This is a genomic window from Enterobacter cloacae complex sp. P6RS (assembly GCF_014982245.1).
Taxonomy (GTDB): Bacteria; Pseudomonadota; Gammaproteobacteria; order Enterobacterales; family Enterobacteriaceae; genus Enterobacter; species Enterobacter bugandensis.
This window is the reverse complement of the sequence record NZ_JADCLB010000019.1, coordinates 1-56,881: the sequence shown is the minus strand read 5'-3', so window position 1 is coordinate 56,881 and position 56,881 is coordinate 1. Positions and strand designations below refer to the sequence as shown.

The window sequence follows — 56,881 nt, the reverse complement described above, 5'->3', positions numbered from 1 at the left end:
ACAGTGAGAAACAGTCACGTCAGTGGGCGCACGGCGCCGATATGGTTGTCGGTCAGCTGGAAGCGCAGGGCGTGAAGCAGGTGTTCGGGATCCCGGGCGCAAAAATCGACAAGGTCTTTGATTCCCTGCTGGACTCCTCCATTGAGATCATTCCCGTACGCCACGAGGCCAACGCGGCGTTTATGGCGGCGGCAGTGGGGCGTCTGACCGGCAAAGCCGGGGTGGCGCTGGTCACCTCCGGACCAGGCTGTTCGAACCTGATCACCGGTATTGCCACCGCTAACAGCGAAGGCGACCCGGTGGTAGCGCTGGGTGGGGCGGTGAAGCGGGCGGATAAAGCGAAGCTGGTGCATCAGAGCATGGACACCGTCGCGATGTTCAGCCCGGTGACAAAATACGCCGTAGAAGTGAACTCCCCGGACGCGATTGCCGAGGTGGTGTCCAACGCGTTTCGCGCCGCCGAGCACGGCAGGCCGGGCGGGGCGTTTGTCAGCCTGCCGCAGGATATTGTCGACCAGCCCACCACGGGGGCGATTTTGCCCGCCAGCGGTCCCGCGCTGATGGGGCCTGCACCGGAATCCGCCATTAACGACGTGGCGAAGCTTATTGAAAAGGCCAAAAACCCGGTCATCTTACTCGGCCTGATGGCCAGCCAGCCCGCCAACAGCGCCGCGCTGCGCAAGCTGCTGGAGAAAAGCCGTATACCGGTCACCAGCACCTACCAGGCCGCCGGGGCGGTGAATCAGGAGCACTTCACCCGCTTTGCCGGACGCGTCGGCCTGTTTAACAATCAGGCGGGCGACCGGCTGCTGCATCTGGCGGATCTGATTATCTGCATCGGCTACAGCCCGGTGGAATACGAGCCGTCCATGTGGAACAGCGGCGACGCCACGCTGGTGCACATTGACGTGCTGCCCGCCTATGAGGAGCGCAAGTATGTTCCCGATCTGGAGCTGGTGGGGGATATCGCCGCCACGCTGAACCTGCTCGCCAGCCGCATTGAGCACAAGCTTGAACTGAGCCAGCGCGCCTCGGAAATTCTGGTGGATCGCCAGCATCAGCGGGACCTCCTCGACCGCCGCGGCGCATCGCTTAACCAGTTTGCCCTGCATCCGCTGCGCATCGTGCGCGCCATGCAGGACATCGTGAACAACGACGTGACGCTTACCGTCGATATGGGTAGCTTCCACATCTGGATCGCCCGCTACCTCTACAGCTTCCGCGCGCGTCAGGTGATGATCTCCAACGGTCAGCAGACTATGGGCGTGGCGCTCCCGTGGGCGATTGGCGCGTGGCTGGTCAACCCGGGGCGCAAAGTGGTGTCGGTCTCCGGCGACGGCGGCTTTTTGCAGTCGAGCATGGAGCTGGAAACCGCCGTACGCCTCAACGCTAACGTGCTGCACATCATCTGGGTGGATAACGGCTACAACATGGTTGCCATTCAGGAAGAGAAAAAATACCAGCGTCTTTCCGGCGTCGAGTTCGGCCCGGTCGACTTCAAAGCCTATGCCGACGCCTTTGGCGCGAAAGGCTTTGCCGTGGAGAGCGCCGACGCGCTCGAACCCACGCTGCGCGCGGCAATGGATGTGGATGGCCCGGCCGTGGTGGCCATTCCCGTCGACTACAGCGATAACCCGCTGCTGATGGGCCAGCTCCATCTCAGCCAGATTTTGTGACTCAACATAAGGACAGAGAAATGCAAAAAGTTGCTCTCGTAACCGGCTCAGGCCAGGGGATTGGTAAAGCGATTGCGCTTCGCCTGGTGAAGGATGGGTTTGCCGTCGCCATCGCCGACTATAACGAGGAGACGGCGAAAGCGGTCGCCGATGAAATCATCCGCAGCGGCGGGAAGGCCGTCGCCGTGAAGGTGGACGTCTCTGACCGCGAGCAGGTGTTTGCGGCCGTGGAGAAAGCCCGCACCGAACTGGGCGGCTTCAACGTTATCGTCAATAACGCCGGGGTGGCGCCGTCCACGCCGATCGAATCCATCACGCCGGAGATTGTCGACAAGGTCTACAACATCAACGTGAAAGGGGTGATCTGGGGCATTCAGGCCGCGATTGACGCGTTCCGCAAAGAGGGACACGGCGGCAAAATCATCAACGCCTGCTCCCAGGCGGGGCATACTGGCAACCCGGAGCTGGCCGTCTACAGTTCCAGTAAATTTGCGGTGCGCGGCTTAACCCAGACCGCCGCACGGGATCTTGCTCCGCTGGGGATCACCGTTAACGCCTACTGCCCGGGCATCGTTAAAACGCCGATGTGGGCGGAGATCGACCGTCAGGTCTCCGAGGCAGCGGGTAAACCGCTCGGCTACGGGACCGAGACCTTTGCCAAACGCATTACGCTTGGCCGCCTGTCCGAACCGGAAGATGTTGCCGCCTGCGTTTCATATCTTGCCGGGCCAGACTCTGACTATATGACCGGCCAGTCTCTGCTCATCGATGGTGGGATGGTGTTCAACTAAATTCTAATAAGCTCTGACATGAGTTTTCCCCTGCCCCCGTGCAGGGGCTTTTTTTTGTCTCCTCCGCCATTGTGCATTACACTGCGCGCTGCAAAACTTTAGTCATTACGATCTGACAGGCGGTAACAGCGATGAACGGTACAATCACAACGTGGTTTAAAGATAAAGGCTTTGGATTTATCAAAGATGAAAACGGCGACAACCGCTATTTTCATGTGATTAAGGTCGCGAACCCCGATCTGATTAAAAAAGACGCTGCGGTGACCTTCGAGCCAACCACCAACACCAAAGGCCTTTCCGCGTATGCGGTGAAGGTGATCCCCGAAAGTAAGCACCTCTATATTGCAGGCGAGCGCGTGAAGCTCACCTCGATCAAATCCTTCGTGGTATTCAGCGAAGAAGAGCCCGTTGATACCAAAATCGACAAAGAGAACGCGGTGCTGTCGGTGGGTCTGCTGATGAACAGCATCAAACCAAAATCCGACAAGAAGCCGGGCGAAATGCGTACGGTGAAGAAGCTGGCGATCACCACCTTCCAGAACACGACGATGATCTTTACCGAAGATGAAATCGACATCGACGCGACGGTTAAGCTGCTGAAGTAATTTTATGCCGGGTGGCGGCGATGCCTTGCCCGGCCTGCAAAACTTAACCCATTCTGTGCTCGCCCCGTAACATCGCCTCACGGTCAAACACCTTCTGGATCGCCCCGTGCGCCATAAACGCTGCCCGGTCGGACATATGGGCAATCACGTCCGCGTCGTGGCTCACCAGCAGATAGGTCATCTCATGCTCGGCCTTCAGGCGGTTAAGCAGGTTCAGGATTTCCGCCTGCACCGACATATCCAGCGCCGAGGTCGGTTCATCCAGCAGCAGAAGCTGCGGGCGCAGCAGCAGCGCCCGGGCAATGGCAACGCGCTGGCGCTGGCCGCCGGAAAGCTGGTGCGGGTAGCGCCTGCCCGCGTCGGCGGAAAGTCCCACCTGCTGCAGCGCATCCGCCACCTTTTCCGCAACCTGCGTTTCGCCGTGTAGGCTTAACGGCTCCGACAGGGTGCGCGCAATGGTGTGGTTTGGATGCAGCGAGGCCCACGGATCCTGAAACACCATCTGCACGTTGCGGCGAAGCTTGCCTTCAAAGCGGCGCCCTGGCGTTAACGTTTCCCCCAGCAGGGCAATACTGCCGCGCCACTCGCGCTGTAGCCCTGCCAGCACGCGCAGAAGGGTTGATTTGCCGCAGCCGGATTCGCCAATCAGGCTGAACGTCTCGCCTCTCTCTATGCTAAAGCTGGCGGCAGAGACCGCCGTTTTTTCCCCGAAGGTGACCTGCACCTGGTTAACCTCAACGAGCGCCATCGCTGGCCTCCTTCCACGGCTGCGAACGATCGAGCGTCGGCAGCATCTGTCCATAAGTATGGGCGTCTGGACGACAGGTCCACAGGGTGCGCGTGTACGGATGCGTCGCCTGCGGAAGCCGGCTTGCCGCCATCTCATCGACCTTTTCACCCTGATACATCACCAGCACGCGGTCGCAGTGCTCCGCCACCAGCGGCAGATCGTGGCTGATTAACAGCATCGCCATCTGGCGTTCTTCGCACTGCTGCACCAGCAGCTCGAGGATCTGATTGCGCAGGCGGGCGTCCAGCGCGGAGGTCGGTTCGTCGGCAATCAGCACCTGCGGGTTGTTGATCAGCGCAATCGCAATCATCACCCGCTGGCCCATGCCCCCGGAAAGCTCGCCGGGATAGCGTGACAGCACGTTCTCGTTCAGCCCGACGGCGCGGATGATGTCGTGAATGCGCGCCGCACGCTCCGGGCGCGTCAGGCGCTGATGCAGCGTGAGCGCCTCATCAAGCTGGGCGGCGACGCTTTTCACGGGGTTTAGGGCGTAGCGCGGGTCCTGCAGGACCATCGCAATCCCGTTGCCGCGCAGCGCCTGCCAGCGGCGGGCGTTCAGGGTCAGCAGATCGTTGCCAAGCACGTTGAGCCGGTTCGCGCTCACGATACCGGGTTTACGCACCAGACCCATCAGGGCGCGGGCGGACATCGACTTACCGGAGCCGGATTCCCCCACCAGCGCCAGCCGTTCGTTGCCAAGCCGAAAGCTCAGGTTGTTGACCACGCGCGCGGCGGGGTAGTCGATATTCAGCGCATCGACGATGACGCGGTGTTCAGTCATGCTGTGGCTCCAGTACGTCGCGCAGGCCATCGCCCAGCAGGTTAAACGCCAGGCTGGCAAACAGGATGGCGCCGCCAGGAATGGCGGCAATCCACCACTGGTCGAAAATCACCTGCATGCCGTCGGCGATCATCGCCCCCCATTCGGCCATGGGCGGACGCGCGCCGAGGCCGAGGAAGCCGAGACCGGCGGCAGCCAGAATAATCCCCGCCAGATCCAGCGCCAGCCGCACAATCGCGGACGGCAGGCACAGGGGCAGAATATGGCCGACCAGCAGGCGCAGGCCGCGGATCCCCATCATCTCCGCGGCGGCCAGATAATCGCTGTGGCGTAGACGCTGAATCTCGCTTCGCGCCTGACGGGCGTAGGCGGGCCAGGTCGTTAAGGCCAGCGCCAGCGCGCCGTTGACCAGCCCCGGGCCAAGCATCGCCACAAACGCGAAGGCGAGGATCAGGCGCGGCATCGACATCACCACGTCGGTAAAGCGCATCAGGATACGCTCCACCCAGCCGCCGTAGTAGCCGGACAAAATGCCCACCAGCAGCCCGGTGGGCAGGGTAATGACCGTCACCAGAGCCACCAGCCCGAGCGCCGGACGGGTGCCGTAAATCAGGCGCGAGAGCAGATCGCGCCCGTAGCTGTCGGTGCCCAGCCAGTGCCGGGTGCCAGGTGCCTCCAGGCGCGCGGCAGCGTCCTGCCAGTTCGGATCGACCGGCGCCAGCCAGGGCGCGAACAGGGCAATAAACACCAGCAGCGCGAGGCCAGTCAGTCCGCAAACGGCGGCAGGGGAGCGGCGCAGGCGGCGTAAGAAGAGATAAAACGGCATCAGCGCACCCTGGGATCGGTCGCCCGCACAAGCAGGTCAGTAAGGTTATTGATCAGCACAAAGCAGACGCCAATCAGCAGCGTACCGCCCATAACCGCGGTCGTGTCTCCGGCGAACAGGGCGGTGGTGAGATAGCGTCCAATGCCCGGCCACGAGAATACGGTTTCGGTTAATACCGCCCCTTCCAGCATGCTGGTATAGGCCAGGGCGATCACCGTCAGCAGGGTGCTGCGAATGTTCGGCAGCACGTGGCGCAGCAGAATGGCCATCTCCCCGGCACCCTTGGCGCGGGCAAGCAGGATGTACTCCTTGTTCATTTCGCTGAGGCAGGCGGAGCGGGTCAGGCGGGTAATGCTTGCCAGCGAGTAATAGGCCAGCAGCAGCACCGGCAGCACCAGGTGGCTGATGGCGTTGCGGAATGCCTCGCGATCGCCGGAAAGCCAGGTGTCTATCAGCGCAAAGCCGGTGCGCGGCTCGACGGTGAACTGCCAGATATCGTCCAGCCTGCCGGGGCCTACGCTCCACTGCAGCTTCGCGTAGAACAGGGCCAGCATCAGCAGGCCAAGCCAGAAAATCGGCACCGAGTTGCCGAGAAGGGTAAGCGTTCTGATCGCGACATCGAGCGGCGAACCGGCGTAGCGGGCGCACAGCACTCCCGCCGTCACGCCGAGCACGGACCCAATGATTAACGCCAACGTCGCCAGCTCCAGCGTCGCGGGAAAGGCGTGCAGCAGATCCTGCAGCACCGGCTGCCCGGTGGCGCTGGCGGTGCCTAAATCACCGTGGACGAGATTTTGCAGATAGTGCCAGAACTGCACGGGTAGGGGACGATCCAGCCCGAGCTGGTGGCGAACCTGATCGTACGTTGACTGGCTGGCGTGATCCCCGACGATCTGCAGCACGCGATCGACCGGGGAAAACGCCGAAAGCGCAAACGTGACGAGCAGCAGCCCGAAGAGCGTCAGCAGCAGGGTCAGCAGACCCTGAAGCACGCGGGTGGAAAGATGTGGCATGGGAAATCTCTTCATGCCGGGTGCGGCTTCGCCTTACCCGGCCTACAAAAACCGAGAACACAGGCCGGGTAAGCGCAGCGCCACCCGGCAACAAGGGCTACTTCGTGACGCGATCGTACCAGACCATATCCGCGTTCAGCCCCTGCTGATACCCCTTCACGTTATCGCGCACCGCGATCTGGGTTTTGCCCTGATCGACGAACACGTACGGCGAGCTCTGCTGCAGCTGTTCCTGCATCTTCTTGTACAGATCCAGACGCTTCGCCGGATCCGGTTCGGCAACCGCCGCCAGCGTGGCCTTGTTCAGCTCCGGGATTTTCCAGCCGTTCAGACCGGCCACGGTGCTGGACTTCCCGTCGTTCCACGCGAAGGCGCTGGCGTTTGAGTGCGCATCGAAGTAGTCCGGGATCCACAGACGAATCGCCGCCTGATGCTGCTTAGCGCGCACGCGGGCATAGACCTGGCTCCCGGCGGCAGGCAGCAGATCCACCTTCACGCCACCCTGAGCAAAGCTCGCCTGCATCGACTGGGCAATAGTGATAAACGGCGGCTTGTTCTCCACGTCCAGCGTGAAGTGCGCGTCCTTAATGCCCGCTTTGGCGAGGATTGCCTTCGCTTTTGCCGGATCAAATTTAAACGGATTGTCTTCCAGCGCGCCCGGCAGGCCGACCGGCAGGAAGCTCTGGTGAACAAAATACTGGCCTTTCAGCAGGTTTTTAGTGATGCCGTCATAGTCGACCAGCCAGCGCGACGCTTCCCAGAACGCCGGGTTGTTCAGCAGCGGATTGGCGCTGTTGCCGGTGTTAAACACCAGGTAATTCTGCTCGGCGGACGGAATGCTCAGCACCTTCACGCCCGGCTTGCCGTTCAGGGCGCTAATCTGGTCTGCACCCAGATCGCGCGCCACGTCCGCATCCCCCTGCTGGATCAGCAGGCGGCGTGAAGCCGGATCGGGAACGTTCTTAATGATGATGCTTTTCAGCTTCGGCGCGCCGCCGGGGGCGGAATCGTTGGCTTCCAGCACGATGGCCTGATGCGGCTGATAGACGCGCATTTTGAACGCGCCGCTGCCCGCAGAGTGCATTTTCAGCCAGGCGTTGCCGAAATCGTTATCCTTGACGTTTGCCGCGACCTGCTTTTCATCGACGATGGAGGCTATCGGCGTGGAGAGGATATTCAGCGCCACCGAGGGGCTAACGTCCGCCGTCCAGTGAAGCTGGAGAGTATGATCGTCCACCTTTTTCAGCTGGCTGGCGATGTTGCTCGCGTCCCAGCCCAGCACGTTGAGGATAAAGGCCGGGGATTTGTTCAGCGTCACGGCGCGGGTATAAGAGAAAATCACGTCTTCCGGACGCAGCGGGTTGCCGGAGGCGAATTTTGCATCGGGTTTAAGCTTGATGGTCAGGGTTTTTGCTGCTGCATCCGCGTCCCAGCTTTCTGCCAGAACCGGCGTGATTTTTTCCGGATTATCGCGGTCCGGCTGCACCAGACGCTGGTACAGGCTCGGCACGGTCTGGATGCTGGAGAGCTCGTTGGCTTCGGCCGGGTCGAGGCTCACGATGTCATCAAGACCCTGAGCAACCACCAGCGTCGTCGGCGGCGTAGTGGCGTGGGTAGCGCCTGAGAGCGCAGCCAGCATCAGTAACGGCAACAGTTTTTTTGTCATAGCGATCCCTGAGAAGAATATATTGTGATTGTTTTATGCTCCGCTACGTTAGGTCGACTCCACATTTCTTCAAAGTCGAAATTCTGCTTTGCTTATGCCATGCGGATATATCGCATGCGGCCTGGTTATTAAACGCCTCTCTTTTCGCCGCCCTTTTAACCTGCTATAACAAAATCCTTACCTTTCAGGGAGTCACCCCCGTGCCCGAAATCAATCAATATGGTCAAACCGTTAACGATCTCGTCCCGGACTGGAAGTGCGCGCAGGTATTAACCCGCACGGCGCTGACCGGGCAGTATTGCCGTCTTGAGCCGCTGGACGCCGGGCGTCACGCGGCGGATCTCTTTGAGGCCTACGCGCTGGGCGACAACAGCGACTGGACGTGGCTCGCCAGCACCCGGCCTGAAAGCGTGGAAGCCACCGCGCACTGGGTGTCCGGAAAGGTGATGGATGATGATCTGGTGCCCTTCGCCGTGATGGATTTACGCACTGAAAAGGCGGTCGGGCTGGTGAGCTATATGGCGATAGAGCGCTTTCAGGGCTCGGTGGAGATCGGCCACGTCACCTGGTCGCGCAGGATGAAAGGCACCCGCATCGGCACCGAGGCGGTGTGGCTGCTGCTGAAAAACGCCTTTGACCACAAATACCGACGGCTGGAGTGGAAGTGCGACTCGATGAATACCGCATCGCGCAGCGCCGCGGAGCGGCTTGGATTCGTATGGGAAGGGCGCTTACGCCAGCGGCTGGTGCGGAAAGGCCGCAACCGCGACAGCGATATGCTTTCTATTATTGATGGCGAATGGCCGCAAAGAGACGCGGAGCTGCGCGCCTGGCTGGCGGCGGCGAATTTTGACGAGGAAGGACGGCAGATAAAGCGGCTTGAGGCGTTTCGGTTATAAGTTTTTATGTAGGGTACAGCCCAACCACGCGGCTAATCCGCGGAAATAGCGATTTCAATCAGGTTGGTTTTTCCGGACTGCAGGCCGCGCGTTACCGCTTCGGCGATATCCGCTGCCTCGGTCACCCGGCAGCAGTGGACGCCCATGGCGGTGGCCAGCGACTGAAAATCGATATGCGGGTTCACGAGGTCCATCCCGATAAAACGGCCCAGCCGCGTTGAGCTGTAGTCGGCCTGGCTCTTCATAAAGTTTTTCAGGATGTTGTACTCCCTGTTATTCATGACGATAAAGGTGACCGGCAGATTTTCGTGTGCTGCCGTCCAGAGCGCCTGCGGCGAGTACAGGGAGGCCCCGTCGCCGATCAGGCAGACCACCGGCTCCCGTCCGCGTCCCAGCGAATGCCCCACGGAGGCAGGCATCCCCCAGCCCAGTCCGCCGCCGCGCATAAAGTAGTAGCGCTGATGCTGCTGGTCAGAGATGAACCGGCGGACATGCCTGGCGGTCGCTATCGCCTCATCAACGATGGTGGTACCCGCCGGAATGGAGCGGATGACCTCCCAGGCTGCGACCATCGGCGAAAGGGCCGGGCGAAGCCGCTCGGCGGCCAGACGTTCTTCCTGCAACTGCCACTCCTTCTCACGTTCGTCGCGGGCCGCCACCAGCAGCTGCTGGTGGGCCAGCGTATTGGCGATCAGGCGCTGCTCAAGCTTCGGCAGCAGTTCGTGCAGGGACAGTTTGATATCCCCCATCACCGAAAGGCGAGTGGCATAGGTGCGGCCAAGCTCGTGCATATCCGCCGAGAGCTGATACACCGCGCAGGTTGCCGGAATGGCCTCGCCTTCGCTGTACAAAATGGTGATCAGGCTTCTGCCGCCGATGATAAATACGGCATCGTAGGCATTGATGACGCTGGCGATTTCGCTGGCGGTGGTGGGCATATTGCCCCGCCAGAGCGCGTGCTGGGTGGGAAATGGCAAATTCAGCGGCCAGGAGGAGCCGTAGACGTGGGCACCGAGCGCTTCCGCCAGCTGGACAATTTCCTGCGTCGAGCCGCTGGAGTGCACCTCATCGCCCGCCACAATCATGATCCTGCCCGGCGCGATCTCGCTGAGCGCCTCCGCCAGCTCGTCCAGCGAGCCCGCAACGGTGTGGTAGTTTACTCTCGACGCCGTCTGTATCCCGGCGTCGCTCAGCTCTTCCATCACGTTCATCGGCAGGGAGAGCAGCACCGGGCCGCCAGGAGGATAGCTGGCAGCGTGAAACGCGCGGCGCACCAGCACCGGGAGCTGGTCGGCGCTGGTGACCTCCTGCGCCCACTTCATGACCGGAGAGCCGATGGAAACAATATCATCATACAGAAGCGGGTCGCGGACGTAGTGTCGCGTATCCTGCTGTCCAACGGTCACCACCAGCGGGGTTTTCATAATCCGCGAATTAATGAGATTCCCCATACCGTGCCCAAGGCCGCTGGCGGTATGCAAATTGATAAAGCCCGTTTTGCCGGAGGCTTTCGCATAGCCGTCGGCAATCGCCACCACGGTGCTCTCCTGAAGCGCCAGAATATAGTGAATATTTTCATGGCGAAGCAGGGCATCAATGAGCGGAAGTTCGGTGGTGCCGGGGTTGCCAAAAATATATTCCACGCCTTCACTCTCCAGCACTTCAAGAAGAATATCGGCACCCGTTCGCATATTGAGATCTGATAAGGACGTTAATGATTTAATCATAATGACACCTCATTCAGCATTATTTAACGCAGGCTAAAATTCTTCCTGCGTTGGACGCACAACAATTTCATTAATATCAACGTCGCCAGGCTGTTCTATGGCAAATAAAACCGCGCGGGCAATTGCGTCAGCCGGAATAGCCTGCTTATAAAACTCATGGAGAAATTTTTTACTCTCTTCGTCAGAGCTGCCGAATTGCAGTTCGCTTTCGACGGCACCGGGCGAAATAAGCGTCGTGCGGATAGTTTTACCTGCCTCCTGACGTAAGCCTTCGCTCAGCGCGCGGACGGCGAATTTCGTGGCGCTATACACCACGCCGCCAGGGGCCAGCACCTTGATGCCCGCAACGGAGGCAACGTTAATAAAATGCCCGCTACCCTGACGCTGGAACACCGGGAGCGCGGCAGCGATGCCGTACAGCACGCCCTTCAGATTGGTATCAATCATCTTGTCCCATTCGTCGGTTTTCAGCTCGCTAAGGGGGGCGATAGCCATAAAGCCCGCGTTATTGATCACCACATCCACGCGCTGGTATGCGGCAACGGCAGCGTCAATGGCGCGCTGCACCTCTTCCTGACGGGTCAAGTCAGCCTTTACGGCAATCGCCTTGCCGCCCTGCTGAATAATCTGATCCACCAGGGCATTAATTCTGTCCAGACGGCGCGCCACCAGCACCAGCGAAAACGCGTTATTCGCTAAATGGAGGGCAATGGCCTGACCAATACCGCTGCTGGCACCGGTGATGACAACCACCTTGTTTGCACTAATATTCATGATCTTATCTCGCTATTGAGTGATGCAAAAAATAAAAGGCAGAGAAGCGTTAATGAATAATGACAAATTCATTAATGCGGTTTTTGATATATTCTGTATCGGGAATAAAATGATGTTCGTTTAAAACTTAATGGAGTACGGAAGCGTCTGTCAATGTCGTTTTTTAATAATTAAATTAATTGCAGGCCTAATATTTAATTCTTATAGGTAACCGAGAATAGTATATAAATAAAAGGGGGGAACGATAGCGGCCCTGTAAACAGGGCCTGAGGATTACAGTTTGCCACTGTAAAGCACCGGGCCTGTGGGGAGGCCGGTGGGCGATCCGCCCTCTGGTTCAAGGCTTATGGCTATCGTGGCGTCAGCAGGGAGCGTTGCGTTCCTGAGGGTGACGCGTGTGGGGATGTCGTTATGCAGCAGCCCCATGGATACCGGCGCCTGCCCGCCTGGGATCAGCCAAAGCTGCAGGCTGTGTTGCGCGGCGACAGCTGTCGGTCGAAGCGGGGCAATGCTCAGGTGCTGGCGGCTGGCGTCCGCGCTGACGACCCACTGCCCGTGCTGTTGGGCATCGTTGAGTACCATCAGCGGAGCGAGTTCCGGGGCTCGGGTGGCATACCAGGCAACGACCGTCAGGGCTGCGAGTGAGGCCGCAACCATCCAGCCGAGATAAGGGCGACTTTGGCGTAAAGGCTTTTTGGGCGGCAGGTCGAGGGCGATTCTTTTCCACACCGTCTCGGGTGGAGGGACGGGCACAAGATGACTATCCAGCGTGCTGAACATGTCCTGCCAGTACGCCACGCGGGCGGCCAGAGCCGGTTCACGGAGGACCCTTTTCTGGAACTGAAGCCGCGCTCCTCCCCGCAGCGTGCCGAGGGCATACTCTGCTGCCAGCATGTCGTCGCGTTTTTCTGCGTCATTCATAGCCCCACGCACTCCCGAAGATGATCCATTGCCCGGCGTATCCAGCTTTTCACCGAGCCTACAGGCTGCTGGAGCCAGTCGGCAATGTCGCTGTGAGACATTCCCTGATAGTAGGCGAGCGTAATGCTCTGGCGCTGCTCGCTGCTCAAATGTTCGAGACAATGCCTGAGCCGCTCTGCCTGCGCATCGTCGTGCCAGTTATTCTGCTCATCGTTCTCGCCGGGCAAAAGCGCTTCGTTATACGGCGACTCGCGGTCGGCAGCGCGGGTTTGCCCGCTGCGCAGCCAGTCAATACAGCGATTGCGAACAATATGCGTAAGCCAGGTCATCGGGGTGCTCAGTGCAGCGTTGTAGGTTTCGGCTTTACTCCAGACGGTGATAAAACAGTCGTGAAGGATCTCTTCTGCCCACGCGCGGTCGCGCAGCATGCGCAGCGCGACGGCAAACAGGTGTGGCGATGTGAGTCGATAGAGTTGTTCAAATGCGCGGCGATCGCCGTTTGCGACCGCCTGCATTAATTTCTGCTGCTGTTCTGCCAGCGCGTTATCCATGTTTTTCCCGGAAGGTAACGTCACACTTCCGAAGTATAGACAACTACTTAGGCATCAGGACGGTATCAATTACATCGATCACGCCGTTTTTTTGATGAACGTCATAGGTGCTAATGTTCGCCACATTGCCTTTACCGTCCTTAAGCTGAATGTTGTGCGGGCCGTTGCTCATGATCCACAGCGGCTGACCGTTAACGGTCTTCAGCTCCGCGTGTCCGCCGCCCTGTTTAATTTTCTGCTCCAGCGCCTTCATATCGTAATTACCGGCGACCACGTGATAGGTGAGGATGCTGGTGAGCGTGGCTTTGTTTTCGGGTTTGACCAGGTTCTCGACCGTGCCGGCAGGCAATTTCGCAAACGCCGCATTGGTCGGCGCAAATACGGTGAAGGGCCCTTTGCTCTGAAGCGTATCCACCAGTCCAGCCGCTTTGACGGCGGCCACCAGCGTGGTGTGATCTTTCGAGTTCACGGCGTTTTCAACGATATTTTTGCTCGGGAACATTTCCGCTCCGCCTACCATCACGGAGCCTGACGTCATGGCGGCTGATGTGCCTGCACAGAAGAGTAAAGCGCTGGTGGCGAGTGCAACACGGGTTAGCTTTTTCATCATCTTTCCTCGGTTTAGGGAGCAAAGGGATTGCTCACATATGCATATACGAGGGGAGGGGGTGAACTGGATGCAGGAAAATAAAAATAAATTTTGGGTGGGAAGCCCTCTCCCGTATGGAAGAGGGCCAGGGGGAGGGGAAATATCCTCAGCGTCTGACCGGCGCCCCGTTGGCCACATAATACGCCGCCGTGCTCTTCGCCAGCGGCTCGCGCCCACGGATCGCGTCGGCAATCTTCTCGCCGATCATAATGGTGGTGGCGTTCAGGTTGCCGGTGATGATCTGCGGCATAATCGATGCATCCACCACGCGCAGCCCCTCCAGCCCGTGAACGCGGCCTTCGCCGTCGACCACCGCCATCTCGTCATAGCCCATCTTGCAGGTGCCGCACGGGTGGAAGGCTGTTTCGGCGTGGTTGCGCACGAATTCGTCCAGCTGCTCATCGGTCTGGCAGTCAATACCCGGACTGATTTCGCGGCCGCGGTACTTGTCCAGCGCGGGCTGGTGCATGATCTCGCGGGTGATGCGGATCGCGTCGCGAAACTCCTGCCAGTCCTGCTCGTGGGACATATAGTTGAACAGGATCGCCGGATGCTGGTGCGGATCGCGCGACTGGATGCGCACGTGTCCACGGCTCGGGGAGCGCATGGAGCCGACGTGGCACTGGAAGCCGTGCTCTTTCACCGCGTTCGAGCCGTTGTAGTTAATCGCTACCGGCAGGAAGTGGTACTGAATGTTCGGCCACTCAAACTCCTCGCGGCTGCGGATAAATCCGCCTGCTTCGAAGTGGTTGCTCGCACCCACGCCGGTGCCGCCAAACAGCCACTCCGCGCCAATCTTCGGCTGGTTCCACCACTGCAGGGCAGGGTAGAGGGAAACCGGCTCCTTACATTCATACTGGAGGTACATCTCCAGATGATCCTGCAAGTTTTCTCCCACGCCGGGTAAATCATGCACCAGCGGGATATCGAACTGCTTCAGCAGCTCAGCGTTGCCCACGCCGGAACGCTGGAGGATCTGCGGTGACGCAATGGCGCCTGCGCACAGGAGGACTTCTTTATTCGCCGTCGCTTTTGACGGAATGGTGCTCTCGCCTTCCAGCCACTCAACGCCCACCGCGCGCTTGCCCTCAAAGAGGATGCGATCGGTCATGGCGTGGGTGCGGATGGTCAGGTTAGGACGTGGTTTTGCCTGGTCCAGATAGCCGCGCGCGGTGCTGGCGCGTCGGCCCTGCGGCGTAACCGTGCGGTCCATCGGGCCGAAGCCTTCCTGCTGGTAGCCGTTGAGATCGTCGGTGCGCGGATAGCCCGCCTGCACGCCTGCTTCCACCATTGCTTCAAACAGCGGGTTTACGCCCGGCTTAGAGGTGGTGACGCTCACCGGGCCGTCGCCGCCGTGGTAGTCGTTCGGCCCCACGTCGCGGGTCTCTGCCTTGCGGTAGTAGGGCAGGCAGTTGAGGTAGCTCCAGTGCTCCAGACCCGGTTCTTTCGCCCAGTTGTCCAGATCCATCGCGTTGCCGCGCACGTAGCACATGCCGTTGATCAGCGACGAGCCGCCCAGCCCTTTGCCGCGTCCGCACTCCATGCGGCGGTTGTTCATGAAGGGCTCTGGCTCGGTTTCATACGCCCAGTTGTAGCGCTTGCCCTGGAGCGGGAAGGCCAGCGCGGCAGGCATCTGGGTGCGGAAGTCAAAGCGGTAGTCCGGCCCGCCCGCCTCAAGCAGCAGGACGGTGGTGTTCGGATCTTCAGTCAGTCGTGTAGCCAGTACGTTGCCGGCAGAGCCGGCCCCGATAATGATGTAGTCAAATTGCAAATAAACCTCCCGGTTAAAATATGGACTGGAATTTACCCATCTCAACCTGGATGGACTTCACCTGGGTGTAGCTCTGCAGCGTCATCACGCCGTTCTCGCGGCCAATGCCGGAGTGCTTGTAGCCGCCGACCGGCATCTCTGCGGCGGATTCACCCCAGGTGTTGATCCAGCAGATGCCCGCTTCAAGCTGATGAATGGCGCCGTGCGCGCGGTTCAGATCGGCGGTGACGATGCCCGCCGCCAGACCGTAGTCGGTGTCGTTGGCGCGGCGAATGGCTTCTTCATCGCTTTCATAGGTGAGGATGGACATCACCGGGCCGAAGATCTCTTCGCGTACGATGGTCATCTCGTCGGTGCAGTCGGTGAACACGGTCGGGGCCACCCACGCGCCGTTATCAAAACCGTCGCCCTTCAGCACGTCGCCCCCGCACAGCACGCGCGCGCCTTCTTCTTTGCCTTTGGCGATGTAGCGCATCACGCTGTCGCGATGCGGGAAGCTGACCATCGGGCCAAAGTTGGTGTTTTCATCGAACAGATCGCCCGCGCGGATGCGGCCCACGCGCTCAACGATTTTCTGCTCAAACGCGGCCTTAGATTTTGCAGGCACGAACACGCGGGTGCCGTTGGTGCATACCTGGCCGGAGCTGAAGAAGTTGGCCATCATGGCGATGTCTGCGGCGAGATCCAGATCCGCATCGTCAAACACAATCAGCGGGGATTTGCCGCCCAGCTCCATCGTCACCTCCTTCAGGGACGAGGCCGCGGCGTTCGCCATCACCTTTTTGCCGCTGGCGACGCCGCCGGTGAAGGAGACTTTGGCAATGCCCGGATGCTCGGTCAGGTACTGACCGGTTTCCGCGCCCACGCCCGGCAGGACGTTAAACACGCCGTCCGGGAGGCCCGCCTCGGTGTAGATTTCCGCCAGCTTCAGGGCGGTGAGCGGGGTGACCTCGCTCGGCTTGAAGATCATCGCGTTGCCCGCCGCCAGCGCCGGGGCGGATTTCCACAGGGCGATCTGGATCGGGTAGTTCCACGCGCCGATGCCCGCCACCACGCCCAGCGGCTCGCGGCGGGTGTAGACGAATGAGGTGTCGCGCAGCGGGATCTGGCTGCCTTCCAGCGCCGGGATCAGCCCCGCGTAGTACTCCAGCACGTCCGCGCCGGTGACGATGTCGACGGTCGAGGTTTCAGAAAACGCCTTACCGGTGTCGAGGGTTTCCAGCTTTGCCAGCTCGTCGTTGCGCTCGCGCAGGATGTCGACGGCGCGACGCAGGATGCGCGAGCGCTCCATGGCGGTCATCGCCGCCCAGATTTTTTGCCCGCGCTTTGCGCTCTCTACGGCGCGGTCCACGTCTTCGCGCCCGGCGGCCTGCACGCTCGCCAGAACTTCACCGTTGGCCGGGTTGATGGTCTCGAAGGTGCGACCGCTGGTGGCGGATGTATAACCACCATTGATATAAAGCTGCTGTTCTGCCATTCGGGACATGCTTCCTCCTCGGTTATTCGGTCGGTAAATGCTGGCTGATAAAGTGGCTGGTGAGCGATTGTGCGAGGGTTTTGTCCAGCGGTTTGCCGCTGAGCGCGGCGCGCAGCCACAGCCCGTCGATCAGCGCCGCCAGCCCGTAGCCCGCCTCTTCAGCCTGTTCACGCGGCAGTTCGCGGCGGAACTCGTACACCAGATTTGAGAGCAACCGGCGGCTGCTGACCTGCTGCAAACGGTAGAGCATCGGCTGATGCATGCTGCTCGCCCAGAAGGCCAGCCAGGCCTTCATCGCCGCGCTGCTCACCTGGGTTTCATCAAAATTGCCGCCGACAATCGCCTGCAAACGCTGCTCCGCGCTGCCGTTCGGCAGGGCGCGTAAGCGGCTTAATACCGCATCGCGCAGCTGGCCGGTGATGTCGCGCATGGTCGCTTCCAGCAGGCCGTTTTTATCTTTGAAATAATGGCTGATGATCCCCGTGGACACGCCCGCCCGACGGGCGATCTGCGCGATGGTTGCGTCATGCATTCCCACTTCATTAATTGCTTCCAGCGTGGCGTCGATAAGCTGCCTGCGCCGGATCGGCTGCATCCCCACTTTGGGCATTTTTGCCACTCCATTCATCAGCGTTGGTAATCTATTAAAACGGTTTTTGATTGGACGTTCAATATAAAATGTGTCTTAATTGTTGCGATTTTGGATTTCAATAGTTACAAAAACAGTGGGGATACTGGATGACAGACCTTTCACAAGACAGAGAAAAAGACAAAATCAACCCGGTCGTTTTTTATACGTCCGCCGGGCTGATTTTGTTGTTTTCCCTGACAACCATTTTCTTTAACGATTTTTCTGCCGAGTGGATTGGCCGCACCCTGAACTGGGTGTCGAAGACCTTCGGCTGGTACTACCTGCTGGCGGCGACGCTCTATATCGTCTTCGTGGTCTGCATTGCCTGCTCGCGCTTCGGCTCGGTGAAGCTCGGGCCAGAGCAGTCCAAGCCCGAGTTCAGCCTGCTGAGCTGGGCGGCGATGCTGTTTGCCGCGGGCATCGGCATCGACCTGATGTTCTTCTCGGTAGCTGAGCCGGTCACGCAGTATATGCAGCCGCCGGAAGGGGCGGGGCAGACGATGGAGGCCGCACGCCAGGCGATGGTCTGGACGCTGTTCCACTACGGCCTGACGGGCTGGTCGATGTATGCCCTGATGGGCATGGCGCTAGGATACTTTAGCTATCGTTATAATTTGCCTCTCACCATCCGCTCCGCGCTGTACCCGATTTTCGGGAAAAGAATTAACGGCCCGATTGGCCACAGCGTCGATATCGCGGCGGTAATTGGCACCATCTTCGGCATCGCGACGACGCTCGGCATTGGCGTGGTCCAGCTCAACTACGGGCTAAGCGTGCTGTTTGATATCCCGGATTCGATGGCGGCGAAAGCGGCGCTGATTGCGCTCTCGGTGATTATCGCCACCATTTCGGTGACCTCCGGCGTGGATAAGGGCATCCGCGTGCTCTCTGAGCTGAACGTGGCGCTGGCGCTGGGCCTGATCCTGTTCGTGCTGTTTATGGGCGACACGTCGTTCCTGCTCAACGCCCTGGTGCTGAACGTGGGCGACTACGTGAACCGCTTCATGGGCATGACGCTGAACAGTTTCGCCTTCGACCGCCCGGTAGAGTGGATGAACAGCTGGACGCTCTTCTTCTGGGCGTGGTGGGTCGCATGGTCGCCATTCGTTGGCCTGTTCCTGGCGCGTATTTCGCGCGGGCGCACCATTCGTCAGTTTGTGATGGGCACCCTGATCATCCCGTTCACCTTTACCCTGCTGTGGCTGTCGATTTTCGGCAATAGCGCGCTGCACGAGATCATCCACGGCAACGCAACCTTTGCCCAGGAAGCGATGGCGCACCCGGAGCGCGGCTTCTACAGCCTGCTGGCCCAGTACCCGGCGTTCACCTTTAGCGCCTCCGTGGCGACCATTACCGGCCTGCTGTTTTACGTGACTTCGGCGGATTCCGGGGCGCTGGTGCTGGGCAACTTCACCTCGAAGCTGAAGGACATCAACAGCGACGCGCCGAACTGGCTGCGTATCTTCTGGTCCGTCGCCATCGGCCTGCTTACGCTCGGCATGCTGATGACCAACGGCATTTCGGCGCTGCAGAACACCACGGTGATCATGGGCCTGCCGTTCAGCTTTGTGATCTTCTTCGTGATGGCCGGGCTGTATAAATCGCTCAAGGTGGAAGATTATCGACGCGTCAGCGCCAGCCGCGACACCGCGCCGCGTCCAATGGGGGCCCAGGACAGGCTGAGCTGGAAGAAACGCCTGTCGCGCCTGATGAACTACCCGGGCACGCGCTACACCAAACAGATGATGGAGACGGTCTGCTTCCCGGCGATGGAAGAGGTGGCGCAGGAGCTGAAGCTGCGCGGTGCGTACGTGGAGCTGAAAAACCTGCCGCCGGAGGAGGGCGAAACCCTGGGGCACCTGGATCTGCTGGTGCACATGGGCGACGAGCAGAACTTTGTCTATCAGATCTGGCCGCAGCAGTACTCGGTGCCCGGCTTTACCTACCGGGCGCGCAGCGGGAAATCAACCTACTACCGGCTGGAAACCTTCTTACTGGAAGGTAGCCAGGGGAATGACCTGATGGATTACAGCAAGGAGCAGGTGATTACGGACATTCTGGACCAGTATGAACGGCACCTGAACTTTATCCATCTGCACAGGGAAGCGCCGGGGAATAGCGTGATGTTCCCGGATGTCTAAACGGATTCTTAAAATACCTTTAGGCTGTATATAAATACAGTTATTTGGCGCAGCATTACTCAAGGAAGAGTAACCATGCAGCATGAGCCTGGTGTTGAAGCATTCGGGCTTTTGCTGCGTTTAGGGAAGGAACTATGGATGATTCATGCGATAGAGTTTATCGAAACATCACTCTTTACCCGACAGATTAAAAGCATTGCTACGGATGATGAATTAAAGGATCTGCAAAAGGAACTTATTGCGTGGCCTGATAAAGGTGACCTGATCCAGCAGACGGGTGGTTTACGTAAAATAAGGATGGCGGCAGCCTCAAAGGGAAAGAGAGGGGGTATCAGAGTGATTTACTTTCTGGCCACGGAGGAGGTGATCTATTTCATTATGGCCTATCCAAAATGCATAAAGGACAGCCTGACAGAGGCAGAGAAAGCAGAACTTAAAAAGCTGACTTCCATTCTGAAAAATACTGCTTCCAGTGCCGTAAATGAGAGGTGTACTATGTACCCCAATCAGGCAGGTGGAGGCTGATAATGAGTATTTTTAATGAATTAAAATCTTCGCTTGAAGAGGCCGTTGAGATCCATAACGGAAGAAAAGCCGCTTCCCGAGTAACCCGCTATGAAGTTGCTGATGTGCGTGCCATCAGAGAGCAGCTCAATATCACGCAAAGCGAAATGGCGAAGGCGCTTGGCACGAGCGTCGATACGATAAAGAGCTGGGAGTCCAAACGCCGCAATCCAACCGGGCTGGCGGCGAAGGTACTTAATGTGATTAGGGAGAATCCTGCATTTTACAAGGCACTTGCCGGGCTGTGAGTCGCCCTTATGCCGGGTGGCGCTGCGCTTACCCGGCCTACAAAACTGCTTTTCCGTAGGCCTGATAAGCGAAGCGCCGTCAGGCCCACCCTTCATTGACATAACTTTAATGATAACCATTTTCATTTAAATATAGCCTGTGCTATACCTTATAGCACGGGCTAATTTTGCTTTGAATTTCACCACCTCAGGAGACTTCTGCGATGCACCCACTGCAAGGATTGAAGCGTCTGTTGCTCGGCGCGCTGCTCACGGCTACGGCCAGCACGGGCGCGCTGGCGGCTGAAAAGTTCCAGGTCATCACCACCTTTACCGTCATCGCGGATATGGCGAAAAACGTGGCGGGGGATGCCGCAGAAGTCACCTCCATCACCAAACCGGGCGCTGAAATCCACGAGTACCAGCCGACGCCGGGGGACATCAAGCGCGCGCAAAAGGCGCAGCTGATTCTGGCGAACGGCATGAACCTGGAGCTGTGGTTCCAGCGTTTTTATCAGCATCTGAACGGCGTGCCGGAGGTGATTGTCACCCAGGGCATCACCCCGATGGGCATCAGCGAGGGGCCGTACGACGGCAAGCCTAACCCGCACGCGTGGATGTCGCCGGACAACGCGCTGATTTACGTTGATAACATCCGCGACGCGCTGGTGAAGTACGACCCGGCCAACGCGCAGGTCTACCAACGCAACGCTGAGGCCTACAAACAGAAGATCGTCGCGACCCTCGAACCGCTGCGCAAGCAGGTGGCGGAGATCCCGGAAGACAAACGCTGGATGGTGACCAGCGAGGGCGCCTTCTCCTATCTTGCGCGGGATCTGGGCATGAAGGAACTTTACCTGTGGCCGATCAACGCCGATCGGCAGGGGACGCCGCAGCAGGTGCGCAAGGTGATCGATCTGGTGAAGAAACACCGCATCCCGGCGGTATTCAGCGAAAGCACGGTTTCCGATAAGCCGGCGCGTCAGGTGGCGCGGGAAACCGGCGCCCACTACGGCGGCGTGCTGTACGTTGACTCCCTGAGCGCGGAAAACGGCCCGGTGCCGACCTATATCGACCTGCTGAACGTCACCACCCGCACGCTGGTGCAGGGCATTCGCGACGGCATGAAGGAGTGACCATGCAGAAGGGGATTGTCGTCACGGACGTGACCGTGACCTACCGCAACGGCCACACGGCGCTGCGCAATGCGTCGTTCAGCGTGCCCGGCGGATCGATTGCCGCGCTGGTGGGGGTGAACGGCTCCGGCAAGTCCACGCTGTTTAAGGCGGTGATGGGCTTTGTGCGGGCAGCGAGCGGCACTATCACCCTCCATGGGCTGCCGCCTCACCGGGCGCTGCGCCAGAACCTGGTCGCCTACGTGCCGCAGTCGGAAGAGGTCGACTGGTCGTTTCCGGTGCTGGTTGAGGACGTGGTGATGATGGGGCGCTACGGGCATATGGGATTTCTGCGGCGGCCTAAAGCGCAGGATCGGCAGATCGTGACCGACGCCCTGAAGCGCGTGGATATGCTCGAGCTGCGCCATCGGCAGATTGGCGAGCTCTCCGGCGGGCAAAAGAAGCGCGTCTTTCTGGCGCGGGCGATTGCCCAGCAGGGCGAGGTGATCCTGCTCGACGAGCCGTTTACCGGCGTGGACGTTAAAACCGAAGCCAGAATCATCAGCCTGCTGCGCGAGTTGCGCGACGAGGGCAAAACCATGCTGGTCTCGACCCACAATTTAGGCTCGGTCACGGAGTTTTGCGATTACACGGTGATGGTCAAAGGCACCGTGCTGGCGAGCGGTCCGACGGAAACCACCTTCACCGCAGAAAACCTTGAGCGCGCCTTCAGCGGCGTGCTGCGCCACGTGGTGCTCAGCGGTTCTGAAGACCGCATTATCACCGACGACGAGCGGCCCTTCGTGACGCACCGGCAGGAGGCAAAATGAACGCCCTTCTCGAACCCTTCAGCTATGAGTACATGCTTAACGCGATGTGGGTCTCGGCGATGGTGGGTGGGCTCTGCGCGTTTCTCTCCTGCTACCTGATGCTCAAAGGCTGGTCGCTAATCGGCGATGCGCTCTCTCACTCCATCGTGCCGGGCGTGGCGGGGGCTTACATGCTCGGGCTACCGTTCTCGCTGGGGGCGTTTTTATCGGGCGGGCTGGCGGCGGGCAGCATGCTGTTTCTCAACCAGCGCAGCCGCCTGAAGGAGGACGCAATCATCGGGCTGATCTTCTCCTCCTTTTTCGGGCTGGGGCTGTTTATGGTCTCGCTCAACCCGACCTCGGTGAATATTCAGACCATCGTGCTCGGCAATATTCTGGCTATCGCACCGGAGGATATCGTCCAGCTGGCGATTATCGGCGTGGTGTCGATGGTTATCCTGCTGTTCAAATGGAAAGATCTGATGGTGACCTTTTTTGATGAGAACCACGCCCGCGCCATCGGCCTGCGCCCGGAGCGCCTGAAGATCCTGTTCTTCACGCTGCTGGCGGTCTCTACCGTGGCGGCGCTGCAAACCGTCGGCGCGTTTCTGGTGATTTGCCTGGTGGTTACGCCCGGCGCAACCGCGTGGCTGCTGACCGACCGCTTCCCGCGTCTGCTGATGATTGCCGTCGCCATTGGCAGCCTCACCAGCTTCCTCGGCGCGTGGGCCAGCTATTACCTGGACGGCGCCACCGGCGGCATTATTGTGGTCGCCCAGACGCTGCTGTTCCTGCTGGCGTTCATCTTTGCGCCGAAGCACGGGCTGCTCGCCAGCCGTCGTCGCGCGAAGGAGGCACACCCATGATGGCGCTGCTCCTTGAACCCTTCCAGTTTGCGTTCATGAACAACGCGCTGCTGATTTCACTTCTGGTAGCCGTGCCCTGCGCGCTGCTGTCGGTTTTTCTGGTGCTCAAAGGTTGGGCGCTGATGGGCGACGCCATGAGCCACGCGGTGTTTCCCGGCGTGGTGCTGGCGTGGGTGATGGGCCTGCCGCTGGCGGTGGGCGCATTCGTTGCCGGTCTGTTTTGCGCGGTCGCCACCGGCTACCTCAAGGACAATAGCCGCATCAAGCAGGATACGGTGATGGGAATCGTCTTTTCCGGGATGTTCGGCGCGGGGCTGATCCTCTATATCGCCGTTAAACCCGAGGTGCATCTCGACCACATTCTGTTCGGCGATATGCTGGGCATAAACGGGATGGACATTCTGCAAAGCGGCATCGTGGCGGGGCTGATTGCGCTGGTGATTGGCCTGAAATGGCGCGATTTCCTGCTGTTCTGCTTTGACTATCAGCAGGCGCAGGCGAGCGGCCTGCGCGCCCGCTGGCTGCACTATGGCTTACTGTGCATGGTGTCGCTGACCATCGTGGCGACGCTGAAGGCGGTGGGGATTATTCTGTCGATTTCGCTGCTGATTGCCCCCGGCGCGGTGGCGGTGCTGATCGCCCGACGCTTTCATATGGCGCTGCTGGTGGCAGTGGCGGTATCAATACTGGTGTCGGTCTGCGGCGTGTATGCCTCGTTTTATCTCGACAGCGCGCCCGCGCCGACCATTGTGGTCCTGTTCGCGGTGGTGTTTATCGTGACGTTTGTGGTGACCAGCGTGAAGGCGCGTCGGCAGGAACGTGTGACAGCAGGGTGATGACCTGCTCACCGCGCAGTTGCCAGTGCAGGGTGAAGGCGGTGCCTTCGTTAAAGCCTGACAGTTGACGGGTCAATGCCAGCGTGAGCGTGTTATCGTCGAGCAGGGTGACGCGCGCGCTGTCAAACCCCATGTAAGCCTGCACCTGCGGAAAGAGGGCCTTAAACAGGCTCTCTTTGGCGCTGAAAACCAGCGTCAGGGCGAGGGCGAACGGGTAACCCGAGCGGGAAAGCACACGCTCTTCATGGGCATCTATAATGCCATCTTTGATTTCCCTTGCTTCATTTTCGGCGAGGATCGCTTCACTATCGATACCGATAAGCGCAGGGTATGGCGCGACGACAGCCATCGCCTCCGTGCCGCTGTGGGTGATGCTGCCGGAAATTCCGTCCGGCCAGAGCGGTTCCCCGCTGGGGCCGATGGCGGGAACGGTGTGGTCAGGCAAGGCGTGCGCGGCGGCGATGCGTCCTGCCAGATGGTCAGCCTTGCGTTTACGTCCGGCGTCAGCGAGCTGGGTGTGATGGGGGAGCCAGAGGAGATCGGCGTCGGTAAAGGTCGTGGGATTGAAGATGACGTGGTGGACGGTGAGCTTAGCGAGAGAAAATGTGCTGTGGGTGGTGTGCATGATTTTTCCCTCTGAATTGTGCGGACTGATGCCCTCACCCCAACCCTCTCCCACAGGGAGAGGGGGAATTCACTGCCTGTATCAGAATCTTGTGTTTACGCTCATGTACCACGTGCGACCCGGTTCATTATACGTATACGCACCCGCACCGTACATATACGCGCCGGTTGTCGCGTTCCCCGTGGTCTGGGCATTACCCGCGCGCCACTGGCGCTTGTCGAAGACGTTGTCCACGCCGCCGGTCAGGCTGACGTTTTTCGTCACGTCCCAGGTGGCGCTCAGGCCAACGATGCTGTACGGGCTGACCTCGTCTTTCTCAGACCCGGTCACCGGCTGGCCTTTATAGTTATACTTCTTCGGCTGCTGCTTGCCGTACCAGGTGAAGGTCGACTGCAATGACACATCCTGATGCACCTGCCAGCTCAGGGTTGAGTTCAGCGTGTACTCAGGAATGATCGACAGACGGTCGCCGGTCTCCTTGTTCTTGCTCTGCAGCATATAGGTGATGTTGTTGGTCCAGTTGATCGTGTCGCTGACCGGCACGTTCAGGGAGCCTTCCAGACCTTCGACCACCGCCTTAGGCACGTTTTCCCACTGGTAAATATCGGTAGTGACTTTGCCGGAGGACGTCTGGCCAATCGGCGCGTAGCCCGCTTCAATCTTGTTGCGATAGTCGTTGCGGAACCAGGTCACGCCCGCCAGCCAGCCGTCGCGTTTCCACTCCAGGCCAATCTCTTTGTTGATGCTGGTTTCCGCTTTCAGATCGTCGTTGCCCATCATGTAGCAGCCCACGCCGTCGGAACTGGCGTAGCAGCCCTGGCCTTTACTGTAGAGCAGGTAGTTCGGGTTGGTCTGGTACAGGCTTGGTGCTTTGTAGGCGCGCGCGATGCCCATCTTCAGGGTGAAGTCATCCCCCAGACCCTGCGACAGGTTCAGGGACGGGCTCCAGTTATTGCCCACGATGGTGTGGTGGTCGAAGCGCAGGGCAGGGGTCAGCATGGTGCTGTCGGTCAGCTCCATGTTGTTTTCGGCAAACAGGGAGAAGATCTCCGCTGACGTGTACGGGCTACGGTCTTCGCTCATGCCCGGGATGGTGCCGCCCTGCTGGGTTTGCGTGAAGGAGGTCGAGTCCTTCATGCGCTGCTGGTTCCACTCGGTGCCGAGCGTCAGGTTCTGGTTAACGAGGAAATCAATCGGCAGGTTGATTTCGCTGTGCAGCATCACGTCGGCCAGGTCGGTGTCGGTGAATTTATTGCTGTTGAACAGACCTTCCAGACCGCCCGCCAGCCCTTCGCCCAGACGGGAGTTGCGGGTGTGCTCGTACTGCGCCCAGTTGCTGGTGGTAATGCCGTTGTCCCAACCGCCGTTCCAGGTCACCGCGAAGTTCTGGCGATAGATTCGGTTGGTCTCTTTGCCGTAGTTCTTTTTCACCAGCCCGCTGGAGCTGTTGTCGTTGTTGGTGTTTTGGGTATCACCGGCGTAGAGGTTGTTCTGGCGGCTGTAGCCCGCCTCAAACTCCAGTGACTGCATTGGCGCAAAGTCCCAGCGCACCACGCCGTTGATGTCTTTATTCTCTACCCCTTCACGGCCCGCGGGCAGCGTGTCGGCGTAGGCACCGGTACGGTCAGACTGGTGACCCTGGTTGATGTCCCACGCGTCGGCCTGGGTTTTGTCCAGGTTACCGAACATGCGGAAGCTGAAGTCGCCGCCCAGCGGGCCGCTCAGGCTGAAGTTGGTGCGTTTGGTGGAACCTTCATCCTTGTGCTCAGGCGCATTCAGGTAGGTGTTCCAGGAGCCGTGCCACTGGTCGTCGAATTTTTTGGTGATGATATTCACCACGCCGCCCGCCGCGCCGTTACCGTAGCGCGCGGCGGCCGGACCGCGAATCACTTCGATACGCTCGATCATCTCCGGCGGGACCCAGCCGGTATCGCCGCGGGTGTCACGTTCGCCGCGCCAGCCCAGACGGATAGAGTTACGGCTGGTCACCGGCTTGCCGTCGATCAGGATAAGGGTGTTTTCTGGCCCCATGCCGCGGATATCAATCTGACGGTTATTCCCGCGCTGGCCGCTGGTGGAGTTACCGGTCAGGTTAACGCCCGGCATGGTACGGATGATTTCAGCCACGTCGCGCGCGGGCGGGTTTTTACGGATCTCATCGGCGGTGATGGTCGATACCCCCGGCGCCTGCAGATTCTGCTCGGCGGCGGTGATCACCATCGTGTCTTCGTGCTGCGCAGAGGCGGTGTTGTCGTCTGCGAGAGCGGGCAGCGCGACGCCGTAAATCCCTAAATTGACCAGCAAGGCCAGAGAGTGAATCTTCTTATTCATTGTACGTCCTGCTTTATGGTTGTTTTATGAGCGCTTCCCACAGCGCGGTCACTACGCTATTGCAAATGCAAATAGTTATCAATAATATTATCAATAAAATTTGCTCTGAAACAAAAAAGACTGTTAAACATGAGGTTATAAGGGTGACGGCGTTAACAACGGGAAGTGAAGCGTGGTGGCAGTCGAAAAACGGGCCTGAATGGACGCCGGAAAAGGGAAACTATCGCGTCACGTTCTGGTGGCGTGACCCGGCAGGAACGCAAGCAACGTCACCGATCAAACGCGTCTGGCTCTACGTCACCGGCGTGACCGATCACCATCAAAATGCCCGCCCGCAGTCCCTCGAACGCATTCCCGATACCGACGTCTGGCAGTGGCAGGGGGAGTTCAGCCCCGAATGGCGCGGCAGCTACTGTTTTATCCCCTCCGATAACGAAAACGATTTTGCCGATGCAGTATTTGAAGGCGAGCAGCCGGACCGCATGGCGCTGCGCGAAGGCTGGCGCAAGCTGCTGCCTCACGCGGTTTCAGACCCGCTGAATCCGCAGAGCTGGCGCGGCGGGCGCGGGCACGCCGTCTCGGCGCTGGAAATGCCGGAAGCGCCCGTACAGCCGGGCTGGAACCATCCCGATATGCCCTTCAACGCGCCCATTTGCATTGAGTGGGAAAGCGCACGCCTGAAAAATCGCCGTCGCGTCTGGATTTTCACCACCGGCGGGGACGACCGGGAACGCCCGCTGGCGGTGCTGCTTGACGGGCAGTTCTGGGCGGAAAGCATGCCCGTCTGGCCTGCGCTGGCGTCGCTCACCGCCGAGCGCAACCTGCCGCCTGCGGTCTACGTCTTAATCGATGTTATTAATATGGAGCACCGTAACCGCGAGCTACCGTGCAATCGCGACTTCTGGCTGGCGGTGCAGGAAGAACTTCTCCCCCTTGTCCAACAACGCGCGCCGTTTAGCGACCGCGCCGACCGTACGGTGGTCGCAGGGCAAAGCTTTGGCGGTCTCTCCTCCCTTTATGCCGCACTGCACTGGCCGCAGCGTTTTGGCTGCGTGCTTAGCCAGTCCGGCTCCTACTGGTGGCCGCACCGCGGCGGGCAGCAGGACGGGCTGTTAATCGAACAACTTAAAACCGGCGAAATATCCCCTCGCGGGCTACGCATCCTTCTTGAAGCCGGGCGCAACGAGCCGCTTATCTTGCGCGCAAACCAGGCGATCCTCGCCGAACTACACACTCAGCAACCGGTTATCTGGCGTCAGGTTGACGGCGGACACGATGCGCTTTGCTGGCGCGGTGGGCTGACGCAGGGGCTGATGACCCTCTGGCAGCCGCTCATTCAATAACGGAGTCTGTATGGAATTCAGCAATCCTTTCGATAATCCGCAGGGACAGTTCGCCATTTTGCAAAATGACCAGGGGCAGTACAGCCTGTGGCCGCAGCAGTGCGAGTTGCCCGCGGGCTGGCGCGTGGTATGCGAACCGCACTCTCAGGAGGCGTGCCAGCAGTGGCTGGCGGAACGCTGGCGGACGCTTGAGCCGTCTTATTTTGCGGGGGAGAACGTATGAACCGTCTTCCTCTCGTCGCCGCTCAGCCGGGCATCTGGATGGCAGAGCAGCTTTCCTCGCTGCCAAACGCCTGGAGCGTGGCGCACTATACCGAGCTGAAAGGGAATATCGACGCGCCATTGCTGGCAAAAGCCATCGCCGAGGGCATGATGCAGGCCGATACCCTGCGCACGCGTTTCGCTGAAGATAACGGCGAGGTCTGGCAGTGGGTCGATGAGACTCTGATCCTGCCGGAGCCGTCCATCGTTCGCGTTGATTCTCACGACGCCGCCGTGGCGCTGATGGAGGCCGATCTCAGTCAGGATCTGCGCGTGGACAGCGGTCAGCCGCTCGCTTTCCATCAGCTGATTCAGGTCGGTGACAACCGCTGGTACTGGTATCAGCGCTATCACCATCTGGTGGTGGATGGCTTCAGTTTCCCGGCAATTACCCGCCAGATCGCCGCGATTTACGCTGCCTGGAAGAAAGGGGAACCCACCCCAGCCTCACCATTTACTCCGTTCGCCGAGGTCGTTGACGAGTATCAGCTCTACCGAGACAGCGAGGCGTATCAGCGCGACGGTGCCTTCTGGGAGGAGCAGCGCAAACAGCTTCCTCCTCCGGTCTCGCTCTCCTCCGCGCCGCTGCCGGGACGCGCCGCCACTACCGACATCCTGCGCCTGAAAATTGCAATGGACGCTCGCGCCTTTAGCCAGCTGGCGCAGGCAGCCGGGCAGGCACAGCGCACCGATCTGGCGCTTGCGCTGGTGGCGCTGTGGCTCGGCCGCCTCACCGGACGGCTGGACTACGCCGCCGGGTTTATCTTTATGCGCCGCATGGGGTCCGCCGCGCTGACCGCAACCGGCCCGGTGCTTAACGTCCTGCCGCTGGCGGTGAATATTAATCCGCTTGAGAGCCTGCCGGAGCTGGCGCTGCGCCTGGCGAACCAGCTGAAAAAGATGCGCCGCCATCAGCGCTATGACGCCGAGCAGATCGTGCGCGACAGCGGGCGGGCCGCAGGGGACGAACCCTTGTTTGGGCCGGTGCTGAACGTGAAGGTATTTGATTATCAGCTGGATATCGACGGCGTGGAGGCCATCACCCACACGCTGGCGACCGGCCCGGTGAACGATCTCGAGCTGGCGCTGTTCCCGGACGAGCAGGGCGGATTAAGCATAGAGATCCTCGCCAACAGGCAGCGTTACGACGACGCGACGCTGAAGCGCCACGTTTCGCGCCTGAACGCGATGCTGGCGCAGTTTGCCGCGAACCCTGACCTGCGCTGTGGCGACGTGGAAACCGTATCCGAGCAGGAATACGCCCAGCTGGCGCGCATCAACGATACCGGCCTGGCGCTGCCCTCCACCACGCTGGCGGATCTGGTGGCGGAGCAGGCGAGCAAAACGCCGGACGCTCCCGCGTTGACGGATGCCCATATTGAGCTGAACTACCGCCAGATGCGCGAGCAGGTGGTCGCGCTGGCAAACCTGCTGCGCGCGCGCGGCGTGAAGCCGGGCGACAGCGTGGCGGTGGCGCTTCCGCGCTCGGTGTTCCTGACCCTGGCGCTGCACGGGATTGTTGAAGCCGGCGCCGCCTGGCTGCCGCTGGATACCGGCTACCCGGACGATCGTCTGCGGATGATGCTGGAGGACGCGAAACCGTCGCTTCTCATTACCACCGACGCGCAGCTTCCGCGCTTTAACGATCTGCCGATACCTTCAATTAGTTACAGCATGCTATTGCCAACCACTGGCGCTGAACCTCTGCGTCTGGCGAAGCCGGAGCAGACCGCGTACATCATCTTTACCTCGGGTTCAACGGGACGCCCGAAAGGGGTGATGGTAGGGCATACCGCCATCGTTAACCGCCTGAAGTGGATGCAGGATCATTATCCACTGGCGGCGCATGACGTCGTGGCGCAGAAAACGCCGTGCAGCTTTGACGTGTCGGTGTGGGAGTTCTGGTGGCCGTTTATCGCCGGGGCAAAGCTGGTGATGGCCGAGCCGGACGCGCACCGCGATCCGCAGGCGATGCAGAGCTTCTTCGCAGAATATGGCGTAACCACCACCCACTTCGTGCCCTCGATGCTGGCGGCATTTGTTGCCTCGCTGACGCCGGAAAACGTCGACTGTTGCAGGACGCTGAAGCAGGTGTTCTGTAGCGGCGAGGCGCTGCCAACGGCGCTGTGCCGCGAGTGGGAGCAGCTCACTCATGTACCGCTGCACAACCTCTACGGCCCAACCGAAGCGGCGGTGGACGTGAGCTGGTATCCGGCGTACGGCCCGGAGCTGGCGGCGGTGGAGGGCAACAGCGTGCCGATCGGCTTCCCGGTGTGGAATACGGGGCTGCGCATTCTGGACGCGATGATGCGCCCGGTGCCGTTCGGCGTGGCGGGCGATCTGTATCTCACCGGCATTCAGCTGGCACAGGGGTATCTGGGACGGCCCGACCTCACCGCCAGCCGCTTTATTGCCGATCCGTTTGCCCCAGGCGAGCGGATGTATCGCACCGGAGACGTCGCCCGCTGGCTGGACAACGGGGCGGTGGAATATCTGGGCCGCAGCGATGACCAGCTGAAAATCCGCGGTCAGCGCATTGAGCTGGGCGAAATCGACCGGGCGATGCTGTCATTGCCTGACGTGGCCCAGGCCGTGGCGCATGCGTGCGTGTTTAATCAGGCTGCGGCAACGGGCGGCGATGCCCGCCAGCTGGTGGGGTATGTGGTCTCGGAATCCGGCTTACCGCTGGATCGCGACGCGCTGCTGGACTCGCTCAGGGCACAGCTGCCGCCGCATATGGTGCCGGTGGTGCTGTTGCAAATCAGCGCGCTGCCGCTAAGCGCCAACGGCAAGCTGGATCGCAAGGCGCTGCCGCTGCCGGAGCTGACCAGCAAAACCTCCGGTCGCGCACCCGAGACGCAAACCGAAGCCGCCGTGGCGCAGGCGTTTTCTGCGCTGCTGGGCTGCGAAGTGAACGATATCGACGCCGACTTCTTTGCCCTTGGCGGCCACTCGCTGCTGGCGATGCGCCTCGCGGCTCAGCTCAGTCGTGCGTTCAGCCGCAAGGTCACGCCGGGGCAGATTATGGTCGCCTCGACGGTCGGCAAGCTCAGCGCGCTGCTGGACTCGCAACTGAGCGACGAACAGGCGCAGCGTCTGGGGTATGAAACCCTGCTGCCGCTGCGTGAAAGCAACGGCCCGACGCTGTTCTGCTTCCATCCGGCGTCCGGCTTTGCCTGGCAGTTCAGCGTCCTGGCGCGTTACCTCAGCCCGCGCTGGTCCATCGTCGGCATTCAGTCGCCGCGGCCAAACGGCCCGATGCAGCAGTGCGCGGATCTCGATGGGGTGCTCGAACATCACCTGAAAACGTTGCGTAAGCAGCAGCCGCACGGACCGTATTATCTGTTCGGCTATTCCCTCGGTGGCACGCTGGCGCAGGGCATTGCGGCGCGTCTGCGCGAGCAGGGCGAAGCGGTGGCGTTCCTCGGCCTGCTGGATACCTGGCCGCCGGAAACCCAGAACTGGGCGGAGAAAGAGGCAAACGGCCTTGACCCGGAAGTGCTGGCGGAGATCGAGCGCGAGCGTCAGGCGTTTATCGCCGCTCAGCAGGGACAGGGCTCCAGCGAATTGTTTAACACCATTGAAGGCAACTACGCGGACGCGGTGCGGCTGCTCACCACCGCGCACAGTTCACGCTTTGACGGTAAAGCGACGCTGTTTGTTGCCGAACGCACGCGAACGATGGATCCGCATACGGCCTGGGCGCCGTGGGTGGGCGAGCTGGAGGTCTACAGCCAGGACTGCGCCCACGTGGATATCATTTCACCGCAGGCGTTTGAAAAGATTGGGCCGGTACTGAAGGAAATTTTAGGATAGTGCAAATGCCCGGTGGCGCTGCGCTTACCGGGCCTGAATGTAGGCCGGGTAAGGCGTAGCCGCCACCCGGCTATTACCGCCGACCTAACGGCACCACCAGCGGCGTACCCGCCACCGGATCGTCAATAATCATGCAGCGCATGCCGTAGATCCGCGCGATCAGCTCTGGCGTCACAATCTCCTTCGGCGCGCCCTGCGCCACAATCTCGCCGTCGCGCAGCGCAATCAGATGCGTGGCGTAGCGGCACGCCTGGTTTAAATCATGCAGTACCGCCGCCAGGGTATACCCCTGCGTGCGGTTCAGCTCGCTCAGCAGCTCCAGCAGGTCAATCTGATGGCTGATGTCCAGCCAGGTCGTCGGCTCGTCCAGCAGCATAATGGCGGTCTCCTGCGCCAGCACCATCGCGATCCACGCCCGCTGTCGCTGTCCGCCAGAGAGGGTATCCACGCTTTGCTGAGCCAGATCGGTGATGCCCGTTGCCTCCATCGCGCGCTTCACGGCCTCGTCGTCCTCTTTGCGCCAGCGGGTAAACAGCGGCTGGTGTGGGTAGCGCCCGCGCGAGACCAGCTCCTGCACCGTGATATCTCCCGGCGTGGTGGCGTTTTGCGCCAGCAGCCCGATGCGCCTGGCCACCTCTTTGCTGGCGAAGCGCTGGATCTGCTCCCCGTCGAGGAATACGCTGCCCTCTGTCGGCGACATCAGGCGGCTCAGGGTGCGCAGCAGGGTTGATTTGCCGCAGCCGTTCGGACCGATAATCGCGGTGAAGTGGCCGTCCGGAATGGCGACGGTTAAATCACGGGCAATGATTTTTTTGCCATAGCCGAGGGTCAAGTTTTCGCCGCGCAAGCGGGTTGTTGAATCTGTCATTTCTTGCGTGACTCCTGAACGAGCAAGACGATGAGGTAAATCCCGCCGAGGCTGACGGTCACCACGCCCACCGGAAGTTGATAAGGCATAAACAGCTGCTGGGCGCAGAGATCGGCGGCCAGCAGCAGCATCGCACCGCACAGGGCAGCCTGGGTCAAGCCCCAGCGCGCGGTGCCGCTAAGACGCCGCGCGATGTGCGGCGCGACAAGGGCAATAAACGAGATCGGCCCGGCAATCGCGGTGGACGCGGCGGTCAGCAGTACCGCCACCAGCATCAGCATCAGGCGCGAGCGCTCAACGCTCACGCCCAGCGCGCAGGCGCTGTCGTCGCCCATCTCCAGCAGGCGCATCCGGCGTACCAGCAGCAGGGCGCCGATAAACATCAGCAAAATTAGCGGCGCGGCGGGCCAGGTTTTGCCCCACGTCAGGCCGTTGAGGGAGCCGGCGTACCACAGCCCGGCGGAGAGCGCGGTTTCCAGAGACGCCTGCAACAAAAGCCAGGTGTTAAAGGCCATCAGCATCGCGCGGATGCCGATCCCGATAATGATCAGCCGGAAGGTGTCAATGCCGTTGCGCCAGGCCAGGGCCCAGATAAGCAGCGAGGTCAGAATGCCGCCCGCCATCGCCGTAAAGGTAATGGCCGTCAGATGTTGCCCGAACAGCACCATCGCCACCAGCACGCCGCTCCACGCGCCGGTATTCAGGCCCATCACGTCCGGGCTGCCGAGGGGGTTACGCATCAGCGACTGGAAAATCGCGCCGCTGACGCCGAGCGCCGCGCCTACCAGGATCGCCATCGCCACGCGCGGCAGTCGCCATTCGGTGACCACCATGGTGATGTTACGCGGCGCGCTGTCGGTGAGGGCGTGAAAGACCTGCGCGAAATCAAGCGTTACGGCACCGCTTTGCAGGCTCCAGACCGCCAGCAGAGTAATGGCGATAGCCAGCAGGAAGACGCTGGTGAGTAAACGACGGGAAGGAGCCATCATGCGCCACCTCCGCGTCTGCGACGTACCAGGAAGATCAGCACCGGCGCGCCGATAAACGCGCTCACCACCGAGACGCGCAGCTCGCCGGGCACCAGCAGGCGGCCCAGCACGTCGGCAAACAGCAGCAGGGCAGGGGTCGCCAGCAGCGTGACCGGCAGCGACCAGCGGTGGTCCGACCCCACCAGCCAGCGCGCCATGTGCGGCATCATCAGGCCGATAAAGGCGATCGGACCGACCACGGCGGTTGCGCTGCCGCTCAGCACGGTGATAGCGAGCAGGCCAGTCAGCTGCGTGCGCGCCACGCGGTTGCCGAGGGCGGTCGCGGTGTCGCTGCCGAGGCTCAGGCTGTTCAGCGACCGGCTTAAACACAGCGCCACGACGGCAGCGATAATGACCGGGATTGCCACCACGTTTAAAGTTTCAAGGGTGCGGATATCCAGCGAGCCGGCCTGCCAGAAGCGCAGCTGGTCGTAGACGTCCGGGTTGAGCAGGGCGATACCGCTGGACAAGCCTTCCAGCACCGCGGCCAGCGCCACGCCCGCAAGCGTCAGGCGAACCGGGCTCAGCTGCCCGCCGCCCTGGCTGCCGGTAAACGCGACCACCAGCGAGGCGGCCAGCGCGCCGCAGAAGGCCATCGCCAGCTGTTCAGAGGGTGACGTCAACCCGAACAGCGCCGCGCCGAGCACGATGGCAAAGCTGGCCCCGGAGTTGACGCCAAGAATGCCGGGGTCCGCCAGCGGGTTACGGGTAAGGGTTTGCATCAGGGCACCCGCAAGGCCGAGCGCGCCACCGGCCAGCAGTCCGGCAAGAGTGCGGGGCAGGCGGGCGTCGAGCACGATGGTGCAGTCGGCGCTCTGACAGGTTCCGGAGAGCGCATCAACGATAACGGACGCGGGCAGCGGTTTAGCGCCGACCAGCAGGCTGAGTGCAATCGCAAGGATTAGCAGTAGCAATAATACGGGCACGGCAATGGCGCGCACCGCAGAAGAGGAAAACGACATAGCAACATCCATGATTTGATAATGATAGTGATTATCGTTATCTATCTTATTTGGCTATGTTAGCATGTGCGCCCATGGAATGGGTAGAAATAGACTCAAGGCTTTGTCATGAATCAAAAATCCTGGCTGCTTAACCTCAGCCTGTTGAAAACGCACCCGGCGTATCGCGCCGTTTTTATCGCTCGCTTTATCTCCATTTTGTCCCTCGGCCTGCTCGGCGTCGCCGTGCCCGTCCAGATCCAGACTATGACGCACTCCAGCTGGCTGGTGGGGCTATCCGTCACCTTAACCGGCGGGGCGATGTTCATCGGCCTGATGGTCGGCGGCGTGCTGGCGGACCGCTACGAGCGCAAGAAGCTGATCCTGCTGGCGCGCGGCACCTGCGGGGTGGGCTTTATCGGGCTGTGTCTGAACGCCATGCTGCCGGAGCCGTCGCTGATGGCGATTTATGCCCTTGGCCTGTGGGACGGTTTTTTCGCCTCGCTCGGCGTGACGGCGCTGCTGGCGGCAACGCCCGCGCTGGTGGGGCGCGAGAACCTGATGCAGGCGGGGGCGATCACCATGCTCACCGTGCGCCTCGGCTCGGTGATTTCGCCGATGGTCGGTGGCCTGCTGCTGGCCACCGGCAACGTGGCGTGGAACTACGGCCTTGCCGCGGCGGGCACCTTTATCACCACCCTGACGTTACTGCGTCTGCCGCTCCTGCCCCCGCCGCCGCAGCCGCGCGAGCACCCGCTGAAGTCCCTGATGGCCGCGATTCGTTTTCTGTTCAGCAACCCGCTGATTGGCGGCATTGCGCTGCTCGGCGGCCTGCTGACGATGGCGAGCGCCGTGCGCGTGCTTTACCCGGCGCTGGCGGGCGAGTGGCAGATGAGCGCCTCAGAGATTGGCGTGCTGTACGCCGCCATTCCGCTCGGTGCGGCCTGCGGGGCGCTGACCAGCGGTAACCTGGCCCAAAGCGCGCGTCCGGGCTTGATTATGCTGGTGGCGACGCTGGCCTCGTTTATCGCCATCGGCTTCTTCAGCCTGATGCCGGTCTGGGCGCTGGGGGTGATGTGTCTGGTGATTTTCGGCTGGCTGAGTGCGGTCAGCTCACTTTTACAGTACACCCTGATCCAGACCCAGACGCCGGAAGGGATGCTGGGGCGTATCAACGGCCTGTGGACCGCGCAGAACGTGACGGGCGATGCAATTGGCGCGGCGATCCTCGGCGGGCTGGGGGCGATAATGACCCCGGTGGCGTCGGCGAGCAGCAGCGGGTTTGTGTTAGCGATGGTTGGCGCGATCTTACTGGTGGCGCTGGTGGAATTGCGGCGGTTCAGGCAGGAGGTCGTGTTGAACGACGGTGCGGCCTGATGCCCTCATCCCGGCCCTCTCCCACGGGGCTGAGGAATCCCCATAAATTAGTGCGAGCACTGAACAATCCCCTCGCCCCTTTTGGGGAGAGGGTTAGGGTGAGGGGAACATACGGCAGTGGTGGTCATTCCGTTCACTTTATGTTCCTTGCTACTCTGTAAATGCTGTTTCGGTGAACGTGCCAGGGCGGCTCAATCGCCGCCGCCCTGGCGACCCGGGCTCCCGGCGGTAAATCGCCGCTACGCGGTACCTTCGGCTAATTCCTTTCGGCTTATCGGGGACGGGCGGAGGTAACATCCCTGTAAAGCCCGCCCTCTCGGCGCATCCCTGCGCCTCGCCCCGGCCTGCAGGAAACGCCTCAGCGATTTACAGCCGGACCATAGCATCGCTGAAAGCCTTAACTCGTTCTGAAACAACGTTAATGCTTCTGCTTAAAAATTACTGGGGATCCCTCAGCCCACGGGGAGAGGGAGGGAAAATGCCTACTTAAACAACGCATTCAATCTGTCTAACACCAGCATCGCGCTGTAATAATCCAGGCGGAACGTCTCCGTTCCCAGCGCCCAGACGCGCTTGTTTTTCACCGACGGTAAATGCGCCAGCAGCGGGTTGGCGTAAATCGCATTCACGTCTTTCTCGTCGCCGGCAAACACGAACAGCCCTTCGCCGTTCAGCCCCGTCGCCAGATTTTCTCCACCCAGCTGAATAATGTCGTGACGCTTGCCCTGGCTTTTTGAGGTGTGCAGCCCATCGGGTAACGCCGCCAGCGTAAAGCCCAACTGGTGTAACAGCTTGCCCTGCGCCGATTCTGTCGTCCACAGGTTCGCCGTGTGCGCGGCGGCGGTGTAGACGATGGCATTCACCGGCTGCGGCGGCAGTTTCATCTGCTGTTTCATCTGCGCAAGCTGTTTATCGAACGCGGCGATGCGTTCAGCGGCCTGTTTCTCGTGCCCGGTCATCGTGCCCAGCTGGGTCAGCAGTTCCTGCCAGCTTTTGTCGTCGTAATTGATGATAAGCGTCGGGGCGATGGCGGAGAGCTGATCGTACAGCGCCAGCGCGGAATCCCCGCCGGTGGCGCTGATTAGAATCAGGTCCGGCATCTGGGCGGCCACCGCTTCGGCGCTTGGCTCGCCGATGTACAGCCGTGCAACCTTACGCTGTTTTGCAATATCCCCCCACTGGCGCAGGAAACCCTGCGCGTCCGCCACGCGGTTGTTCGGCGTGGTTGCGCCGCTGGCAATGACCGGCGCGTCAATCGCCAGCAGAGATCCGGTTAAGGTCACGCTGGTGGAGACAATGCGCGTCGGTTTGCTCTCAAGTGTATGCATGCCGCGGCTGTCGTTGACCTGGCGCGGCCAGTCTGCGGCGGTGGCTGAGGTTAGTCCTAAAACAAAAAGTCCTGTCAGAAGAAGGGCATTGCGGCAAACGGCAGCGATTTTCACAGAGCGGCATCCTGTTTTTATTGAAGATAATGCTTCTCATTTTCATGGTTGCCGGGAAGGGATGCAAGTGTTTGTCGCAGAAGTTAATGGCCCGACGGTTGACAGCGGCGCGCTGTGGGATTAGGTTAGCCGACGAAAATATAAATGATAATCATTATTGCTTCTTTTATCATTTTGAGGAGGATGATATGGACACGTCCCTGGCTGAGGAAGTTCAGCACACCGCGACCACGCTGCAATCAGACAGCTTTTTCTTTATGTCGCCTTACCGCAGTTTTACCACCTCAGGCTGTTTTGCCCGATTCTCTGAACCTGCCGTCGGCGGCGACGATCCGGCGGGGCAGTTCCAGCAGAGATTAGCCCAGGCTTTCCGGGATGCGAAAGCCAGCGGCATCGCTCATCCCGTCATGGTAGGGGCCATCCCGTTCGATACCCGCAAGCCGTCTTCGCTGTTTATTCCGCAACGCTGGGAGACGTTTTCCCGTCCCGCGCGTCAGCAGTCCGCACGCTATTTCTCCGGCGCGCAGGCGCTGAAGGTGGAACAGCGCACCGAGATCCCCGCTCAGCCCGTTTTTGAAGAGATGGTCGCGCGCGCCGCTTCGCTCACCGCCACGCCGCAGGTGAATAAGGTAGTGCTGTCGCGCCTGATTGATATCGCCACCGACAAAAAAATGGACAGCGGCGCGCTGATGGAGCGTCTGATCGCTCAGAACCCGGCGAGCTTCAACTTCCACGTGCCGCTGGAAGACGGCGGCGTGCTGCTCGGCGCCAGCCCGGAACTGCTGCTGCGCAAAGAGGGCAGGCACTTTAGCTCGCTGCCGCTGGCAGGCTCCGCGCGCCGCCAGCCGGACGACGTGCTGGATCGCGAGGCGGGCAATAAGCTGCTGGCCTCCGAAAAGGACCGCCACGAACACGACCTGGTGACCCAGGCGATGAAGGCCATTCTGGCGCCGCGCAGCCATCACCTGAGCATGCCGTCTTCCCCGCAGCTCATCACCACGCCGACGCTGTGGCATCTGGCGACGCCGGTTGAAGGTGACGCGCGCGAGAACGAAAACGCCCTGACGCTGGCCTGCCTGCTGCACCCGACCCCGGCCCTGAGCGGCTTCCCGCATCAGGCGGCTAAAGAACTGATTGCCGAGCTGGAGCCGTTTGACCGCGAGCTGTTCGGCGGCATCGTCGGCTGGTGCGACAGCGAAGGCAACGGCGAGTGGGTGGTGACCATCCGCTGCGCGCGTCTTCACGAAAATACCGTTCGCCTGTTTGCCGGCGCGGGCATTGTGCCTGCCTCCTCCCCGGTGGGCGAGTGGCGCGAGACGGGCGTGAAGCTCTCCACCATGCTTAACGTGTTTGGCCTGCACTAAGGAACGTTTATGACTATTCCCTTTACCCGCTGGCCTGAGGATTTTGCCCGCCGCTACCGTGAAAAAGGCTACTGGCAGGATCTGCCGCTGACCCACATCCTGACGGACCATGCGCAAAGCGATGCGGTGGCGATTATCGACGGCGAACGGCACATCACCTACCGCGCGTTTAATGAGGCGGTGAATAACCTCGCGTCTGCCCTTCAGGCGCAGGGGCTGCACCGCGGCGAGACCGCGCTGGTGCAGCTCGGCAACGTGGCCGAGTTTTACATCACCTTTTTCGCGCTGCTGCAGATCGGCGTCGCGCCGGTTAACGCGCTCTTTAGCCATCAGCGCAGCGAGCTGAACGCCTACGCCGCCCAGATCAAACCCGCCGTGCTGATTGCCGATCGCGAACATGCCCTGTTCGCGGGGGATGATTTTCTCAATACCTTTGTGGATGAACACCGCTCGGTTCGCGCCGTGCTGCTGCGCGGCGATAAGGGTGAACATGCGCTGGAAGCGGCGATTGCGCGCCCGGCGGACAACTTCATCCCGAACCCGACGCCCGCAGACGAGGTGGCGTTCTTCCAGCTCTCCGGCGGCAGCACAGGCACGCCGAAGCTGATCCCGCGTACGCACAACGACTACGACTACAGCATCCGCCGCAGCAATGAAATCTGCGGCATCACTGCGCACACCCGCTATCTGAACGCGCTTCCCGCGGCGCATAACTACGCCATGAGCTCGCCGGGATCGTTAGGCGTGTTCACGGCGGGCGGCTGCGTGGTGCTGGCGAACGATCCGAGCGCCACGCTCTGCTTCCCGCTGATTGAGCAGCATCAGATCAACGTGACGTCGCTGGTCCCTCCGGCGGTGAGCCTCTGGCTGCAGGCGATTGCCGACGGCGCGGGGAACGCGCAGCTGAAATCCCTCAAGCTGCTCCAGGTGGGCGGCGCACGCCTCTCCGCCACGCTCGCGGCGCGTATTCCGGCGGAAATCGGCTGCCAGCTGCAGCAGGTGTTTGGCATGGCGGAAGGGCTGGTGAACTACACCGCCCTCGACGACGCACCGGAACGCATCATCAACACCCAGGGCCGCCCAATGTGTCCGGACGACGAGGTGTGGGTGGCGGACGAGGACGGCAACCCGCTGCCGCGCGGGGAAGTCGGGCGCCTGATGACGCGCGGCCCGTACACCTTCCGCGGCTATTTCAACAGCCCGGAGCACAACGCCAGCGCCTTTGATGCCAACGGTTTCTACTGCTCCGGCGATCTGATCGCCATTGATGAGCAGGGCTACATCACCGTGCAGGGGCGCGAGAAAGATCAGATCAACCGCGGTGGCGAAAAGATTGCCGCCGAAGAGATCGAAAACCTGCTGCTGCGCCACGAAGCGGTGATCCACGCCGCGCTGGTGAGCATGGAGGACAGCCTGCTGGGCGAAAAAAGCTGTGCGTATCTGGTGGTGAAACAGCCCCTGCGTGCGGTTGAGGTGCGCCGCTTCCTGCGTGAGCAGGGCGTTGCCGAATTTAAGCTGCCGGACCGCGTGGAGAGCGTGGATGCGCTTCCGCTCACGCCGGTCGGCAAAGTTGATAAGAAACAGTTGCGCCTGTGGCTTGCTGAACACGCCCGGGGCTGAGGAACAGAGAATGGCCATTCCAAAATTAACCGCTTACGCGCTGCCAACCGCCGTAGAGCTGCCGACCAACAAGGTCAACTGGGCGTTTGAGCCGGAGCGCGCCGCGCTGCTGATCCACGATATGCAGGAGTATTTCTTGAACTTCTGGGGCGAAAATAGCGACATGATGCAGCAGGTGGTGGCGAACATCGTTAAACTTCGCGCTTACTGCAAAGAACACAATATCCCGGTGTACTACACCGCGCAGCCGAAAGAGCAGAGCGATGAAGACCGTGCCCTGCTGAACGACATGTGGGGGCCGGGCCTGACCCGCTCGCCGGAGCAGCAGCGTATCGTGGCTGAACTGACGCCGGACGAAGCGGACACCGTGCTGGTGAAGTGGCGCTACAGCGCGTTTCACCGCTCACCGCTGGAGCAGATGCTGAAAGAGACCGGCCGCAACCAGCTGCTGATTACCGGCGTTTATGCCCACATCGGCTGCATGACCACCGCCACCGACGCCTTTATGCGCGACATCAAGCCGTTCTTTATCGCCGACGCGCTGGCGGATTTCACCCGCGACGAGCACCTGATGTCGCTGAAATACGTGGCAGGACGTTCTGGCCGCGTGGTGATGACCGACGAGCTGCTGCCGTCCGTTCCGGCAACGAAAGCCGCGCTGCGCGCGCTGATCCTGCCGCTGCTGGACGAGTCCGACGAGCCGATGGATGACGAAAACCTGATCGACTACGGTCTGGACTCGGTGCGCATGATGGCGCTGGCCGCCCGCTGGCGGAAGGTGCACGGCGACATCGACTTCGTGATGCTGGCGAAAAATCCGACCCTCGACGCATGGTGGGCGCTGCTCTCCCGTGAGGTGAAGTGATGGCGGGGTTCGATTTTACCGGTAAAACGGTTTGGGTAACGGGCGCGGGTAAAGGTATTGGCTATGCGACCGCGCTGGCCTTTGTGGAGTCGGGCGCGCGGGTGACCGGGTTCGATCTGGCCTTCCCGCAGGACGATTATCCGTTTGCCACCGAAACGCTGGACGTGGCGGACGCGGCGCAGGTGGGCGACGTCTGCGGGCGTTTACTCGGCACCCTTGAGCGCCTCGACGTGCTGGTTAACGCGGCGGGCATTCTGCGCATGGGCGCGACGGACGAGCTTTCGCAGGAAGACTGGCAGCAGACCTTTGCAGTTAACGTCGGCGGTGCGTTTAACCTGTTTCAGCAGACGATGGGCCAGTTCCGCCGTCAGCAGGGCGGAGCGATAGTGACCGTGGCCTCCGACGCGGCGCACACCCCGCGCATCGGGATGAGCGCCTACGGCGCGTCGAAGGCGGCGCTGAAAAGCCTGGCGCTGACCGTCGGGCTGGAGCTGGCGGGGAGCGGCGTGCGCTGTAACCTGGTGTCGCCCGGCTCAACGGATACCGACATGCAGCGCACCCTGTGGAAAAGCGACGACGCGGAACAGCAGCGTATTCGCGGCTTTGGCGAGCAGTTTAAGCTCGGCATTCCGCTGGGCAAAATCGCCCGTCCGCAGGAAATTGCCGCCACCGTGCTGTTCCTTGCGTCCGATGCCGCCAGCCATATTACCCTGCAGGATATCGTGGTGGACGGCGGCTCCACGCTGGGGGCGTAATGATCTGGAAACGTCATTTATCGCTTGAAGAACTGAACGCCACCAGCGTGAACACCCTGGTGGCGCACCTGGGCATCGTCTATACCCGCCTCGGGGACGACACGCTGGAAGCGGAGATGCCGGTGGATGCCCGTACCCATCAGCCGTTTGGCCTGCTGCACGGCGGGGCGTCGGCGGCGCTGGCGGAAACGCTGGGCTCAATGGCCGGTTTTCTGATGACCCGCGACGGGCAGAGCGTGGTCGGCACAGAGCTGAACGCCACGCACCATCGTGCGGTCTCTCACGGTAAGGTGCGCGGCATGTGTCAGCCGCTGCATCTGGGGCGTTCGAGCCAGAGCTGGGAGATCGTGGTATTTGACGAGCAGGGGCGGCGGTGCTGTACCTGTCGGTTGAGTACGATGGTGCTGGGGTAAGTCATTCAGCTGAAAGTGATCGGCTTAACACTGTGGTGTAAATCTCTGGTTTGACCACGCATTATTGCGTTTCAAAGTTGTTAAATTTTATCCGTTGTTCTAGAAACAAAATGTAACATCTCACTGTTTCACAACAACGGACAACAACTATGAACAACTCAGGGAAATACCTTACGTGGGCGGTGCTCTCCGTTGTGGGAGCCTTTGCCCTGGGCTATATCGCCCTCAACCGGGGGGAGCAGATCAATGCGCTCTGGATCGTCGTTGCCTCCGTCTGCATTTATCTCATTGCGTACCGTTTTTATGGCCGCTATATCGCAAAGACGGTACTGGGCGTAGACGGCACACGCATGACGCCTGCCGTGCGCCACAACGACGGGCTGGACTACGTGCCGACCGATAAAAAAGTGCTGTTCGGTCACCATTTCGCGGCGATTGCCGGTGCAGGCCCGCTGGTGGGGCCGGTGCTGGCGGCGCAGATGGGCTACCTGCCGGGGATGATCTGGATCCTCGCGGGCGTGGTGCTGGCGGGCGCGGTGCAGGACTTTATGGTGCTGTTCGTCTCCACCCGTCGCGACGGCCGTTCTCTGGGTGAGCTGGTGAAAGAGGAGATGGGGGCAACCGCCGGGGTGATTGCGCTGGTGGCGACCTTTATGATCATGGTGATCATCCTCGCGGTGCTGGCGATGATCGTGGTGAAAGCGCTGACCCACAGCCCGTGGGGAACCTACACGGTCGCCTTTACCATTCCGCTGGCGCTGTTTATGGGGATTTACATTCGCTACCTGCGCCCGGGGCGCATCGGTGAAGTGTCGGTGATTGGCCTGGTGTTTCTGGTGTTCGCCATTATCTCCGGCGGCTGGGTGGCGGAAAGCCCGACCTGGGCACCATTCTTCGACTTTACCGGCGTGCAGCTGACCTGGATGCTGGTGGGCTACGGCTTTGTGGCGGCGGTGCTGCCGGTGTGGCTGCTGCTGGCCCCGCGCGATTACCTCTCAACCTTCCTGAAAATCGGCACCATCGTCGGGCTGGCCATCGGCATTCTGATTATGCGCCCGACCCTGACCATGCCTGCGCTGACCAAATTCATCGACGGTACCGGCCCGGTCTGGACTGGTAACCTGTTCCCGTTCCTGTTTATTACCATCGCCTGCGGTGCGGTGTCGGGCTTCCACGCGCTGATTGCCTCCGGGACCACGCCGAAGATGCTGGCCAACGAGAATCAGGCCTGCCTGATTGGCTACGGCGGCATGCTGATGGAGTCCTTCGTGGCGATTATGGCGCTGGTCTCCGCCTGCATTATCGACCCGGGCGTTTACTTTGCGATGAACAGCCCGATGGCGGTACTGGCCCCGGCCGGCACCGTTGACGTAGTAGCGTCCGCCGCGCAGGTGGTGAGCGGCTGGGGCTTTGCCATTACCCCGGAAACGCTGACGCATATCGCTAATGAGGTTGGCGAGCAGTCAATTATCTCCCGCGCGGGTGGGGCACCGACGCTGGCGGTGGGCATGGCCTACATTCTCCACGGCGCGCTGGGCGGGCTGATGGACGTGTCGTTCTGGTATCACTTCGCCATCCTGTTCGAGGCGCTGTTTATTTTGACGGCGGTTGATGCGGGAACCCGTGCGGCGCGCTTTATGCTCCAGGATCTGCTGGGGGTGATCTCCCCGAACCTGAAGCGGACCGATTCGCTCCCGGCTAACCTGCTGGCGACGGCGCTGTGCGTGCTGGCGTGGGGCTACTTCCTGCATCAGGGCGTGGTCGATCCGCTGGGCGGGATCAACACCCTGTGGCCGCTGTTCGGTATCGCCAACCAGATGCTGGCGGGCATGGCGCTGATGCTCTGTGCGGTGGTGCTGTTCAAGATGAAGCGCCAGCGCTACGCGTGGGTGGCGCTGGTACCAACCGCGTGGCTGCTGATCTGTACCCTGACGGCGGGCTGGCAAAAAGCCTTCAGCCCGGACAACAAGGTGGGCTTCCTGGCCATCGCCAACAAGTTTCAGGCGATGATCGACAGCGGTAAGATCCCGGCGCAGTACACCGAGTCACAGCTGTCGCAGCTGGTGTTCAACAACCGTCTGGATGCCGGGCTGACCATCTTCTTTATGGTGGTGGTTGTGGTGCTGGCGTTGTATTCTCTGAAAACCGCGCTGGCGGCGCTGAAGGTCGACACGCCGACGGCGAAAGAGATGCCGTACGAGCCCATGCCTGAAAACCTGGACGAGATTGTGACCCAGGCGAAAGGGGCGCACTAACCTTTGTGCCGGGTGGCGGCTTCGCCTTACCCGGCCTACATTACCTGTGAGATCAAAACTATGTTCGACACCCTTTCCAAAGCAGGTAAGTACCTGGGCCAGGCCGCCAAAATGATGATTGGCGTGCCGGACTACGACAACTACGTCGAGCATATGCGCGTCAACCACCCGGACCAGACGCCGATGACCTACGAAGAGTTTTTCCGCGACCGCCAGGACGCCCGTTACGGCGGCAAGGGCGGGGCGAAGTGCTGTTAACCCTCTTTCGGGAGATAGAGGCTGATTTGCTCCTGCTTGCAGCCATAAATTGCCGCCAGCTTTTCGCGGGTGCGCTTTTGCGGACGGGAGTCCAGCGCTTCCAGCTGTGATACGGCGGACTGGCTGATGCCGAGTTTTTCCGCCACCTCCTGCTGCGACATGCCGCGCAGAATGCGCCATGCGGCCTGCAGGCTGACGTTCTCGTTATGCATGACGTCGCACACTTCCCCCGGTAAACCTACGTTATCGTAGATATCTGATTCGTAAGGGATGTCTTCCCAGTCGTTTTCATCATCGTCATCATACTCAAGCATGGCTAAACGCATGCGAAAATATTCATCGTAGGGAATGACTACATACTGTTTTTTTCCTTCTTCATCCTTGATGAACTGAACAGTCATATTCCGTATGCTCCTCATGAAGGTAGGTGGTGGTTGTCCGGCGTTTTACCGCCACTACGTAACAGGTATCACCCGGCGGGTCTCCGAAGGTGTAAATGACCCTGTAATCACCTAATCGCAACCTGTAGTGGTTTTCGGGAGAAGATAATTTCTTGATATCCGCGAAAGGTGATGTTTTATCATCCATCTTCTCCAGCCTGAATTTAATGCGGTTCTGATATCGCGTATCGATTTTAGAAAATTGCTTCTCTGCTGTTTTTGACCACACGATCTTCATCCGTACCTCCACTGTACGCCCACACAAATTATAAGGAAATAATAAGACTATTAGATAAATTCCGAATTTCTTATGGGGTACTGTAGAGCGGAAAAAAAGCGCAGGTAAGAGGCAAAACGCAAACCGTCGAGGCGGCTCGACAAGGCCTCTGCCGGGCGACAGAGGCTTGCAGGAATATTGCGATCAGGCGTTCAAACCGCCGTCCACGTCCAGACCGGTGCCTGAGATCTGCCCGGCTGCCGGGCTGGCGAGGAAGGTGACCGCCGCCGCGACGTCTTCCGGCTGGCCGTAATGGCCCAGGGCAATAAGCTGACGCTGTGAGTCAGCCTGTTCACCGTCCTCCGGGTTCATATCGCTGTTGGTCGGGCCGGGGTGCACCAGGTTAACGGTAATACCGCGCGGGCCAAGATCGCGGGCCAGACCGCGGGTGAGGGAGTTCAGTGCAGATTTGGTCATTGAGTAGACGGCAATCCCCGGCTGTGCCACGCGGTTCGCCAGACAGCTGCCGATGTTGATGATGCGTCCGCCGTCGGACATGTGCACCAGCGCTTCCTGAATGGCGATCACCACGCCGCGAATGTTGACGTTGATCAGTGCGTCGATGTCCGCCAGCGTCATGGACTCCAGCGGGCCGCCTCGCGCGATACCGGCGTTATTGACCAGGATGTCCAGTCCGCCGAGAGAGCGTGCCGCATGGGTGACGGCATCCTGAATCGCCTGCGCGCTGGCGCTGTCCGCCTGAATGGCCTCGCCGTGCCGCCCCAGCGCCTTAATTTCATCGGCGACCACCTGGGCTTTATCGGCGGATTTTTCATAGGTGATGACCACATCGGCACCGGCGCGCGCCAGCGACAGGGCAATCGCACGACCCAGCCCGCGGCTGGCGCCGGTAACCAGCGCCTTTTTACCTGTTAAATCGATCTGCATGATGACCTCGTTACGAGAGTGGTGAGAACCATCATTAGGTATAGCCCGTCGGCGCAATTAACGGCGGAAGGATTCTACTTTCTCAAACGCGGCGCGCAGAGCCTCAGGCGTTAACGTCACCGGCAGATAGTGAATCGACTCCACCGGGCGCAGCGTGTGGGCGATGACCTTGTCGAGATCGTCGCGGTTATTGATGTCGACGTCCAGCTCGCGAAGCGTGGTCGGCAGGTTAAAGCGCCGGTATGCCGCCACCAGCTGCGCCAGCACGTCGTCCTGGCCGAGCAGGGCACTCTGCACCAGAATGCCGTAGGCCACCTTGGTGCCGTGCAGGTATTTTTCCGTCTGCGGCAGCACGGTCAAGCCGTTGTGCACCGCGTGTGCCGCCGCCACGCGGGTGTAGCGTTCGCCCAGGCCGCCGACCATCCCGCCGCCGGCAATAATGGCGTCCACCACGTCCCGAAACGCCTGCGTTAGCTCGCCGCGCTGCTGGTCGGCAAGCGCTTGCTCACTGTGTTCCAGCAGCACGTCGCGGATCGCCAGCGCGCCGTTAAGGCCAAGGCGCACGGTCAGCGGCAGGATTTCCGGCTGTGGGGCGAGAACCACCGCTTCGTACCACTTCGCCAGCGTATCGCCGATGCCCGCCAGCAAATATTCCGCCGGGGCGTTCAGAACGATCCGCGGCTCCACCAGCACCAGAAAGTTAGCGTCGTCAAAAATCTCAAACTGCAGCGCCTGACCGGCATCGTTGTACCAGACGGAGAGCGGCGTCCACGCTGCGCAGGTGGCGGCGATGGTGGGAATGCCCACGAACGGAACGCCTAAGCGGCGCGCCACGGCCTTGACGGTGTCCATCACCGCGCCGCCGCCCACGCCAATCACCACGCTGGCATCGCTGCCGGATTCGTTCACCAGACGGGTGACGTCGCGCTCGCTGCAGTGGCCTTTAAACAGCAGGTGCTTCGCCCCCGGCGCGTTAAAGCTCTCCGGCAGGAACGGGCGCGCGCCCTCTATTGCGCGCTCGCCGTAAATCCACACTGCGCGGGAAAGCTGTTCCGGGGTAAAGAAGTCATTCAGATGCGCAAGGCTTCCGGAATGGGAGAAGTAGTTCGCCGGGCCGGGCACGACGCGGATGTCGGTGTTGCTCATGGTGTTGTCCTTTTTTCGCAAGCGCTAACCCGATGTTATGTCTGGACATCCGGATGGCTAATAATATTTCGCTTTATCTTATGCCTTTTCCGTCGTTGTCAGTCAACCGGAGCTGTGAAAAATTCGATAAATCAGAAGAGTTATGAAGGATTTACGCGGATGGTTTCCAGTCGCCTTGAAATGCGCGGTATCAGCCTGGCCTTTTCCGGCTTTCAGGCGCTGACGCGCGTGGACTTCACGCTGAACGGCGGGTCGGTGCATGCGCTGACTGGCGCCAACGGTGCGGGGAAATCAACGCTGATGGCGGTGCTGTGCGGGACGCACGACCACTATGAAGGCGAAATCAGCATTAACAACCAGCCGGTAAGCATCCGCGAGCCGCTGGACGCCAAACGGCTGGGCATCCACCTCGTGCAGCAGGAGGTGGACGTGGCGCTAATCCCGGGGTTAAGCATTGCTGAAAACATCATGCTCGACCAGCTGGCGCAGCCGGGGCACCGCTACCGCTGGCGCACCGTTCGTCAGCAGGCGAGACAGGCGCTGGCGCAGCTCGACGTTACGCTGGACGTTCGCCGCTCCATCGACAGCTGCACGCTTGCCGAAAAGCAGCAGATTTTGCTGGCACGCGCTTTGTCCCACCACTGCCGTTTTTTGATTCTTGACGAGCCCACCGCGCCGCTGGACGCGCACGAGAGCGAGCGTCTGTTTGCGGTGGTAAGACGTCTGCAACAGCAGGGCATCGGCGTGGTGTTTATCTCCCACCGCATTCACGAGCTAAAAGCTATCTGCGACACCCTGACGGTGCTGCGCGACGGCAAGCTGATTGAGTCCGGCCCGATGGCCGATCTCAGCGGTGAAGAGATTGTTGAGAAGATGCTCGGCCACGTGCTGAGCGATATCTACCCGCCCGCGCGACCGCCGCACGGCGACGAAACGCTGCTGCGAGTGGAAGGCCTGCACGACGACGCGCTGCTGAAGGATATCTCCCTGCACCTGCGCAAAGGCGAAATTCTCGGCATTGCCGGGCTGGCGGGGGCGGGGAAAACCGAACTCTGCAAGGCGCTGTTTGGCGCCAGCAAAAGCCGCGTGGCGCGCGGTGAGCTGAATCATCAATCCTGGCAGCCGCGCGATCCGGCAGACTCGGTGCTGCGCGGCCTGGCGCTGGTGCCGGAGGAGCGGCGCAAGGAGGGCATTTTTATCGACGAGCCGGTGAGCATGAACCTTGCCGTGTGCGCCGATAACAGCTTCTCGCGCTGGAGCCTGTTTGGTCATCGTCAGGCGTGGCGCTGGGCGGAAGAGGTCATTGCCCGCGTCGGCGTTCGCGCCCGCGGTCCCGGACAGGTTTTGCGACGTCTCTCCGGCGGCAACCAGCAGAAGGTGGCCATCGGCAAGTGGCTGCGTAACGATGCGAGCGTGCTGATTTTCGACGAGCCGACCAAAGGCGTTGACGTGAAGGCCAAAACCGATCTGTTCCAGCTGATTGACGGCCTGGCTCGCGAGGGCAAAGGGGTGATTTACGCCTCCGGCGAGTTCGCCGAGCTGGTGGGACTGTGCGACCGCATCTGCGTCCTGTGGGACGGGCGCATCGTGGCGGAAATCGCCGGGGAAGAGGCCCGTGAAGAGACACTACTTTATTATTCAACCGGAGGAACGGCGTCGTGAGCAAGGCCCTTTCAGTGACCGCGGCGGTGTCTGGCCGTCAGCAACTTTTTGATTTTCTCTATAAATGGGGCATGCTGCTCACCGTCGTCGCGCTGGTGGCCGTCTTTGGCCTGGCGTCGGACAGCTTCCTCGACCCGAACAACATCATCAATATTCTGCGCTCGATTGCCATCGTGACGGTGATTGCCATAGGCGTGTCGATTTCATTGACCGTCGGCGGGTTCGATCTTTCCGTGGGCTCCACGGCGTCGCTGGCGAACGCGCTGGTCATTTCGCTCTTCGTCTGGCACGGCTTCGGCACCACCGAGTCGATTGTAATCACCCTCGCGCTCTGTACGCTGGTCGGCCTGTTTAACGCTTTCCTGATCGTCATCCTGCGTATTCCGGACATGCTCGCGACGCTCGCCAGCCTGTTTGTCATCCAGGGCGTGGCGATGACCTACAGCTACGGCGGGTCGATTACCGAGAACATGGTGCTGCCGAGCGGCGACATGGCGGAAGGGACCATTCCGGCGGCGTTCAGCCTGCTGGGGCAGGTGCCGACCATCGTCATCATCATGCTGGCGGTGACCCTTCTGGCGCAGCTGGGGCTGTCGCTGACCACTCACGGACGCCGGATGTACGCCATTGGCGGTAACCCGGAAGCGGCGCGCCTCTCGGGCATTCGCACCACGCGCTACAAGGTGGCGGCCTACGTGATTGCCTCTCTGCTGGCGGGGCTGGGCGGCATTCTGCTGGCCTCCCGCATTGGCTCATCGCAGGTGAACGCGGGCGGCGGCTATCTGATGGATGCGGTGGCAGCGGCGTGGATTGGCTTCTCGCTGGCCGGGTCCGGCAAGCCGAACGCGCTTGGCACGCTGGTGGGGGCGGTGATCCTCGGCGTGCTGTCGAACGGGCTGGTGATGCTCTCCGTGCCGTATTACGCCATGGACATAATAAAAGGGCTGGTGCTCGCGGTAGCGCTGGCGATTACCTACATACAAAAACGCTGACAACACAACGGGATAAAAAATGAAAAAGATTGCGCTCTCTTTGGTGGCACTGGGGTTACTCACTTCTCTGCCGGGATTCGCGGCCACGCCCGCGCCGGTTCCGGCCGCCATTGCGAACCACGACGGACCGATCCGCATCGCGGTGATCCGTAACCTCGGCTCGGACGACAACACCACGCAGTTTGTTGCCGGGGCCATTCAGGAAGGGAAAAAGCTCGGCTTTAAGGTCAGCACCTTTTTGAGCAACGGGGATGACGCCAAATTCCAGGACTTCGTTAACCAGGCCATCAGCCAGAAATATGACGGGATCATCCTGTCGCAGGGCCGCGATCCGTACTCCACCGCGCTGGTGAAGAAGGCGGTGGATGCCGGGATCAAGGTCTCCGTATTTGATACCGCCGTAAACGGCGAGATCCCGGGCGTGACCGTCACCCAGCAGGACGACGCCTCCCTGACGAATCTCTCCTTCGGCCAGCTGGCGAAAGATTTCAACGGCAAGGCCAACATCGTCAAGCTGTGGGTGGCGGGCTTCCCGCCGATGGAGCGCCGTCAGGCAGCCTATAAAGAATTGCAAAAGCAGTACCCGGAGATTAAAGAGCTGGAATCCATCGGCGCGGTCTCTTCTGACGTGCAGGGCGACACCGCCAACAAGGTGGGCGCGATCCTGGCGAAATACCCGAAAGGCAAAATCGACGCCATCTGGGGCACCTGGGACGCCTTCAGCCAGGGGGCGTATAAAGCGCTGAAGGAGAATGGACGCACCGAGATCAAGCTCTATAGCATTGATATCTCCAACCAGGATTTACAGCTGATGCGCGAGCCGGGTAGCCCGTGGGCAGTGAGCGTGGCGGTGGATCCGAAGCTGATTGGTGCGACTAACGTGCGCCTGATCGCCAACAAGATTGCCGGGGAAGCCACGCCTGCCACCTACGACTTCAAAGCCGCTGCGATCCCGCAGGCGCTGCTGACCGCGCAGCCGGGGGCGGTGAACGTAGCGTCGCTGGGCAAAATCATTCCGGGCTGGGGCCAGACGGAAGATTTTATTGCGCCGTGGTTTGCGACGCTGGAAGCGAAAAATAAATGAGCATCCTCCCCACGCCAGAATACAGCCGCAATATGCGGCTGATCGGCCATAGCGACCAGGGCGGTCGCCCGGACGGCGTGCAGCTGATGGTGCACCGCGGTTTCGCCTGGATCGGCCATATGGTGTCGCAGGGCTTTTCGATAGTCGACGTGCGCGACCCGAAAAACCCGAAACCCGCGGGCTATGTGCCTGCGCCGCCGGGCACCTGGAACGTGCACCTCCAGGCGCATGACGACCTGCTGCTGGTGATTAACGCCCGGGATCTGTTTGCCGATGCCCGCTTCGCCGACGAGAAGGTCTACTACACCCGTCAGGTAGGAGAGACCGTCAGCGACGTGCAGGACAGGGGCTGGAGCGCCGGGCTTCGCGTTTTTGATATCTCCACCCCGGACGCGCCGTGCGAAATCGGCTTTCTGTCGCTGAGCGGGATTGGCATTCACCGCATCTGGTACGTCGGTGGCCGCTGGGCGTACGTGTCGGCGCTGATCGACGGTTTTACCGACTACATCTTTCTGACGATCGACCTGGCGGACCCGCGTAAGCCTGAGGTGGCAGGGCGCTGGTGGCTGCCGGGCATGAACCAGGCCGAAGGCGAACAGCCGAACTGGCCGGAAGGGAAACGCTACGCGCTCCACCACGCGATTATTGCCGGCGATACGGCGTACGGCAGCTGGCGCGACGGCGGCTTAACGCTGCTGGACGTGAAGGACCGCAGTCAGCCTAAGCTTATTAGCCACCGCAACTGGAGCCCGCCGTTTGGCGGCGGGACGCACACCGCGCTGCCGCTGCCGGACCGGGATCTGCTGGTGGTGCTGGACGAAGCGGTGCTGGATAACCAGCAGGACGGCGAGAAGCTGATCTGGCTGTTTGATATTCGCGAGCCGTCGAATCCGGTCAGCATTTCTACTTTCCCGCAGCCGGATGAAATCGACTACGTGGCAAAAGGGGCGCATTTTGGGCCGCACAACCTGCACGAGAACCGGCCGGGGAGCTTTGTCAGCTCAACGCTGATTTTTGCTACCTATCAGAATGCGGGCGTGCGCGCGTATGACATCTCCAATCCGTATCGCCCAGTGGAAACCGGTGCGCTGGTGCCCGCGGCACCGGAGAGGATGATGGACACGCGGCCGAATCGCCCGCAGGTGATCCAGTCCTGTGACGTGTTTGTGGATGCGCAGGGAATTATCTACAGCACGGACTATAACGCCGGGCTGTCGGTGATTGAGTATCTGGGGTAAGTGCGGTTTGATGCCCTCTCCCACAGGGAGAGGGAGAAAATCAACTGTATTGCCGCACCCGCGCCACCAGATCTTCCGCGCTGTCGATACGGTCGGCAATCACAATGAGCGCCTTGCCGAGCGTTATCGCGTGGCGCAGGCACTCGTGGCGCATGGCCTCGTCCTGAATGGTGTCGATATCCGCGACGTGGGAAAGCCCGACGCTTCGGCGAATGAGTTCGGTGCCGCAGAACCCGATGGCATCATGCCAGACTTTTTTCAGGAACGCGGAGGCATAGCCTGGCGCGCTGAGCGCGGTGTCGCGCGTTTTCTCGTGTGCCAGCGCCTGGAAGCGTTCCGCGAAGGTGTTCCACAGCTCCTGAATATCGGTCAGGCGCTGCTCGCGCGCGGCGGCGGCATCGCGAATGCCCAGATGGCCCGGCAGGCCGCAGAAGTTGAGCAGCAGGTTGCCGATGGCGGTGCCGACGTCAAAGCCAATCGGCCCGAAATAGCCGAACTCGGCGTCGATGGCCTTCAGGCTGCCGTCGGCCACAAATATCGAGCCGCTGTGAATATCCCCGTGCAGCAGCGCTTCGGCATGCGAGAAGAAGCGGTGCTTCAGGGAGGCCACGGCAATTTTTAGCGGGGCGTCGTCGCGCAGGGCGGCGACGTCATTTTCCAGCTCGGCAGGGTAGTTATTGCGCTCATGAACCTGGTACGGATCGTTGAAGAACAGATCTTCGGTGATCTCACACATCTCCGGGTTGATGAATTTCGCCACCTGCGCTTTTTTCGCGTGCGGGTGCAGGTAGAAATCGCTGGTGTGAAACAGCGCGTGCGCGAGGTATTCGCCCAGCTGGTGCGCCGCCTGCGGGTAGTAAATGTTGTTGATCAGCTCGCCGCGCCAGATGCGATGGCTGGAGAGATCTTCCATCACCATCACCGCCAGTTCCGGATCAAAGTGGTGGATTTTCACGGTGTGCTGCGGGCTGTGCTGGTAATGCTCGACCAGGGTTTGCGCCTCGAGGCGGGCGCGATCCAGCGTCAGCGGCCATGACTCGCCGACGCAGCGCACGTAGGGCAGTGCCTGTTTGACGATAATGCGGCTGACGCCCGCGCTGTCGTAAATTTTAAAAACCAGATTGAGGTTGCCGTCGCCCACTTCCTGCGCCTCTACCAGCGATGACGGATCGTCAAGCCCACCAAACTGCCTGGCATACTCCACGGCGTCCTGAGCGGTAAAGGTACGGTATTGCGACATGGCCTGTTCCTCATGAGTTAACTAATTAAGACATGTAGACGTCTATACATCTGGATTTCATCCTGACACAATGTGCTACAACAACGCAACAGGGAATTAACGACATGCAGACATTACAGACGACCAGCCTGCGGGTGGCGGATAATCAGCTCTTTATTCTCGACCAGCAGGCGCTTCCGCAGGAGAAACGCTGGCTGGATGCCTCAACGGTGGAGGCGCTGGTTGGGCATATCCATGCTCTGCGCGTGCGTGGCGCGCCGTTGATTGGTCTCTCTGCAAGCCTGCTGCTGGCGCTGCTGGCGGAAAACGGTAAAAGCCGCGATGAGCTGGCGGTGGCGCTGGAAACGCTTCGCGCATCCCGCCCGACGGCGGTAAACCTGATGAACAACCTCGACCGCATGAAGCTTGCGCTGTGGGAAGAGGATTTCGTTCCGGCGCTGGTGGCTGAGGCGCTGCGCCTGATTGACGAAGACAAACGGCTTTGCGACGCGATTGCAAAAGCGGGCAGCGCGCTGGTGAAGCCCGGCAGCCGTCTGCTGACCCACTGCAACACCGGCGGGCTGGCAACCGCGGGCGTCGGTACGGCGCTGGGCGTGATTGCCCGGGCGCATCAGGAAGGCAACGTCAGCAGCGTCTGGGTGGATGAAACCCGTCCGCTGTTGCAGGGCGGCAGGCTGACCGCATGGGAGCTGGGCGAGCTGGGGGTGCCGTATCAGCTGATTACCGACTCCATGGCCGCCAGCCTGATGGCGAAAGGGCAGGTGCACGCCGTGTGGGTGGGCGCAGACCGCATTGCGGCTAACGGTGACGTGGCGAACAAGATCGGCACTTATTCGCTGGCGGTGCTGGCGAAATTTCACGGTATTCCGTTTTACGTCGCCGCCCCGCAAACGACGCTCGACCCGGCCTGCCCGAACGGGGATGCGATCCCCATCGAGCAGCGCGCCGCCAGCGAGGTGACGGGCGTTGCCGGAAGCTTTGGCGCGGTGCAGTGGGCGCCGGAAGACGCGGTGGTGTATAACCCTGCATTTGACGTCACGCCTGCCTCGCTGATTAGTGGCTGGGTGCTGGATACGGGTGTGGTCACGCCGGATGAGGTGGCGGAAGGGAAATTTGCCTGAGTCCGGCTATCCTTTAAGGGGGTTCCCTGAGAGGACAACATCGTGACGCTCGATCCTGAAACAGACTTAAAACTGGAGCGCGTGGTGGACGCACCGCGCGACCTGCTCTGGTTCTGCTGGACCACGCCGGAGCACATCAAAAACTTCTTCATTCCTGCTCCGCACAAGGTGACCGAATGCGACCTCGACCTGCGCGTGGGCGGGCGGTTCAACACCGTGTTTGAGGTGGACGGACAGCGGATGGATAACCGGGGTGTCTTCCTGGAAATCGACCCGGGGAAAAAACTGGTGTTTACCGACGGCTATACCGAAGGCTGGAAACCGGCCGAGAAGCCGTTTATGACGGCAATTTTGTTGCTGGAAGACGTCGGGGAGGGGAAAACCCGCTATACGGCGATAGCGCGCCATCCGACGAAGGAAATCCGCGAGCAGCATGAACAGATGGGCTTCCATGAAGGGTGGGGGATTGTGGTGGATCAGCTGGTGGCGTATGTGAAAGGGCTTAACGCTTAGTGCGCGCTGGTGCCCTCACCCCGACCCTCTCCCACAGGGCTGAGGGTTCCCCAGTAATTTTTAAGCAGAAGCATTAACGTTGTTTCAGAACGATTTAAGGCTTTCAGCGATGCTCTGGTCCGGCTGTAAATCGCTGAGGCGTTTCCTGCAGGCCGGGGCGAGGCGCAGGGATGCGCCGAGAGGGCGGGCTTTACAGGGACGTTACCTCCGCCCGTACCCGATAAGCCGGAAGGAATAAGCCGAGGGCACCGCGAAGCGGCGATTTACCGCCGGGAGCCCGGGTCGCCAGGGTGGTGGCGACTGAGCCACCCTGGCACGTTCACCGGTCATGTCGTTACAGAGTAGCAGGGAACATAAAGTGAACGGAATGACCACCACAGCCGTATGTTCCCCTCACCCTAACCCTCTCCCCTGTACAGTCCGGGGACATGGTAGACAGGTGTTCGGGGACATGGTGAACACTTTTTAACATCCTTTACCCATGGTGAACACTTTTTAACATCCTTTACCCATGGTGATCGACTTTTTCTTCAGGTCGATCACCCCCACTTTCGTGCTGTACCACCACACTTCATAGCAGCCGTCATCCTGTGTCTCCCTCAGCCCGACCCG

52 protein-coding genes and 1 pseudogene (1 of these 53 cut by a window edge) are annotated in these 56,881 nt (G+C 60.7%); 28 read left to right on the top strand and 25 right to left on the bottom strand.

Annotation, left to right across the window (positions count from 1 at the left end; genetic code table 11):
* The 3 genes from alsS to INF73_RS13640 all read left to right on the top strand — a co-directional run.
* A protein-coding gene (gene alsS, locus INF73_RS13650) for an acetolactate synthase AlsS (protein WP_048956937.1) crosses the window boundary here: on the top strand, positions 1 to 1,676 show its 3' portion. It extends 4 nt beyond the left edge of the window; the window shows 1,676 of its 1,680 coding nt (coding positions 5–1,680); its start codon lies beyond the left edge, outside the window; the stop codon is at positions 1,674 to 1,676.
* Between the two features lie 20 nt (positions 1,677 to 1,696).
* Positions 1,697 to 2,467, top strand: a complete 771-nt coding sequence (locus INF73_RS13645; RefSeq protein ID WP_041910982.1) for a (S)-acetoin forming diacetyl reductase — start codon at positions 1,697 to 1,699, stop codon at positions 2,465 to 2,467.
* A 131-nt stretch (positions 2,468 to 2,598) separates the two neighbouring features.
* Positions 2,599 to 3,072 (top strand): cold-shock protein, encoded by a 474-nt coding sequence (locus INF73_RS13640; protein WP_119915160.1) that lies wholly within the window; start codon positions 2,599 to 2,601, stop codon positions 3,070 to 3,072.
* 43 nt (positions 3,073 to 3,115) lie between these two features.
* Here the strand turns inward: INF73_RS13640 and INF73_RS13635 are convergent, their stop codons facing one another.
* The 5 genes from INF73_RS13635 to INF73_RS13615 all read right to left on the bottom strand — a co-directional run bounded on the left by INF73_RS13635 (position 3,116) and on the right by INF73_RS13615 (position 8,148).
* Positions 3,116 to 3,820: an ABC transporter ATP-binding protein gene (locus INF73_RS13635; protein ID WP_047367678.1), complete on the bottom strand. Its 705-nt coding sequence runs from the start codon at positions 3,818 to 3,820 to the stop codon at positions 3,116 to 3,118.
* Complete coding sequence (locus INF73_RS13630; RefSeq protein WP_136486433.1) at positions 3,807 to 4,643, bottom strand: ABC transporter ATP-binding protein; 837 nt, start codon at positions 4,641 to 4,643, stop codon at positions 3,807 to 3,809. Before INF73_RS13630 ends, INF73_RS13635 begins: the two co-directional genes overlap by 14 nt.
* On the bottom strand, positions 4,636 to 5,469 hold the full coding sequence (locus tag INF73_RS13625; protein WP_193542180.1) for an ABC transporter permease: 834 nt from the start codon (positions 5,467 to 5,469) through the stop codon (positions 4,636 to 4,638). Before INF73_RS13625 ends, INF73_RS13630 begins: the two co-directional genes overlap by 8 nt.
* Entirely contained in the window at positions 5,469 to 6,482 is a 1,014-nt protein-coding gene (locus tag INF73_RS13620; protein ID WP_193542178.1) for an ABC transporter permease, read from the bottom strand. Before INF73_RS13620 ends, INF73_RS13625 begins: the two co-directional genes overlap by 1 nt.
* A gap of 97 nt (positions 6,483 to 6,579) precedes the next feature.
* Complete coding sequence (locus INF73_RS13615; protein WP_193542176.1) at positions 6,580 to 8,148, bottom strand: ABC transporter substrate-binding protein; 1,569 nt, start codon at positions 8,146 to 8,148, stop codon at positions 6,580 to 6,582.
* Positions 8,149 to 8,348: 200 nt separating this feature from the next.
* On the opposite strand from INF73_RS13615, the gene INF73_RS13610 reads away from it, so the two are divergent.
* A complete protein-coding gene (locus INF73_RS13610) occupies positions 8,349 to 9,047 on the top strand; it encodes a GNAT family N-acetyltransferase (RefSeq protein WP_193542174.1) in 699 nt (232 codons plus the stop codon).
* A gap of 32 nt (positions 9,048 to 9,079) precedes the next feature.
* Here INF73_RS13610 and INF73_RS13605 read toward each other — a convergent pair whose 3' ends face one another.
* From INF73_RS13605 to betI, 8 genes are all read right to left on the bottom strand, one after another.
* A complete protein-coding gene (locus INF73_RS13605; protein WP_045260745.1) occupies positions 9,080 to 10,774 on the bottom strand; it encodes a thiamine pyrophosphate-binding protein in 1,695 nt (564 codons plus the stop codon).
* A 33-nt stretch (positions 10,775 to 10,807) separates the two neighbouring features.
* Complete coding sequence (locus tag INF73_RS13600; RefSeq protein WP_193542172.1) at positions 10,808 to 11,548, bottom strand: SDR family oxidoreductase; 741 nt, start codon at positions 11,546 to 11,548, stop codon at positions 10,808 to 10,810.
* A gap of 273 nt (positions 11,549 to 11,821) precedes the next feature.
* Entirely contained in the window at positions 11,822 to 12,469 is a 648-nt protein-coding gene (locus INF73_RS13595) for an anti-sigma factor domain-containing protein (protein ID WP_028012274.1), read from the bottom strand.
* Positions 12,466 to 13,020 carry an RNA polymerase sigma factor gene (locus INF73_RS13590; RefSeq protein ID WP_126326960.1) on the bottom strand — a complete coding sequence of 185 codons (555 nt, stop codon included), beginning with the start codon at positions 13,018 to 13,020 and terminating at the stop codon, positions 12,466 to 12,468. The genes INF73_RS13595 and INF73_RS13590 overlap by 4 nt, the downstream gene beginning before the upstream one ends.
* A gap of 43 nt (positions 13,021 to 13,063) precedes the next feature.
* On the bottom strand, positions 13,064 to 13,627 hold the full coding sequence (locus INF73_RS13585) for a fasciclin domain-containing protein (RefSeq protein WP_193542193.1): 564 nt from the start codon (positions 13,625 to 13,627) through the stop codon (positions 13,064 to 13,066).
* A 148-nt stretch (positions 13,628 to 13,775) separates the two neighbouring features.
* Positions 13,776 to 15,440: a choline dehydrogenase gene (betA, locus tag INF73_RS13580; protein ID WP_028012277.1), complete on the bottom strand. Its 1,665-nt coding sequence runs from the start codon at positions 15,438 to 15,440 to the stop codon at positions 13,776 to 13,778.
* A 13-nt stretch (positions 15,441 to 15,453) separates the two neighbouring features.
* Entirely contained in the window at positions 15,454 to 16,926 is a 1,473-nt protein-coding gene (betB, locus tag INF73_RS13575) for a betaine-aldehyde dehydrogenase (RefSeq protein WP_193542170.1), read from the bottom strand.
* A 13-nt stretch (positions 16,927 to 16,939) separates the two neighbouring features.
* Positions 16,940 to 17,527 carry a transcriptional regulator BetI gene (gene betI / locus INF73_RS13570; RefSeq protein WP_049138744.1) on the bottom strand — a complete coding sequence of 196 codons (588 nt, stop codon included), beginning with the start codon at positions 17,525 to 17,527 and terminating at the stop codon, positions 16,940 to 16,942.
* Between the two features lie 128 nt (positions 17,528 to 17,655).
* Here betI and betT point away from each other — a divergent pair, with 128 nt between their 5' ends.
* The 7 genes from betT (at position 17,656) to sitD (ending at position 24,106) form a co-directional block, all read left to right on the top strand.
* Entirely contained in the window at positions 17,656 to 19,689 is a 2,034-nt protein-coding gene (gene betT / locus INF73_RS13565; protein WP_045260749.1) for a choline BCCT transporter BetT, read from the top strand.
* Positions 19,690 to 19,827: 138 nt separating this feature from the next.
* Entirely contained in the window at positions 19,828 to 20,214 is a 387-nt protein-coding gene (locus INF73_RS13560) for a type II toxin-antitoxin system RelE/ParE family toxin (RefSeq protein WP_193542191.1), read from the top strand.
* Positions 20,215 to 20,216: 2 nt separating this feature from the next.
* Complete coding sequence (gene nadS, locus INF73_RS13555; RefSeq protein WP_041910964.1) at positions 20,217 to 20,501, top strand: NadS family protein; 285 nt, start codon at positions 20,217 to 20,219, stop codon at positions 20,499 to 20,501.
* Positions 20,502 to 20,704: 203 nt separating this feature from the next.
* The gene (locus tag INF73_RS13550) at positions 20,705 to 21,616 is read left to right on the top strand and encodes a metal ABC transporter substrate-binding protein (RefSeq protein ID WP_193542168.1); all 912 of its coding nucleotides are present in this window, start codon (positions 20,705 to 20,707) and stop codon (positions 21,614 to 21,616) included.
* 2 nt (positions 21,617 to 21,618) lie between these two features.
* Positions 21,619 to 22,425: a manganese/iron ABC transporter ATP-binding protein gene (locus INF73_RS13545; RefSeq protein ID WP_028012282.1), complete on the top strand. Its 807-nt coding sequence runs from the start codon at positions 21,619 to 21,621 to the stop codon at positions 22,423 to 22,425.
* Positions 22,422 to 23,270, top strand: a complete 849-nt coding sequence (gene sitC, locus INF73_RS13540) for an iron/manganese ABC transporter permease subunit SitC (protein WP_126326963.1) — start codon at positions 22,422 to 22,424, stop codon at positions 23,268 to 23,270. The genes INF73_RS13545 and sitC overlap by 4 nt, the downstream gene beginning before the upstream one ends.
* Complete coding sequence (gene sitD / locus INF73_RS13535; RefSeq protein WP_193542166.1) at positions 23,267 to 24,106, top strand: iron/manganese ABC transporter permease subunit SitD; 840 nt, start codon at positions 23,267 to 23,269, stop codon at positions 24,104 to 24,106. Before sitC ends, sitD begins: the two co-directional genes overlap by 4 nt.
* Here the strand turns inward: sitD and entD are convergent.
* Positions 24,042 to 24,731 carry an enterobactin synthase subunit EntD gene (entD, locus tag INF73_RS13530; RefSeq protein WP_193542164.1) on the bottom strand — a complete coding sequence of 230 codons (690 nt, stop codon included), beginning with the start codon at positions 24,729 to 24,731 and terminating at the stop codon, positions 24,042 to 24,044. The two genes, sitD and entD, sit on opposite strands and share 65 nt — an antisense overlap.
* Positions 24,732 to 24,812: 81 nt before the next feature.
* On the bottom strand, positions 24,813 to 27,062 hold the full coding sequence (locus INF73_RS13525) for a TonB-dependent siderophore receptor (protein WP_193542162.1): 2,250 nt from the start codon (positions 27,060 to 27,062) through the stop codon (positions 24,813 to 24,815).
* 143 nt (positions 27,063 to 27,205) lie between these two features.
* On the opposite strand from INF73_RS13525, the gene fes reads away from it, so the two are divergent.
* Genes fes through entF form a run of 3 tightly spaced genes read left to right on the top strand, consistent with a single transcriptional unit; the run spans position 27,206 to position 32,482 of the window.
* Positions 27,206 to 28,405 carry an enterochelin esterase gene (gene fes / locus INF73_RS13520; protein ID WP_193542160.1) on the top strand — a complete coding sequence of 400 codons (1,200 nt, stop codon included), beginning with the start codon at positions 27,206 to 27,208 and terminating at the stop codon, positions 28,403 to 28,405.
* A gap of 10 nt (positions 28,406 to 28,415) precedes the next feature.
* Positions 28,416 to 28,628 carry an MbtH family NRPS accessory protein gene (locus tag INF73_RS13515; protein WP_193542158.1) on the top strand — a complete coding sequence of 71 codons (213 nt, stop codon included), beginning with the start codon at positions 28,416 to 28,418 and terminating at the stop codon, positions 28,626 to 28,628.
* Positions 28,625 to 32,482 carry an enterobactin non-ribosomal peptide synthetase EntF gene (gene entF, locus INF73_RS13510; RefSeq protein ID WP_193542156.1) on the top strand — a complete coding sequence of 1,286 codons (3,858 nt, stop codon included), beginning with the start codon at positions 28,625 to 28,627 and terminating at the stop codon, positions 32,480 to 32,482. Before INF73_RS13515 ends, entF begins: the two co-directional genes overlap by 4 nt.
* A gap of 73 nt (positions 32,483 to 32,555) precedes the next feature.
* On the opposite strand, the gene fepC is transcribed toward entF, so the two are convergent.
* From fepC to fepD, 3 genes are read right to left on the bottom strand one after another with little or no spacing between them, the layout of a single operon-like run.
* Entirely contained in the window at positions 32,556 to 33,350 is a 795-nt protein-coding gene (gene fepC, locus INF73_RS13505; protein ID WP_028012291.1) for an iron-enterobactin ABC transporter ATP-binding protein, read from the bottom strand.
* A complete protein-coding gene (gene fepG, locus INF73_RS13500; RefSeq protein WP_193542189.1) occupies positions 33,347 to 34,336 on the bottom strand; it encodes an iron-enterobactin ABC transporter permease in 990 nt (329 codons plus the stop codon). Before fepG ends, fepC begins: the two co-directional genes overlap by 4 nt.
* The gene (fepD, locus tag INF73_RS13495; protein WP_047367698.1) at positions 34,336 to 35,340 is read right to left on the bottom strand and encodes a Fe(3+)-siderophore ABC transporter permease; all 1,005 of its coding nucleotides are present in this window, start codon (positions 35,338 to 35,340) and stop codon (positions 34,336 to 34,338) included. The genes fepG and fepD overlap by 1 nt, the downstream gene beginning before the upstream one ends.
* 108 nt (positions 35,341 to 35,448) lie before the next feature.
* Here fepD and entS point away from each other — a divergent pair, with 108 nt between their 5' ends.
* Entirely contained in the window at positions 35,449 to 36,696 is a 1,248-nt protein-coding gene (gene entS / locus INF73_RS13490) for an enterobactin transporter EntS (RefSeq protein WP_047367699.1), read from the top strand.
* A gap of 482 nt (positions 36,697 to 37,178) precedes the next feature.
* On the opposite strand, the gene fepB is transcribed toward entS, so the two are convergent.
* A complete protein-coding gene (gene fepB / locus INF73_RS13485) occupies positions 37,179 to 38,138 on the bottom strand; it encodes a Fe2+-enterobactin ABC transporter substrate-binding protein (protein WP_193542232.1) in 960 nt (319 codons plus the stop codon).
* Between the two features lie 188 nt (positions 38,139 to 38,326).
* Here fepB and entC point away from each other — a divergent pair, with 188 nt between their 5' ends.
* From entC to INF73_RS13450, 7 genes are all read left to right on the top strand, one after another.
* Positions 38,327 to 39,502 carry an isochorismate synthase EntC gene (entC, locus tag INF73_RS13480; protein ID WP_193542230.1) on the top strand — a complete coding sequence of 392 codons (1,176 nt, stop codon included), beginning with the start codon at positions 38,327 to 38,329 and terminating at the stop codon, positions 39,500 to 39,502.
* A 9-nt stretch (positions 39,503 to 39,511) separates the two neighbouring features.
* On the top strand, positions 39,512 to 41,122 hold the full coding sequence (entE, locus tag INF73_RS13475; RefSeq protein ID WP_193542228.1) for a (2,3-dihydroxybenzoyl)adenylate synthase EntE: 1,611 nt from the start codon (positions 39,512 to 39,514) through the stop codon (positions 41,120 to 41,122).
* Positions 41,123 to 41,132: 10 nt separating this feature from the next.
* A complete protein-coding gene (locus INF73_RS13470) occupies positions 41,133 to 41,987 on the top strand; it encodes an isochorismatase (RefSeq protein WP_193542226.1) in 855 nt (284 codons plus the stop codon).
* A complete protein-coding gene (gene entA, locus INF73_RS13465) occupies positions 41,987 to 42,742 on the top strand; it encodes a 2,3-dihydro-2,3-dihydroxybenzoate dehydrogenase EntA (protein ID WP_193542224.1) in 756 nt (251 codons plus the stop codon). The genes INF73_RS13470 and entA overlap by 1 nt, the downstream gene beginning before the upstream one ends.
* Positions 42,742 to 43,155: a proofreading thioesterase EntH gene (entH, locus tag INF73_RS13460; protein ID WP_193542222.1), complete on the top strand. Its 414-nt coding sequence runs from the start codon at positions 42,742 to 42,744 to the stop codon at positions 43,153 to 43,155. The genes entA and entH overlap by 1 nt, the downstream gene beginning before the upstream one ends.
* A gap of 149 nt (positions 43,156 to 43,304) precedes the next feature.
* On the top strand, positions 43,305 to 45,410 hold the full coding sequence (gene cstA / locus INF73_RS13455; protein WP_193542220.1) for a pyruvate/proton symporter CstA: 2,106 nt from the start codon (positions 43,305 to 43,307) through the stop codon (positions 45,408 to 45,410).
* Positions 45,411 to 45,470: 60 nt separating this feature from the next.
* Positions 45,471 to 45,668, top strand: coding sequence for a YbdD/YjiX family protein (locus tag INF73_RS13450; protein ID WP_006809671.1), 198 nt, complete (start codon positions 45,471 to 45,473; stop codon positions 45,666 to 45,668).
* Here the strand turns inward: INF73_RS13450 and INF73_RS13445 are convergent.
* The 4 genes from INF73_RS13445 to INF73_RS13430 form a co-directional block, all read right to left on the bottom strand.
* Positions 45,665 to 46,069 carry a helix-turn-helix transcriptional regulator gene (locus INF73_RS13445; RefSeq protein WP_193542219.1) on the bottom strand — a complete coding sequence of 135 codons (405 nt, stop codon included), beginning with the start codon at positions 46,067 to 46,069 and terminating at the stop codon, positions 45,665 to 45,667. The genes INF73_RS13450 and INF73_RS13445 overlap by 4 nt on opposite strands.
* The gene (locus tag INF73_RS13440) at positions 46,044 to 46,346 is read right to left on the bottom strand and encodes a type II toxin-antitoxin system RelE/ParE family toxin (protein WP_193542217.1); all 303 of its coding nucleotides are present in this window, start codon (positions 46,344 to 46,346) and stop codon (positions 46,044 to 46,046) included. The genes INF73_RS13445 and INF73_RS13440 overlap by 26 nt, the downstream gene beginning before the upstream one ends.
* A 183-nt stretch (positions 46,347 to 46,529) precedes the next feature.
* Entirely contained in the window at positions 46,530 to 47,273 is a 744-nt protein-coding gene (locus INF73_RS13435; protein WP_193542215.1) for an SDR family NAD(P)-dependent oxidoreductase, read from the bottom strand.
* A gap of 57 nt (positions 47,274 to 47,330) precedes the next feature.
* Positions 47,331 to 48,419: an oxidoreductase gene (locus INF73_RS13430; protein ID WP_193542213.1), complete on the bottom strand. Its 1,089-nt coding sequence runs from the start codon at positions 48,417 to 48,419 to the stop codon at positions 47,331 to 47,333.
* 159 nt (positions 48,420 to 48,578) lie between these two features.
* Between INF73_RS13430 and INF73_RS13425 the strand changes: the two genes are divergently transcribed.
* The 4 genes from INF73_RS13425 to INF73_RS13410 are packed head-to-tail and all read left to right on the top strand — an operon-like array spanning position 48,579 to position 53,395.
* The gene (locus INF73_RS13425) at positions 48,579 to 50,081 is read left to right on the top strand and encodes a sugar ABC transporter ATP-binding protein (RefSeq protein WP_193542211.1); all 1,503 of its coding nucleotides are present in this window, start codon (positions 48,579 to 48,581) and stop codon (positions 50,079 to 50,081) included.
* Entirely contained in the window at positions 50,078 to 51,073 is a 996-nt protein-coding gene (locus INF73_RS13420) for an ABC transporter permease (protein WP_193542208.1), read from the top strand. Before INF73_RS13425 ends, INF73_RS13420 begins: the two co-directional genes overlap by 4 nt.
* 19 nt (positions 51,074 to 51,092) lie before the next feature.
* Entirely contained in the window at positions 51,093 to 52,157 is a 1,065-nt protein-coding gene (locus tag INF73_RS13415) for a sugar ABC transporter substrate-binding protein (RefSeq protein ID WP_193542206.1), read from the top strand.
* Positions 52,154 to 53,395, top strand: coding sequence for an LVIVD repeat-containing protein (locus tag INF73_RS13410; RefSeq protein ID WP_193542204.1), 1,242 nt, complete (start codon positions 52,154 to 52,156; stop codon positions 53,393 to 53,395). Before INF73_RS13415 ends, INF73_RS13410 begins: the two co-directional genes overlap by 4 nt.
* Positions 53,396 to 53,435: 40 nt before the next feature.
* On the opposite strand, the gene mtnK is transcribed toward INF73_RS13410, so the two are convergent.
* Positions 53,436 to 54,635, bottom strand: a complete 1,200-nt coding sequence (gene mtnK, locus INF73_RS13405) for an S-methyl-5-thioribose kinase (RefSeq protein WP_193542202.1) — start codon at positions 54,633 to 54,635, stop codon at positions 53,436 to 53,438.
* A 104-nt stretch (positions 54,636 to 54,739) separates the two neighbouring features.
* Between mtnK and mtnA the strand changes: the two genes are divergently transcribed.
* Positions 54,740 to 55,756, top strand: a complete 1,017-nt coding sequence (gene mtnA / locus INF73_RS13400; protein WP_193542200.1) for an S-methyl-5-thioribose-1-phosphate isomerase — start codon at positions 54,740 to 54,742, stop codon at positions 55,754 to 55,756.
* Positions 55,757 to 55,798: 42 nt separating this feature from the next.
* Positions 55,799 to 56,269 carry an SRPBCC family protein gene (locus tag INF73_RS13395; RefSeq protein WP_193542198.1) on the top strand — a complete coding sequence of 157 codons (471 nt, stop codon included), beginning with the start codon at positions 55,799 to 55,801 and terminating at the stop codon, positions 56,267 to 56,269.
* A 495-nt stretch (positions 56,270 to 56,764) separates the two neighbouring features.
* Here the strand turns inward: INF73_RS13395 and INF73_RS13390 are convergent.
* Positions 56,765 to 56,881 (bottom strand): annotated as a pseudogene (locus tag INF73_RS13390) (IS481 family transposase); the annotation flags it as partial.

Bases quoted from the DNA above. Each gene is read 5' to 3' on its own strand.
- fepC (WP_028012291.1), bottom strand. From the start codon at position 33,350: ATGACAGATTCAACAACCCGCTTGCGCGGCGAAAACTTGACCCTCGGC.
- entC (WP_193542230.1), top strand. From the start codon at position 38,327: ATGGACACGTCCCTGGCTGAGGAAGTTCAGCACACCGCGACCACGCTG.
- INF73_RS13550 (WP_193542168.1), top strand. From the start codon at position 20,705: ATGCACCCACTGCAAGGATTGAAGCGTCTGTTGCTCGGCGCGCTGCTC.
- INF73_RS13560 (WP_193542191.1), top strand. From the start codon at position 19,828: ATGATTCATGCGATAGAGTTTATCGAAACATCACTCTTTACCCGACAG.
- INF73_RS13410 (WP_193542204.1), top strand. From the start codon at position 52,154: ATGAGCATCCTCCCCACGCCAGAATACAGCCGCAATATGCGGCTGATC.
- fepG (WP_193542189.1), bottom strand. From the start codon at position 34,336: ATGGCTCCTTCCCGTCGTTTACTCACCAGCGTCTTCCTGCTGGCTATC.
- INF73_RS13430 (WP_193542213.1), bottom strand. From the start codon at position 48,419: ATGAGCAACACCGACATCCGCGTCGTGCCCGGCCCGGCGAACTACTTC.
- sitC (WP_126326963.1), top strand. From the start codon at position 22,422: ATGAACGCCCTTCTCGAACCCTTCAGCTATGAGTACATGCTTAACGCG.
- INF73_RS13515 (WP_193542158.1), top strand. From the start codon at position 28,416: ATGGAATTCAGCAATCCTTTCGATAATCCGCAGGGACAGTTCGCCATT.
- INF73_RS13635 (WP_047367678.1), bottom strand. From the start codon at position 3,820: ATGGCGCTCGTTGAGGTTAACCAGGTGCAGGTCACCTTCGGGGAAAAA.
- sitD (WP_193542166.1), top strand. From the start codon at position 23,267: ATGATGGCGCTGCTCCTTGAACCCTTCCAGTTTGCGTTCATGAACAAC.
- betI (WP_049138744.1), bottom strand. From the start codon at position 17,527: ATGCCCAAAGTGGGGATGCAGCCGATCCGGCGCAGGCAGCTTATCGAC.
- fepD (WP_047367698.1), bottom strand. From the start codon at position 35,340: ATGTCGTTTTCCTCTTCTGCGGTGCGCGCCATTGCCGTGCCCGTATTA.
- INF73_RS13630 (WP_136486433.1), bottom strand. From the start codon at position 4,643: ATGACTGAACACCGCGTCATCGTCGATGCGCTGAATATCGACTACCCC.
- INF73_RS13640 (WP_119915160.1), top strand. From the start codon at position 2,599: ATGAACGGTACAATCACAACGTGGTTTAAAGATAAAGGCTTTGGATTT.
- mtnK (WP_193542202.1), bottom strand. From the start codon at position 54,635: ATGTCGCAATACCGTACCTTTACCGCTCAGGACGCCGTGGAGTATGCC.
- INF73_RS13625 (WP_193542180.1), bottom strand. From the start codon at position 5,469: ATGCCGTTTTATCTCTTCTTACGCCGCCTGCGCCGCTCCCCTGCCGCC.
- INF73_RS13645 (WP_041910982.1), top strand. From the start codon at position 1,697: ATGCAAAAAGTTGCTCTCGTAACCGGCTCAGGCCAGGGGATTGGTAAA.
- INF73_RS13585 (WP_193542193.1), bottom strand. From the start codon at position 13,627: ATGAAAAAGCTAACCCGTGTTGCACTCGCCACCAGCGCTTTACTCTTC.
- INF73_RS13445 (WP_193542219.1), bottom strand. From the start codon at position 46,069: ATGACTGTTCAGTTCATCAAGGATGAAGAAGGAAAAAAACAGTATGTA.
- INF73_RS13525 (WP_193542162.1), bottom strand. From the start codon at position 27,062: ATGAATAAGAAGATTCACTCTCTGGCCTTGCTGGTCAATTTAGGGATT.
- INF73_RS13545 (WP_028012282.1), top strand. From the start codon at position 21,619: ATGCAGAAGGGGATTGTCGTCACGGACGTGACCGTGACCTACCGCAAC.
- INF73_RS13620 (WP_193542178.1), bottom strand. From the start codon at position 6,482: ATGCCACATCTTTCCACCCGCGTGCTTCAGGGTCTGCTGACCCTGCTG.
- INF73_RS13470 (WP_193542226.1), top strand. From the start codon at position 41,133: ATGGCCATTCCAAAATTAACCGCTTACGCGCTGCCAACCGCCGTAGAG.
- nadS (WP_041910964.1), top strand. From the start codon at position 20,217: ATGAGTATTTTTAATGAATTAAAATCTTCGCTTGAAGAGGCCGTTGAG.
- entE (WP_193542228.1), top strand. From the start codon at position 39,512: ATGACTATTCCCTTTACCCGCTGGCCTGAGGATTTTGCCCGCCGCTAC.
- INF73_RS13440 (WP_193542217.1), bottom strand. From the start codon at position 46,346: ATGAAGATCGTGTGGTCAAAAACAGCAGAGAAGCAATTTTCTAAAATC.
- INF73_RS13590 (WP_126326960.1), bottom strand. From the start codon at position 13,020: ATGGATAACGCGCTGGCAGAACAGCAGCAGAAATTAATGCAGGCGGTC.
- INF73_RS13435 (WP_193542215.1), bottom strand. From the start codon at position 47,273: ATGCAGATCGATTTAACAGGTAAAAAGGCGCTGGTTACCGGCGCCAGC.
- cstA (WP_193542220.1), top strand. From the start codon at position 43,305: ATGAACAACTCAGGGAAATACCTTACGTGGGCGGTGCTCTCCGTTGTG.
- INF73_RS13615 (WP_193542176.1), bottom strand. From the start codon at position 8,148: ATGACAAAAAAACTGTTGCCGTTACTGATGCTGGCTGCGCTCTCAGGC.
- betB (WP_193542170.1), bottom strand. From the start codon at position 16,926: ATGTCCCGAATGGCAGAACAGCAGCTTTATATCAATGGTGGTTATACA.
- INF73_RS13605 (WP_045260745.1), bottom strand. From the start codon at position 10,774: ATGATTAAATCATTAACGTCCTTATCAGATCTCAATATGCGAACGGGT.
- INF73_RS13595 (WP_028012274.1), bottom strand. From the start codon at position 12,469: ATGAATGACGCAGAAAAACGCGACGACATGCTGGCAGCAGAGTATGCC.
- entD (WP_193542164.1), bottom strand. From the start codon at position 24,731: ATGCACACCACCCACAGCACATTTTCTCTCGCTAAGCTCACCGTCCAC.
- entH (WP_193542222.1), top strand. From the start codon at position 42,742: ATGATCTGGAAACGTCATTTATCGCTTGAAGAACTGAACGCCACCAGC.
- entS (WP_047367699.1), top strand. From the start codon at position 35,449: ATGAATCAAAAATCCTGGCTGCTTAACCTCAGCCTGTTGAAAACGCAC.
- INF73_RS13600 (WP_193542172.1), bottom strand. From the start codon at position 11,548: ATGAATATTAGTGCAAACAAGGTGGTTGTCATCACCGGTGCCAGCAGC.
- INF73_RS13450 (WP_006809671.1), top strand. From the start codon at position 45,471: ATGTTCGACACCCTTTCCAAAGCAGGTAAGTACCTGGGCCAGGCCGCC.
- betT (WP_045260749.1), top strand. From the start codon at position 17,656: ATGACAGACCTTTCACAAGACAGAGAAAAAGACAAAATCAACCCGGTC.
- mtnA (WP_193542200.1), top strand. From the start codon at position 54,740: ATGCAGACATTACAGACGACCAGCCTGCGGGTGGCGGATAATCAGCTC.
- INF73_RS13425 (WP_193542211.1), top strand. From the start codon at position 48,579: ATGGTTTCCAGTCGCCTTGAAATGCGCGGTATCAGCCTGGCCTTTTCC.
- entF (WP_193542156.1), top strand. From the start codon at position 28,625: ATGAACCGTCTTCCTCTCGTCGCCGCTCAGCCGGGCATCTGGATGGCA.
- entA (WP_193542224.1), top strand. From the start codon at position 41,987: ATGGCGGGGTTCGATTTTACCGGTAAAACGGTTTGGGTAACGGGCGCG.
- INF73_RS13415 (WP_193542206.1), top strand. From the start codon at position 51,093: ATGAAAAAGATTGCGCTCTCTTTGGTGGCACTGGGGTTACTCACTTCT.